The 57,671-nt window shown below is 48.2% G+C and carries 51 protein-coding genes, 2 tRNA genes and 1 riboswitch (2 of these 54 cut by a window edge); of the genes, 21 read left to right on the top strand and 32 right to left on the bottom strand.

Annotated features, from left to right (window positions below; genetic code table 11):
* The 4 genes from ugpE to AYK67_RS09010 form a co-directional block, all read right to left on the bottom strand.
* Nucleotides 1-628: the 5' portion of a sn-glycerol-3-phosphate ABC transporter permease UgpE gene (gene ugpE / locus AYK67_RS09025; RefSeq protein ID WP_068085166.1), read on the bottom strand. 215 nt of this gene lie to the left of the window's left edge; the window shows 628 of its 843 coding nt (coding positions 1-628); the start codon lies at nt 626-628; the stop codon falls past the left edge of the window.
* A 10-nt stretch (nt 629-638) separates the two neighbouring features.
* On the bottom strand, nt 639-1,520 hold the full coding sequence (locus AYK67_RS09020; protein WP_068085163.1) for an ABC transporter permease subunit: 882 nt from the start codon (nt 1,518-1,520) through the stop codon (nt 639-641).
* 144 nt (nt 1,521-1,664) lie between these two features.
* On the bottom strand, nt 1,665-2,975 hold the full coding sequence (locus AYK67_RS09015) for an extracellular solute-binding protein (RefSeq protein ID WP_068085160.1): 1,311 nt from the start codon (nt 2,973-2,975) through the stop codon (nt 1,665-1,667).
* A 429-nt stretch (nt 2,976-3,404) separates the two neighbouring features.
* Nucleotides 3,405-4,823, bottom strand: coding sequence for a cryptochrome/photolyase family protein (locus tag AYK67_RS09010; protein WP_068085157.1), 1,419 nt, complete (start codon nt 4,821-4,823; stop codon nt 3,405-3,407).
* A gap of 147 nt (nt 4,824-4,970) precedes the next feature.
* Between AYK67_RS09010 and AYK67_RS09005 the strand changes: the two genes are divergently transcribed.
* Nucleotides 4,971-5,834, top strand: a complete 864-nt coding sequence (locus AYK67_RS09005) for a hypothetical protein (protein WP_068085153.1) — start codon at nt 4,971-4,973, stop codon at nt 5,832-5,834.
* A 6-nt stretch (nt 5,835-5,840) separates the two neighbouring features.
* Here the strand turns inward: AYK67_RS09005 and AYK67_RS09000 are convergent.
* From AYK67_RS09000 to AYK67_RS08990, 3 genes are all read right to left on the bottom strand, one after another.
* Nucleotides 5,841-5,916: transfer RNA gene (locus AYK67_RS09000), tRNA-Ala, on the bottom strand.
* Nucleotides 5,917-5,957: 41 nt separating this feature from the next.
* Nucleotides 5,958-6,033, bottom strand: a tRNA-Ala gene (locus tag AYK67_RS08995).
* 130 nt (nt 6,034-6,163) lie between these two features.
* The gene (locus AYK67_RS08990; protein WP_068085151.1) at nt 6,164-6,550 is read right to left on the bottom strand and encodes a TIGR02300 family protein; all 387 of its coding nucleotides are present in this window, start codon (nt 6,548-6,550) and stop codon (nt 6,164-6,166) included.
* Between the two features lie 204 nt (nt 6,551-6,754).
* On the opposite strand from AYK67_RS08990, the gene aroA reads away from it, so the two are divergent.
* The 7 genes from aroA to AYK67_RS08955 all read left to right on the top strand — a co-directional run bounded on the left by aroA (nt 6,755) and on the right by AYK67_RS08955 (nt 13,422).
* The gene (gene aroA / locus AYK67_RS08985) at nt 6,755-8,089 is read left to right on the top strand and encodes a 3-phosphoshikimate 1-carboxyvinyltransferase (RefSeq protein ID WP_068085148.1); all 1,335 of its coding nucleotides are present in this window, start codon (nt 6,755-6,757) and stop codon (nt 8,087-8,089) included.
* A gap of 17 nt (nt 8,090-8,106) precedes the next feature.
* Nucleotides 8,107-8,730 carry a (d)CMP kinase gene (gene cmk, locus AYK67_RS08980; RefSeq protein ID WP_068085145.1) on the top strand — a complete coding sequence of 208 codons (624 nt, stop codon included), beginning with the start codon at nt 8,107-8,109 and terminating at the stop codon, nt 8,728-8,730.
* Nucleotides 8,731-8,950: 220 nt separating this feature from the next.
* On the top strand, nt 8,951-10,645 hold the full coding sequence (rpsA, locus tag AYK67_RS08975; protein WP_068085142.1) for a 30S ribosomal protein S1: 1,695 nt from the start codon (nt 8,951-8,953) through the stop codon (nt 10,643-10,645).
* A 569-nt stretch (nt 10,646-11,214) separates the two neighbouring features.
* On the top strand, nt 11,215-11,538 hold the full coding sequence (locus AYK67_RS08970) for a chorismate mutase (RefSeq protein ID WP_068085139.1): 324 nt from the start codon (nt 11,215-11,217) through the stop codon (nt 11,536-11,538).
* A gap of 238 nt (nt 11,539-11,776) precedes the next feature.
* Nucleotides 11,777-12,781, top strand: a complete 1,005-nt coding sequence (sppA, locus tag AYK67_RS08965; RefSeq protein ID WP_068085137.1) for a signal peptide peptidase SppA — start codon at nt 11,777-11,779, stop codon at nt 12,779-12,781.
* Complete coding sequence (locus AYK67_RS08960; protein ID WP_068085134.1) at nt 12,774-13,073, top strand: integration host factor subunit beta; 300 nt, start codon at nt 12,774-12,776, stop codon at nt 13,071-13,073. The genes sppA and AYK67_RS08960 overlap by 8 nt, the downstream gene beginning before the upstream one ends.
* Nucleotides 13,074-13,086: 13 nt before the next feature.
* Nucleotides 13,087-13,422 (top strand): lipopolysaccharide assembly protein LapA domain-containing protein, encoded by a 336-nt coding sequence (locus AYK67_RS08955; protein WP_068085131.1) that lies wholly within the window; start codon nt 13,087-13,089, stop codon nt 13,420-13,422.
* A gap of 84 nt (nt 13,423-13,506) precedes the next feature.
* Here the strand turns inward: AYK67_RS08955 and AYK67_RS08950 are convergent, their stop codons facing one another.
* From AYK67_RS08950 to AYK67_RS08885, 14 genes are all read right to left on the bottom strand, one after another.
* Nucleotides 13,507-14,121 carry a trimeric intracellular cation channel family protein gene (locus tag AYK67_RS08950; protein ID WP_068085127.1) on the bottom strand — a complete coding sequence of 205 codons (615 nt, stop codon included), beginning with the start codon at nt 14,119-14,121 and terminating at the stop codon, nt 13,507-13,509.
* A 223-nt stretch (nt 14,122-14,344) separates the two neighbouring features.
* Nucleotides 14,345-15,001, bottom strand: coding sequence for a nucleotide exchange factor GrpE (grpE, locus tag AYK67_RS08945; RefSeq protein ID WP_173645106.1), 657 nt, complete (start codon nt 14,999-15,001; stop codon nt 14,345-14,347).
* A gap of 174 nt (nt 15,002-15,175) precedes the next feature.
* On the bottom strand, nt 15,176-15,544 hold the full coding sequence (trxA, locus tag AYK67_RS08940; RefSeq protein ID WP_274533523.1) for a thioredoxin: 369 nt from the start codon (nt 15,542-15,544) through the stop codon (nt 15,176-15,178).
* Between the two features lie 50 nt (nt 15,545-15,594).
* Nucleotides 15,595-19,080: a double-strand break repair helicase AddA gene (gene addA, locus AYK67_RS08935; RefSeq protein ID WP_068085121.1), complete on the bottom strand. Its 3,486-nt coding sequence runs from the start codon at nt 19,078-19,080 to the stop codon at nt 15,595-15,597.
* Nucleotides 19,080-22,199 carry a double-strand break repair protein AddB gene (addB, locus tag AYK67_RS08930; protein WP_208976243.1) on the bottom strand — a complete coding sequence of 1,040 codons (3,120 nt, stop codon included), beginning with the start codon at nt 22,197-22,199 and terminating at the stop codon, nt 19,080-19,082. The genes addA and addB overlap by 1 nt, the downstream gene beginning before the upstream one ends.
* Before the next feature lie 103 nt (nt 22,200-22,302).
* A complete protein-coding gene (locus tag AYK67_RS08925; RefSeq protein WP_068085118.1) occupies nt 22,303-23,037 on the bottom strand; it encodes a nucleotidyltransferase family protein in 735 nt (244 codons plus the stop codon).
* A 65-nt stretch (nt 23,038-23,102) separates the two neighbouring features.
* The gene (gene tsaE / locus AYK67_RS08920) at nt 23,103-24,596 is read right to left on the bottom strand and encodes a tRNA (adenosine(37)-N6)-threonylcarbamoyltransferase complex ATPase subunit type 1 TsaE (RefSeq protein WP_068085115.1); all 1,494 of its coding nucleotides are present in this window, start codon (nt 24,594-24,596) and stop codon (nt 23,103-23,105) included.
* 31 nt (nt 24,597-24,627) lie between these two features.
* On the bottom strand, nt 24,628-27,144 hold the full coding sequence (locus AYK67_RS08915) for a sensor histidine kinase (protein ID WP_082735720.1): 2,517 nt from the start codon (nt 27,142-27,144) through the stop codon (nt 24,628-24,630).
* A 236-nt stretch (nt 27,145-27,380) separates the two neighbouring features.
* A complete protein-coding gene (gene ahcY / locus AYK67_RS08910; RefSeq protein ID WP_068085113.1) occupies nt 27,381-28,781 on the bottom strand; it encodes an adenosylhomocysteinase in 1,401 nt (466 codons plus the stop codon).
* Between the two features lie 178 nt (nt 28,782-28,959).
* Nucleotides 28,960-29,229 (bottom strand): HPr family phosphocarrier protein, encoded by a 270-nt coding sequence (locus AYK67_RS08905; protein WP_068085111.1) that lies wholly within the window; start codon nt 29,227-29,229, stop codon nt 28,960-28,962.
* A 24-nt stretch (nt 29,230-29,253) separates the two neighbouring features.
* Nucleotides 29,254-29,658: a PTS sugar transporter subunit IIA gene (locus tag AYK67_RS08900; RefSeq protein WP_068085108.1), complete on the bottom strand. Its 405-nt coding sequence runs from the start codon at nt 29,656-29,658 to the stop codon at nt 29,254-29,256.
* Nucleotides 29,659-29,761: 103 nt separating this feature from the next.
* Nucleotides 29,762-30,256: an HPr kinase/phosphorylase gene (locus tag AYK67_RS08895; RefSeq protein ID WP_068085105.1), complete on the bottom strand. Its 495-nt coding sequence runs from the start codon at nt 30,254-30,256 to the stop codon at nt 29,762-29,764.
* Nucleotides 30,253-32,085: a sensor histidine kinase gene (locus tag AYK67_RS08890; RefSeq protein WP_068085102.1), complete on the bottom strand. Its 1,833-nt coding sequence runs from the start codon at nt 32,083-32,085 to the stop codon at nt 30,253-30,255. Before AYK67_RS08890 ends, AYK67_RS08895 begins: the two co-directional genes overlap by 4 nt.
* An 11-nt stretch (nt 32,086-32,096) precedes the next feature.
* Nucleotides 32,097-32,795: a response regulator transcription factor gene (locus tag AYK67_RS08885; RefSeq protein WP_068085099.1), complete on the bottom strand. Its 699-nt coding sequence runs from the start codon at nt 32,793-32,795 to the stop codon at nt 32,097-32,099.
* Between the two features lie 508 nt (nt 32,796-33,303).
* Between AYK67_RS08885 and AYK67_RS08880 the strand changes: the two genes are divergently transcribed.
* Both AYK67_RS08880 and AYK67_RS08875 read left to right on the top strand, forming a co-directional pair.
* Entirely contained in the window at nt 33,304-34,914 is a 1,611-nt protein-coding gene (locus AYK67_RS08880) for a phosphoenolpyruvate carboxykinase (RefSeq protein WP_068085095.1), read from the top strand.
* Between the two features lie 487 nt (nt 34,915-35,401).
* Nucleotides 35,402-35,611, top strand: coding sequence for a hypothetical protein (locus AYK67_RS08875; RefSeq protein ID WP_068085091.1), 210 nt, complete (start codon nt 35,402-35,404; stop codon nt 35,609-35,611).
* A gap of 255 nt (nt 35,612-35,866) precedes the next feature.
* Here AYK67_RS08875 and AYK67_RS08870 read toward each other — a convergent pair whose 3' ends face one another.
* From AYK67_RS08870 to AYK67_RS08845, 6 genes are all read right to left on the bottom strand, one after another.
* Complete coding sequence (locus AYK67_RS08870; RefSeq protein WP_068085089.1) at nt 35,867-36,274, bottom strand: F0F1 ATP synthase subunit epsilon; 408 nt, start codon at nt 36,272-36,274, stop codon at nt 35,867-35,869.
* 69 nt (nt 36,275-36,343) lie between these two features.
* On the bottom strand, nt 36,344-37,768 hold the full coding sequence (gene atpD / locus AYK67_RS08865; RefSeq protein WP_068085086.1) for a F0F1 ATP synthase subunit beta: 1,425 nt from the start codon (nt 37,766-37,768) through the stop codon (nt 36,344-36,346).
* A gap of 26 nt (nt 37,769-37,794) precedes the next feature.
* Nucleotides 37,795-38,682, bottom strand: coding sequence for a F0F1 ATP synthase subunit gamma (locus AYK67_RS08860; RefSeq protein ID WP_068085082.1), 888 nt, complete (start codon nt 38,680-38,682; stop codon nt 37,795-37,797).
* 32 nt (nt 38,683-38,714) lie between these two features.
* Nucleotides 38,715-40,244, bottom strand: a complete 1,530-nt coding sequence (gene atpA, locus AYK67_RS08855) for a F0F1 ATP synthase subunit alpha (protein WP_068085079.1) — start codon at nt 40,242-40,244, stop codon at nt 38,715-38,717.
* The gene (locus AYK67_RS08850; RefSeq protein WP_068085378.1) at nt 40,244-40,804 is read right to left on the bottom strand and encodes a F0F1 ATP synthase subunit delta; all 561 of its coding nucleotides are present in this window, start codon (nt 40,802-40,804) and stop codon (nt 40,244-40,246) included. Before AYK67_RS08850 ends, atpA begins: the two co-directional genes overlap by 1 nt.
* 216 nt (nt 40,805-41,020) lie before the next feature.
* Nucleotides 41,021-43,258: a primosomal protein N' gene (locus AYK67_RS08845; RefSeq protein WP_082735718.1), complete on the bottom strand. Its 2,238-nt coding sequence runs from the start codon at nt 43,256-43,258 to the stop codon at nt 41,021-41,023.
* Between the two features lie 119 nt (nt 43,259-43,377).
* Between AYK67_RS08845 and fsa the strand changes: the two genes are divergently transcribed.
* The 8 genes from fsa (at nt 43,378) to AYK67_RS08805 (ending at nt 50,658) form a co-directional block, all read left to right on the top strand.
* Entirely contained in the window at nt 43,378-44,031 is a 654-nt protein-coding gene (fsa, locus tag AYK67_RS08840) for a fructose-6-phosphate aldolase (protein ID WP_068085077.1), read from the top strand.
* A gap of 148 nt (nt 44,032-44,179) precedes the next feature.
* Entirely contained in the window at nt 44,180-44,908 is a 729-nt protein-coding gene (locus AYK67_RS08835) for an endonuclease (protein ID WP_082735717.1), read from the top strand.
* Nucleotides 44,909-45,035: 127 nt separating this feature from the next.
* Nucleotides 45,036-46,172 carry a phospholipase D-like domain-containing protein gene (locus AYK67_RS08830; protein ID WP_068085071.1) on the top strand — a complete coding sequence of 379 codons (1,137 nt, stop codon included), beginning with the start codon at nt 45,036-45,038 and terminating at the stop codon, nt 46,170-46,172.
* 118 nt (nt 46,173-46,290) lie between these two features.
* A complete protein-coding gene (gene bla / locus AYK67_RS08825) occupies nt 46,291-47,211 on the top strand; it encodes a class A beta-lactamase (protein WP_068085068.1) in 921 nt (306 codons plus the stop codon).
* Nucleotides 47,212-47,329: 118 nt separating this feature from the next.
* A complete protein-coding gene (locus AYK67_RS08820) occupies nt 47,330-48,289 on the top strand; it encodes a tyrosine recombinase XerC (protein WP_068085065.1) in 960 nt (319 codons plus the stop codon).
* 77 nt (nt 48,290-48,366) lie between these two features.
* Nucleotides 48,367-48,459, top strand: a riboswitch (TPP riboswitch).
* A 78-nt stretch (nt 48,460-48,537) separates the two neighbouring features.
* Complete coding sequence (thiM, locus tag AYK67_RS08815) at nt 48,538-49,353, top strand: hydroxyethylthiazole kinase (RefSeq protein WP_068085062.1); 816 nt, start codon at nt 48,538-48,540, stop codon at nt 49,351-49,353.
* Nucleotides 49,334-49,987, top strand: a complete 654-nt coding sequence (gene thiE, locus AYK67_RS08810) for a thiamine phosphate synthase (protein ID WP_068085059.1) — start codon at nt 49,334-49,336, stop codon at nt 49,985-49,987. The genes thiM and thiE overlap by 20 nt, the downstream gene beginning before the upstream one ends.
* A gap of 239 nt (nt 49,988-50,226) precedes the next feature.
* On the top strand, nt 50,227-50,658 hold the full coding sequence (locus AYK67_RS08805) for a hypothetical protein (protein ID WP_068085057.1): 432 nt from the start codon (nt 50,227-50,229) through the stop codon (nt 50,656-50,658).
* A gap of 98 nt (nt 50,659-50,756) precedes the next feature.
* On the opposite strand, the gene AYK67_RS08800 is transcribed toward AYK67_RS08805, so the two are convergent.
* The gene (locus AYK67_RS08800; protein WP_068085054.1) at nt 50,757-51,236 is read right to left on the bottom strand and encodes an arsenate-mycothiol transferase ArsC; all 480 of its coding nucleotides are present in this window, start codon (nt 51,234-51,236) and stop codon (nt 50,757-50,759) included.
* Between the two features lie 321 nt (nt 51,237-51,557).
* Here AYK67_RS08800 and AYK67_RS08795 point away from each other — a divergent pair, with 321 nt between their 5' ends.
* Nucleotides 51,558-51,938: an MAPEG family protein gene (locus tag AYK67_RS08795; RefSeq protein ID WP_068085051.1), complete on the top strand. Its 381-nt coding sequence runs from the start codon at nt 51,558-51,560 to the stop codon at nt 51,936-51,938.
* A 3-nt stretch (nt 51,939-51,941) separates the two neighbouring features.
* On the opposite strand, the gene AYK67_RS08790 is transcribed toward AYK67_RS08795, so the two are convergent.
* The gene (locus tag AYK67_RS08790) at nt 51,942-52,790 is read right to left on the bottom strand and encodes a DNA polymerase beta superfamily protein (RefSeq protein ID WP_068085048.1); all 849 of its coding nucleotides are present in this window, start codon (nt 52,788-52,790) and stop codon (nt 51,942-51,944) included.
* Nucleotides 52,791-52,942: 152 nt separating this feature from the next.
* On the bottom strand, nt 52,943-53,287 hold the full coding sequence (locus tag AYK67_RS08785; RefSeq protein ID WP_068085045.1) for a carboxymuconolactone decarboxylase family protein: 345 nt from the start codon (nt 53,285-53,287) through the stop codon (nt 52,943-52,945).
* Nucleotides 53,288-53,544: 257 nt separating this feature from the next.
* Here AYK67_RS08785 and AYK67_RS08780 point away from each other — a divergent pair, with 257 nt between their 5' ends.
* Together AYK67_RS08780 and AYK67_RS08775 are read left to right on the top strand one after the other, a co-directional pair.
* Nucleotides 53,545-54,141, top strand: coding sequence for a TetR/AcrR family transcriptional regulator (locus AYK67_RS08780; RefSeq protein WP_068085042.1), 597 nt, complete (start codon nt 53,545-53,547; stop codon nt 54,139-54,141).
* A gap of 180 nt (nt 54,142-54,321) precedes the next feature.
* Nucleotides 54,322-55,038, top strand: coding sequence for an outer membrane protein (locus AYK67_RS08775; RefSeq protein ID WP_068085040.1), 717 nt, complete (start codon nt 54,322-54,324; stop codon nt 55,036-55,038).
* Between the two features lie 92 nt (nt 55,039-55,130).
* Here AYK67_RS08775 and AYK67_RS08770 read toward each other — a convergent pair whose 3' ends face one another.
* Together AYK67_RS08770 and sdhA are read right to left on the bottom strand one after the other, a co-directional pair.
* Nucleotides 55,131-55,913: a succinate dehydrogenase iron-sulfur subunit gene (locus AYK67_RS08770; protein WP_068085036.1), complete on the bottom strand. Its 783-nt coding sequence runs from the start codon at nt 55,911-55,913 to the stop codon at nt 55,131-55,133.
* Between the two features lie 189 nt (nt 55,914-56,102).
* Nucleotides 56,103-57,671: the 3' portion of a succinate dehydrogenase flavoprotein subunit gene (gene sdhA / locus AYK67_RS08765; RefSeq protein WP_068085034.1), read on the bottom strand. The gene runs 294 nt beyond the window's last position; the window shows 1,569 of its 1,863 coding nt (coding positions 295-1,863); the start codon falls outside the window, past its right edge — the gene reads right to left on this strand; the stop codon is at nt 56,103-56,105.

Here is a 57,671-nt window from a genome sequence, read left to right as displayed (position 1 = left end):
TCCAGCCATAAACAAACATGATGATAAAAATTGCGGCAATCATTGTGCGTGACAGCGGGACCAATATATCCAAGAAGAACTTTACAGGACCGGCACCGTCTATTCTGGCAGCTTCCACCAATTCATCAGGCACTGACTTAAAAAACTGACGGAAATAGAAAGTACCTGTCGCCGATGCAATCAACGGAATGATAAGGCCAGCATAGGAGTTCATCATCCCCATTGACTGCACAATCTCATAGGAAGGCAGGATACGCACCTCTAACGGCAGCAGTAGGGACGAGAAAATAATCCAGAAGAAGAAGCTGGCAAATGGTAAGCGAAAATACACAATGGCGTAGGCAGCCATCATGGAAATGACGATTTTACCAACCGCAAAGCCAATACCTAGAATCATCGAGTTCCAGAACATTGTCACACCGGTTACTTCTTTAGTAAAACCGCCTGCCTTTGTTAAAATCGTATGGTAGGTCTCGAAAAAGTGACCACCAGGCGATAGCTGCATGCCATTGCGGAAAATTGATACCGGATCATGTGTCGATGTCATAAAGGCATAAAGAATGGGCATCAGCATTAATAGAGAACCCAAGATGAGGATCAAGTGATCCCAAAAGTGAACACGTCTCATTTTCAGCTCCCTAGTTGTAGTGCACTTTGCGCTCAATCATTCGGAACTGAATGATTGTCAGAATAAAGACCAGGATCATCAACACAACGGATTGAGCCGAAGAGCCCCCCAAATCGTTCCCGCGGAACGCATCGTTGTAAACTTTGTAAACCAGAGTGATCGGGTTGTTACCAGGCTCACTTTTAATCAGCACATCAATAATGCCGAAGGTATCGAACAAAGCGTAAGTGATGTTGATGATAAGAAGAAAGAAGCCTGTTGGTGCCAACAGCGGAAATGTGACAGACCAAAAACGCCTTGTGCCTGATTTGCAATCTATTGCTGCCGCTTCCTGTATAGATTTCGGTACACTTTGCAGGCCGGACAGGAAGAAAATGAAGTTCACCGGGATTTGCTTCCATATTGCCGTGGTGCTCATCACAAAAGCTGTATCGAACCCGTTGACCCCCAAGCGCAGCTCCCAACCAAAGAGCGCAGCTAAATCCGTAATCGGTCCCAAATGTTGGTCGAACAGCATCAAACTCACCAAGCCAGCAACCGGCGGCGCAATCGCATAGACCCACATGAGTAGTGTGCGGTAGCTGGAGCGAGCGTGCAGTACTGCATCCGCTTTAACAGCAAGCAACAACGATATAGAAAGGGAGAAAAAGGCAACAACCACCGTGAAGATTAGCGTGAACCATGCAGTATTCAAATACTCAGCATTTGACATGGTATCGATGTAATTATCCATGCCCACAAAGGTTGAGCCAAACCCGAAGGGATCTTCTAAGTAAAAGGAGGCACGAATTGCCTCACCTGCCGGCCACAGAAAAAACAGGCCGATAATGGAAAGCTGCGGAATTAACAGAAAATAAGGCAGCAAAGAGTGTCTAAATTGAACGCGTTTCATAGAGTGCCTAGCTGATTGCGCACTTCATCTGGCAATATCATCACCCCTAATTACTAGCGGTCGTATTATTGAGTTGTGCCAGCAAGAAGCATGAAGCCGAAGGCGCACACTGCGCCTCCGACCTTTTTGAGTAGATTGAAATAATTAACCGGAGGTCTTTTCGAAACGTGCCAATAACTTGTTGGCATCTTCTTCAATTGTCTTAAAGGCCTCATCTGCAGTCTTATCACCAGCAAAGATTTTACCAAATTCACGACGCATTACGTCGCGGATTTGAACGTAAAAGCCCATGCGATATCCCTTTGTGTTGTCTTGGGAAGGCAAGGACAACTGCTGTACACCAACTTCAGCCGCTGGGAAGCGATCGTAATGACCATCTTTTTTCGCAAGCTCATAGGCAGCATTGGTCACTGGCACGTAACCGGTTTCTTTATGCCACATGTACTGTACTTCAGGAGAAGTCAGGTAGCTGTAGAAGTTTGCAGTACAATCGTTCTCAGCCTTTGGCTGACCAGACATGGCAAACAGTGCCGCACCACCAATGAAGGTTTGTGCACCTTCATCAATAACAGATTTCCAGTAGGGCAAGTTTGTTGCGGAGAATTTAAAATCTGTGGTTTTCAATAGGCCACCAAAGGAACCGGAAGAACCCAGCCAGAAAGCAGACTTGCTTTCTTGGAATGGCTTTTGGTTGTCGCTCCAGCCAGCACCATAAAAGCCGTAGTAACCTTCATCAAGCCACTCTTTTACCTTAGTAAAGTGCATCTTGATGGCTTCGTTGTTGACAAGGATTTTTGTACCTTTTGCACCATCATAACCGTTGGAGTTGGTTGCAAAAGGAAGGTTGTGACGCGACATGAAGTTTTCGGTAAAAATCCATGGGGTATGAGACTGGGTCAGTGGCAAATAACCCGCCGCTTTCAGCTTTGGTGCAATAGCTTCAAACTCTTCCCATGTTTTTGGTGCTTCAACACCGGCTTTCGCCAAAGCTTCAGTGTTGTAGTACATGATCGGAGTTGAAGAGTTGAATGGCATACCAATCATCTTGCCGGATTTATCGGCATAGAAATACCGTACACCAGGAATATAATCGTTAATGTCAAACTTGGTCCCAGCAGCTTCAATCAGGTCTTGAGCTGGAACTACCGCGCCTTTTGCACCTATGATGGTTGCAGCGCCCGCATCAAACACCTGTATGATGTTTGGTTGTTCGCCCGCACGAAATGCTGCAATACCTGCAGTTAAGGTTTCTTCGTAGCCACCTTTAAAGACAGGCTTCAATTGGCAAACATCTTGTGATGCATTGTAATCAGTCGAAATTTTATTAACAACTTCACCCAGATGACCGCCCATTGCGTGCCACCAAGTAATTTCAGTTGCAGCAAAAGATGAGGTAGCTGCTGTTGCCAGTGCTGTGAAAGCTGCAAGGCGCAAAGCCGCAGAACGATAAGACATATTTCTTCTCCCAAAAGAGATTTAATAAGTATACTTACGAATAAGGGGACGTAATGCGGGCTTTTCACATTGAAAGCTTGAAGCAACCACGCCATAGGCATGGTGTATCCTTCATGAAAGAAACATAGTGGTGACAGTTATTTGAACTTTATGTGAAACTAAATTATTTCAAATATCTCAATTTATTCAATAGATTAAAAGACAAAAAGGTCTGGAATACAACTGAGTTGAACAAAATATGACAATCAACTGACTATATAAGGTGCACTTAGTGCATTTTATGAACTTATATATACGGTTAATTATCTACTACTGCCCAGAAAAGCCGCAGTATTACCAAGAATAGGGACTCACTTGGAAATGAATGCTTTTAATCCTGCTTACATTGCTTAGGGTTCAAATGAGCATTTTCTTTTTCATCTGAATTGTTCACTTGCCTTTCATAGCCTCATATGCAGCTAGTGCAGCCTTTCGTGACGCCGCTAAATCTATCATAGGTTTAGGATAGTTCTCCCCGAGCAGAACCCCTGCGTTCAATAGTGATTGCTGAGGTGCCTGCCATGGTGCAAATAAGTCATTGCCTGATAACCTTTTCAACTCCGGCAAATATGTCTTTATGTACACACCTTCAGGATCAAATTTTTGCGCTTGCGTTACTGGATTGAATATCCGGAAATAAGGCGCTGCATCCGCCCCGCAACCTGCAACCCATTGCCAACTGGCACTGTTATTTGCCAAATCGGCATCAACAAGTGTTTTCCAAAACCAATTCGCGCCCGCGCGCCAATGCTGCCGCAAGTTTTTTGTTAAATACGACGCCACAATCATACGTACACGATTATGCATAAATCCGGTTTGCCATAGCTCGCGCATACCCGCGTCCACAATAGGAACACCTGTTTCACCGCGTTGCCAACGCTTTATGACCTGTGGATCTTCTTCCCACTCAAACTGGGAGAAATCAGCACGAAAATTCTCTTCTGGCAGCTTATTGTTATGAAACAGAAGGTTATTGGAAAATTCCCGCCAACCGATCTCACTTAAAAAATGGTCGTTATCAGGAGTTGGTTCCTGATTAGCAACTGCCCACCATACTGTGTTCGGCGAGATTTGCCCATGTCTTAAAAAGGGAGAGAGTTTGGATATATGGGGAAGTGAAGGATAGTTGCGCCCATTTTTATAACCGGTAAGACCCTCTTTCAAAAAGGTAAGTAACTGCTTCTCTGCACCTTCTTCACTTACCTGCCAACTTTTAAGCACCCTTTCCTCCCAGCTTTTTCCACTGAGCAACCGGAGTTTGGCAATGCCCGCTTCAGGCATGTTAATCTGAACCAGTTTGCCGGTATCTGCGGTAAGTAAAGGTTTTCTTGGCTGTTTGGCGGTAAGGCAGCCACGGCGATAAAAAGGTGTAAACACCTTATAGGGGCTACCATCGGGCTTGTTGATCTCTTGGGGCCACCATAAAAATGAACTGTTGAGTTGATGGAATTGCACGTTTTGCTCGGCAAGAGCTTCCCGCACCTCCTCATCCTGGCGAATTCGCCATGGCTCACAGCAAAAGCTTGAATAAACCGACGCAACATTATGCTGTGCGCACAGGCTCTGCAGTATCAGCGTGCTATTACCTTTTAAACATAACAATTTACCGTTAAGTGAACTTTCAAGAGCCGTAAGTGCATGATGAAGCCAAAGCCGAGAGGCACCGATATGTTGATGGTCACCGGCGCTCTCATCATCCAAAATATAAACGGCAATGGTTGGTCCGGATGCCAAGGCTTCTCGCAGGGCAGGATTGTCTTTTAAGCGTAGGTCCTGACGAAACCACATAATAGACTTTTCGCTCGCCATTTGCCCTCATTAACATTTGAAGTCTGCATGAAATATATACAAAAGCCTGCAACAACTCCTTAACCAGAGTAATAAAGCGCTTTCACACTCGTGTGCACTTATCCGTCTTCATAAGCGTTCAAACTTATCCACAGACGGAGAGTTCCTATGAAACTCTATAAAAAAACTCAAAATCACTTGAAGATGTATCTTGGTATATGTGTCGGCTTGCTTATATCCGTAGCAATGGCACACGCCAAGGATGCCACTTTACTAACCCCAACAGTATGTCAAAACGTCAACAATCTAACCACAGCAAAATGGCTGCAAGTGACCGCAGATAGCCCTGATATTTTCTATATGGATGAAGGCGGCACCGTGACCAACATTGACAAAAAATCGACTGCAAACTTCGATGAAGCCACGTTCGTTTATGTTATTGGCCATGGCAGCGTCGATAAGCTGGGTGACTGGCCGGGTGCGGTGTTCGGCTCGTACTTGAAAGCTGCCCACCCTAGTAAAATGGACTTTTTATACATTACCTCATGCGAGGCTGCGAACAATGAAGAAGGAACGAAATCCAGTCTGCTGCGCAGCGTCGAAAAGACAATGGCTGATCCAGGCATGTTGCTGATGGGTTTTAAAGGCTGCTCGTTTATGACCACAGACGGCAACCTCGACTTCAATAAAGGAGAGTTGACAGATAACGGCCAGTTTTTACCTGACCAACAGGGAATTCCGAATGAAAACGCAATTATTTCAGCAAATACAGGAGCTTACTGGGATCAAATAAAAGGTACAACCGATAAAGTTGGCAATAGTACCTTGAAGGATTATTGCGAAACCGCCCTTAATAAAGCCGATATGGATGCACTTGTGGAACTTATGACTGCATTTGATAGTGTATACGTTAATGGCGCTGATAGCGTCACTTATCCGCCCCACAATATCTTGCGGCACGCAAGCTTCTGGAAGGCTGTTGGAAAACCCGTAACATGTGGGGGGACAACGCCATGTCCCGATAAAAACTAGGAAAAATGGTGGAGCCTAGCGGGATCGAACCGCTGACCTCTTCGCTGCCAGCGAAGCGCTCTCCCAGCTGAGCTAAGGCCCCTGAAGAAGTACCTACAAATCGCAGGTAGTTCGGGAGTAAAATGGTGGAGCCTAGCGGGATCGAACCGCTGACCTCTTCGCTGCCAGCGAAGCGCTCTCCCAGCTGAGCTAAGGCCCCATTTTTACTTTAGAAGCACAATTCGTCTGAGTTGAACTGTGCTGCTGGAGGCGGAACATAATCGGACCGCCTCCAATGATCAAGTACCTAAAAGCACAAAACTTTCATAGGGCATGAGCCTGTGGAAATTTTAGCTTTCGTCATCCTCACGATGAACAACGATACCCGGGACTGCAGCATCTTCTTCGTCATCTTCTTCCAAGAATACGTCGCTGTCATCGTCACCCAAATCGGTTTCGATGTCATCATCTCCCAGATCAGGAATGTCCTCTGCAGAATCATCATCATCTTCGGCATCTTCCAAAGACACGAGTTCTACATTCGCTGGTGTTGTTGTTTCCAACTCTTCTTCCAGCTCTTCTTTCACAGACTTCGCTGCTTTCGCAGTCTTCACTGTAATTCCAAGGTCATACATTTCGCCGCATTTTGGGCAAATGATTGGATCGCGATCCAAATCGTAATATTTTGCACCGCATCCTGCACAGGTACGCTTGGTGCCCAGTTCCGGTCTTGCCACGGTTCACACCTTCAGTTGCTTCGTTTAACCGCCCCCTTAGCCATAAGTTTGCGGTTCTGTCAAAGTCTAATCAGTAAAAAACTAACGGTAGAGGTACATTCCCCAACTGTTATTAGCAACAGGCTAACAGGGTAAGGGTGACTGTTAGTTTCTATCGTGCTAGGAGGGACTACTTTTTTTCATGCTGCAACCCCGGAATTGACAATGTCCCATAGTTCCTTGCAACAACCGTTAACTTCCCACAAAGGGAAACCTCTTTCAGGAACCATTCGTGTTCCTGGAGATAAATCTATTTCACATCGTTCTTTAATGTTCGGTGCCCTGGCTCTTGGGACAACACGCATCAGCGGGTTGCTCGAATCAGAAGATGTTATTGGTACTGCCAATGCCATGAACGCAGTTGGCGCCAACTGCCAACGCCTTGATGATGGTAGTTGGCGCGTTGACGGTGTGGGCCTCGGTTCACTGCTAGAACCGCAAGCACCAATCGACTTTGGCAATGCCGGCACTGGCGTTCGTTTGTGTATGGGAATATTTGCCTCACACCCGATTTCGGTAATGATGACAGGAGATTCCTCTCTTTCCGGCCGTCCAATGGGACGAGTGCTGAACCCTCTAAGACAAATGGGGACAGCAGTAATTGCCCGCGAGGGAGACCGGCTTCCCGCTGCAATTCGCGGTAACAATGCACCGGCTGCGATAACCTACCGTGTGCCGATGCCATCAGCACAGGTGAAGTCGGCTGTTCTACTTGCCGGACTTAACACACCAGGTACAACAACTGTTATTGAGCCTGTCGCCACTCGCGATCACACAGAAAAAATGCTGCAGGGCTTTGGTGCCGAGCTCAGCGTTGAAATTAACGAAGCTGGCGAACGGGTAATCTCCCTTCAAGGGCAACCAAAGCTTAAAGCCCAAGACGTCATTGTTCCAGGAGACCCGTCTTCGGCCGCGTTCCCTATTGTCGCCGCATTGATTACTCCAGGCTCTGACGTAACTGTGGAAAATGTTTTATTAAATGAACATCGCACAGGATTGTTAACCACGCTCATAGAAATGGGCGGCGATATCACAATCACCAATCGACGTGAAAGTGGTGGTGAAGAAATCGGCGATATTCGTGTACGTACCTCCAATCTAAAGGGGATTATCGTACCTGCCGAGCGCGCACCTTCCATGATTGATGAATACCCAATTCTTGCGGTTGCCGCTGCCTTTGCTGAAGGCGAAACCAAAATGTTGGGCCTTGAGGAATTGCGTGTAAAAGAGTCAGACCGACTGGCCGCTGTGGCACGTGGTCTTGAAGCTAACAACGTACCTTGTGTTGAAGGCGAGGATACTTTGAGTGTGACCGGCCAAGCTCCGCAACTAGGCGGCGGGCGCGTTGTCACCCACCTTGACCATCGTATAGCAATGAGCTTTTTGGTACTTGGGCTTGCCGCGGAAAAACCTGTGGAAATTGATGATGGCGCTCCTATTGCCACCAGCTTTCCAAGCTTTACCAAACTCATGGAACAATTAGGTGGCAAAATAAACTGAAAGGTAGGCAAAGCTAAATGATTATTGCACTTGATGGCCCTGCAGCCTCCGGCAAAGGAACTCTTGCCCGCCAATTGGCTGCACATTTCGGTTTGCGCCATCTGGATACAGGTTTAACTTACCGTGCTGTTGCTGCTGCATTGCTAGCGCGTGGTTTGCCTTTAGGTGACGAAGAAGTTGCTATTGGTGTGGCTAGAAACCTAGATCTTGGCGCCTTGGATAGAAATCAGCTTTCTACTCACGAAATCGGCGAGGCAGCATCGCGAATCGCTGTTTTGTCTGGCTTGCGCCGTGAACTGGTCGAGCTGCAACGGCATTTTGCGCAAAGTGGTAAAGGCGCTGTATTGGATGGCCGCGATATTGGAACCGTGGTGTGCCCGGATGCAACAGCAAAACTTTACATAACAGCGAAACCGGAAGCCCGGGCAAAGCGACGCACAGACGAGCTGAACGGTAAAGGAATTCCTGCAGATTTCGATGAAATTCTCGTTGATTTGAAACGAAGAGATCACCGTGACAGCAACCGCGAAGACTCGCCATTACGTCCTGCCAAAGATGCCCACTTGCTAGATACGACAGAAATGGATATAGAGACGGCGTTCCGTTCGGCTGTGGATATTGTGGAACAAGCGATAAAATAGCATCATTACCTAGCGGAATATGCTGTTAGCTCTTGATCTTCTTAAATGCACAGCCCACATACGAGCCAGCATTTTTAAGTGCACCGCTTCGTCGGCCTGATTTGCATTGCAAAACAGAATAGCAGTATGCAGCTATGCATACTGTCGGGGCGCTTGGAAGAGCTGATTATCAACACTAACCTGTCGACGATGGCCATAAACTTATGGCTCAGGAGATTCTATGGAAAATATGAATACCGCTGCTGAGGATTTTGCATCTCTGTTGGAAGAATCCTTTGCGACTTCCGACGTATACGAAGGTACCGTTGTAAAAGGCACCATCGTTGCCATTGAAAAAGACCTCGCAGTCATCGACGTAGGCCTTAAAGTAGAAGGCCGTGTTCCTATGAAGGAATTCGGTGCAAAAGGTCGCGCTGGTGAATTGGCGGTTGGCGATGAAGTGGAAGTTTACCTTGAGCGCGTTGAAAACGCACTCGGTGAAGCTGTCCTGTCTCGCGATAAAGCACGCCGTGAAGAAAGCTGGGTTCGCCTTGAAGTTGCTTTCGAAGCTGGCGAAAAAGTTACCGGTCAGATCTTCAACCAGGTTAAAGGTGGCTTCACCGTTGATCTGGATGGTGCCGTTGCCTTCTTGCCACGTTCGCAAGTTGACATCCGTCCAGTACGTGACGTGACACCTTTGATGCACAACCCGCAGCCGTTCCAGATTCTGAAAATGGACAAGCGTCGTGGCAACATCGTTGTTTCCCGCCGTACTGTTCTTGAAGAAACACGCGCAGAACAGCGTTCTGAACTGGTTCAAAGCCTTGAAGAAGGTCAAACAGTTGAGGGTGTTGTTAAAAACATCACTGACTATGGTGCGTTCGTTGACCTTGGCGGCATTGACGGTTTGCTTCACGTAACCGACATTGCATGGCGTCGTATCAACCACCCAAGCGAAGTTTTGACAATCGGTCAAAGCGTGAAGGTACAGATTGTTCGCGTCAACCAGGAAACACATCGTATTTCCTTGGGCATGAAGCAACTCGAAACAGATCCATGGTCCGCAATCGAAGCCAAGTACCCATTGGACTCCAAGTTCTCTGGTCGCGTCACCAACATCACCGACTACGGTGCATTTGTTGAGCTGGAGCCAGGCATCGAAGGTTTGATCCACGTTTCTGAAATGTCTTGGACCAAGAAAAACGTTCATCCAGGTAAAATCGTTTCGACTTCTCAAGAAGTTGAAGTGGTTGTTCTGGAAGTTGACGCTTCTAAGCGCCGTATTTCTCTTGGCCTCAAGCAGACCCTTCAGAACCCATGGGAAGCATTCGCTGATAAATACCCAGTGGAAGCTATCGTTGAGGGTGAAGTCAAGAACAAGACTGAATTTGGTCTGTTCATTGGTCTTGAAGGCGATGTTGACGGTATGGTTCACCTGTCCGATCTGGACTGGAACCGTCCTGGCGAACAAGTCATCGAAGAATACAAAAAAGGTGACGTTGTTAAAGCTGTTGTTCTTGACGTTGACGTTGAAAAAGAACGTATCAGCCTTGGCATCAAGCAACTTGCTTCCGATCCATTCGAAGCTGCAGCTGGAGAAGTCCGTAAAGGTGCTATCGTTAACTGTGAAGTTGCTGAAATCAAAGAAAACGGTTTGGAAGTCAAACTGGCTGACAGCGATCTTACTGCATTCATCCGTCGCGCCGACCTTGGTCGTGAGCGTGGTGACCAAGATCCTGCACGCTTCAACGTTGGTGACAAGTTCGAAGCACGCATCACCCAGTTCGACAAGAAAACCCGTCGTGTTGGTGTTTCCATCAAAGCGTTGGAAATTGCCGAAGAAAAAGAAGCAGTGGCACAGTACGGTTCTTCCGAAGCTGGCTCTTCTTTGGGCGACATTCTTGGTGCAGCCCTCAAGGCACGCGACACCGACTAAGATCTTCCTCGCTTACGAGAAAGACAGAAAACCCGGCCACTGGCCGGGTTTTTTATTGACTATTTAAACTATTCGTCAATGAATACTAAATAATAAATTTACTATATCAAACTTCTTCTACTCATCATTTCCAGACATATCCTTTTTTTACTATTTTTAAATCTAGAAAATATACATCTAAACAAGACAGCAATAAGTAAACAAAATATTTTTACTTATTTTGAGCTTTCACCTTCTGCGACCTGCCCGAAGTCGCAGAAAACGGGGTCATATCAGCCGTCCTTGCAGCAATCGGCATTGACCCCTTCGTGCATCAACTATGCCCCTAGTTTGGTGCACCAAGTAAGTAAGATCGCAATCTGCCTTCGTGCTTGATATGCGACGTAACAATAAAAAGTAACTTGGTCCCATCAGACCCCGTCTCGTTCACAGCTCCCCCCACCTCCTGTTGAACGAGACGGTTTTTTTATTGGTCCTGCCGCTTTGACGTTGTGGGCAATATTCTTCACACCATTGAAGTTTATTATTAGCTGTCCTAAGCCTTCAAGAGATACAGTTGAAGGTGTCCTATGAGAAAACCTGCCCTTAAATGCCAAGATATGTCTGAATTACGTCTTCAAATCGATCAGATTGACCGCGAGATAATCGAGACTTTTGCTGAGCGTTTAACATACATTACACGTGCTGCTGAATTAAAACAGGACAATGGGTTGCCCGCGCGTATAGAAGAGCGTGTAGAGGAAGTGGTAGGTAATGTGAAGACACATGCAGGAGAGCTTGGCTTAAACGCGGATTTATTCGAGGCATTTTGGCGACAGCTCGTCGATCAGGCAATTGAACACGAAGAAAGCTTTCTTGGAAAAGACAGCCTAAGAAAGCCGTCAAGCTCATAGCTAACAAACTAATGAGTGCATAGCATAGACCTCTCATTGGGAAAGCTTCTGCGCTTTATAACCTTTACGAAACATACTCTATATAGTTATTTTTTTGAGCTATGAGTTCACCCCCAAGGCACCAAATAATAAATTTATTGCCGTGATTTGCTTCCTAGGCATGGTTTTTAATGGGTTTAGTGTTTATTGTAGGTAGCAATTATTGGTTTTAAAAGGCTTTTCAGGAGTTTACCTACGCATGAGCCTCGATAGTGATGTTATCATTGACCGGCGCCGATTACGGAAGAAGGTTTCTTTCTGGCGCATTTTGTTTTTTATTGTAGCGATTATTGCCCTTGCAAGCCTCGCTTTGGATAAAGCAGGCATTGAGAACTCCCGCCGCGGAGCACACATTGCCCGTATCGAAGTCTTCGGAGTTATATCGCAAGATAAGTACAAACTACGATTACTTAAAAAGCTCGCTACAGATAATAACGTGAAAGCTGTTATTGTGGCTATTAACTCTCCTGGTGGCACCACAACCGGCGGAGAGCGCCTCTACTATGCCCTAAGAGACATTGCCAAGAGAAAACCAGTTGTTGCCTCTATCGGAACTGTTGGGGCTTCTGCAGGCTATATGACTGCTTTGGGTGCAGATCACATTGTTGCCAACTACAACTCTATTACCGGCTCAATTGGTGTGCTGTTCCAATATAGTAACTTTGAGGGCCTCTTAGATAAAGTCGGCGTAAAATTTGATGCAGTCAAAAGCGCCCCTTTAAAGGCTGAGCCAAATTTTTATAGTGAGCCAACACAAGAAGTAAAAGATGTAATCCATAGCCTCATAAACGATTCGTATCAGTGGTTCGTAGGTCTTGTCGCTGAGCGGCGAGCAATGGATAAGAGTCAGGCGCTCTCAGTTGCCAATGGTCAAGTCTACAGTGGTCACCAAGCTTTAGAGCTCGGCCTCGTCGACGAAATTGGCGGTGAAGAAGCTGCAAGGGCTTGGGTTATCGCTAAGTTGAAGCTTGATGATTCAATAAAGGTTATTGATTGGTATCCAGAATCACCTGAAAAAGATTTTCCGTTTTATGCAAAAATAGCGTCACATTTTGGTTTTACCTCTGATTTTCTATTAGGTGATCTGTTACAAACACTAAAAAACTATGCGGAAAGTAGTCTTCCGCTTGACGGTCTTGTTTCAGTTTGGCAGGCTCCGCAAGTAGCCGACCATAGTGTGGACAAGGGGGGAACAAATGATTAAATCTGAGCTGGTTCAAACGATTGCAGATCGAAACCCGCATTTGTATCAAAGAGACGTTGAAAATATCGTCAACGCAATTCTTGATGAAATTACTGAAGCCCTAATGAAAGGCGACCGTGTAGAGCTACGTGGTTTTGGCGCTTTTTCTGTCAAAAATCGCCCAGCACGTATTGGACGTAACCCTCGCACCGGCCAAAAAGTCGATGTCAGCGAGAAGTATGTTCCTTTCTTTAAAACAGGTAAGGAAATGCGTGAGCGGCTCAATGATGGTGTAGATCACGGCGAAGAATAAACTGGAGCATCGCGTGAAAAGGTTTTTAAGGAAATTGCTGCTATTACCTGTAGCAGTACTACTAATTATATTGGCAGTCGCAAATAGACATTCGGTCGATGTGTCCTTGAACCCTTTTCAAAGCGGTGACCAGGCTCTGACTTTTCAAGTACCCATGTTCTGGCTCATCTTCGCAGCTGCCAGTATTGGTATTATTATCGGTGGTCTCGCTTCTTGGAGCAATCAAGGGCGATACCGGCGAGAAGCTAGGGTTCAGCGCAAACAGGCTCAGAAGCTACAACAGGAAAGCGACGAACTACGTACTGTGGTTGTTGCCCAAAATAAGAGCCCTTCCCTACCACAGGCTTAGTTTTCAACCTTAGACGTTAATTATAATTCGCATCACAGTCTATTTATAACTACTGTGATGCGTGAATGCTGACTGTGAAATTATCTAATTCTTTGATTTATAGCTTGGCAAAGTCCAGCCGTAGGCAATAGCGCCAGCCCGTAATATAAACGCGCCCAGGCTGCCGCAGATCGCTGCAACTAACGTTTGCGATGTATAAATTTCCAACACGACGTAAATAAGAGCTCCGGTAAAAGCAGCAGCAAGATAAATTTCTCGCTGCAACAATGCAGATGGCTCGCCGGCGATAACATCCCTTGTAATTCCGCCAAATGTCGCTGAAGAAAGTCCCATCAATACGGCAACAGTACTCGGGTGGCCCAAATCCAAGGCTTTTGCGGCTCCCATGACTGTGTAGGCCGAAATGCCCAATGCATCCAGCCAGCGCAGGGGTTGACCCCACTGCTCAACCCACTCGGCACAAAACCACATAAAAACGGCTGCAGCGGCGCAAACAAGCAAATAATCACCATTAACAACCCAAAAAACTGGGGCATCCAAGATTAAATCCCTAAGGGTTCCTCCACCCATACCAGTTACAACACTAAAAAAAAGAAATGCTATAAAATCCTGTCGTAAACGGGCAGCGACCAAACCGCCAGTAATTGCAAAAATGGCGACGCCAAGAAAATCGAGATATTGCCAAATCTGTGTTGTCATCAGCTTACTCTATAGCTTTCCAAAAACTTCCGCGAGCCCGCGCTTTATCACGAAGCTGCGCCTTACCCAACTGTATTTTCCAATAATTTATGATCTCCATCAGTGCTAGAGATGCCATTTCCAATAAAAAAGCAGAAACACTCTTAAAAGTGTTCCTGCCCTGTAGCATTAGGAGCCGTGAAACAGCACCTACTAAATAATTTTGCGTTCTAAGCGATAGAGCTTAAGCTTGCTTATCCAAGTTATCACCAGGTGCGCCTTTAGCATCTGTTGCCATAACTTTAGGGCCACCTTTGGATACGCCAACCATTGCAGGGCGCAAAACACGGTCTGCAATAACATATCCTGCCTGCACCACTTGCACGACAGTGTTATTTGGAACTTCAGTATTCGGCACTTCGAACATTGCCTGATGGAAATGGGGATCAAACTTCTCACCCTCAGGGCTCAGCCTTTTCACCCCATGCTTCTCAAGCTGGTTGTGCATCTCGCGCTCAACCATTTCAACGCCTTCAACAAGAGACTTCATGCCGGTGAGTTCATCAGCACGTTGATCTTCCGGAACAGCTTCAATAGCGCGCTCCAGGTTATCGTTAATCACCAGCATGTCACGTGCAAAACTGGCTACCGAATAGCTTTTGGCGTCGCGAACCTCTTTTTCGGTGCGGCGGCGTAGATTTTCCATCTCGGCCATAGTACGCAACAGGCGATCTTTTAGTTCAGCGTTTTCTGCCTGAAGCGTCTCGACAGTCGGGCCTTTTGCATCATCTTCTTGCGTTTGCTCGTCAGCGCTTACTTCCGGCGCTTCATTTGCAACATCCTGATATGCTTTAGCTGCTGGAGTTTCTTCAGTTTCAGTGCTGTTGTTTTCCTCTTGCATGGTCATCCTATCAATTCAGTGTCGTAGCTGGCCAGTTCATTAAAGCAGATAGACCGTACCAACTTTTTTCTCCGCTTCTATTTAGGATGTTCGGAGCAAAAACAAAAGACCTCCGACAACATTGCTGCCGGAGTTCTTGCTTTTTCCATTCCCAAATCGTCTTAGGGGAATGTTTTAGGCGTTTTGCTTAATCCATTCCGCAATTTTGCCCTTTGGCTGTGCGCCAACCATAGTGGCTGCAGCTTCACCATTTTTGAACAAAATCATTGTTGGAATTGAACGCACACCGTAATTCATTGCACTTTGCTGGTTGGAATCAATATCAACCTTTGCAATTTTTACAGCACCTGACATTTCTTCGGAGATTTCTTCCAGTGCTGGTGCAATCATTTTACAAGGACCACACCATTCAGCCCAAAAATCCACTAGTACAGGTGTAGAGCTGCCCAGAACCTCACTTTGGAAGTTCTCATCGCTTACTTTAACTGTGGCCATTGTTTTGCCTCGCATATTCTTTTGTGTCTGCTTCCTAGCTGAGCTCAGTGTTAAAAACCAACGCTCCGTTCGTCAAGCAAACCATTTCCAATAATTGCCTAGAAGCTAAAACGATCCAGACGTTCATTTGGAATCTCAAAAAGACTCGGTCCGGCTGTGTACAACAAGAGTGCCCTTATGGTCCAGCCCGGATATATTTGTTTTAGCAGTTCCTTATATATAGCAAGCTGGGCTACATAGTCATCACTTATTTCGTCTAGAGTGGATGGCACATAAAAATTGGTTTTGTAATCAAGGATAAATAGCTCATTTTCGAGTACAAGTAGCCTATCTACAACACCAAATACCTCCAGCGGCTTGCCATCTTGCCCTGTTAATATTCCTTGTATCGCCACCTCCGCCCTGGCTTTTTGCGAAAATAAATTATGCGCTATGGGAGTTTCCAAGGTATTCAGAACTGCTCTCTTAATATCGAGCTTGTACTTTATAAATTCTTGCGGAAGCTCGCTCGCCAAATAACGCTCAATAGCCTCCTCCCATTCCTCACTTGGCATGTCCGGTAGTATTTCTAGAAGACGGTGCGTAAGTTGACCGCGAACAAGCGGCCAGTTTTCTGGCTTTCTTGCAATTGCGAGGGCATCAATGGCTTGTGGAGACGTTTTTTCCGTTTTGATATCCACCTCTTCGATAGCCCCGGAAGGGCGCAGGCGACGTGGTTTGACAGGTGCTTTTAACGGCTCCATACACCACTTTGGCAAGATCATAGGCGTCTCTACTTTTTTATTCTCTTGAACACCTAAAGATGGCTCTGGCTTTTCTGAACCACCCACAGTCCAGTGCCATGCCACAATATCACCACGCGCATTTTTCTGCTCTCTTAACTCTGCCAAGAGACCATTGTAAACCAGTTGATACCAGCAATCTGCTGCAGCCCCACTTTTGGGTTGCCAACCACACACAACAAGCCGGTCTTTCGCCCGCGTCAATGCCACATATAACAAGCGGCGATACTCTTCACGCTCTGCATCATGGAGTTTTTCAAGTGCGTCTTTATGCCAGCCAGTCTGGTTCTCCTTTGCTGGCAACCAAACAAGCGAAGGAGCGGCAACAGACTTTTGGGCACGTTCTTTCTCCAGCACAACCGGGTTATGTTGGCTGGAAACGGGTTTGGCACAACTATCAACCAAAATTACGAAGGGGGCTTCCAAGCCCTTTGAACCATGAACAGTCATGATCCGCACTTGCCCCGTAACTGCATTTAGCTCGCGCTTAATTTGTGTTGGTGCTTGTTCAAGCCAGTTTATGAAACCTTCAAGACCTTGTATGCCGTTTTGTTCGCAGCTGATGGTGAGCGATAAAAATTCATCCAACACATCATCGACTTCGGTCCCCATCCTTTCACGAAATTTCAACCGGAATCCATCAGCACCCAATATTCTGGCATAAAACTCAAAGGGTGGCACAAAGTCCGCACGGTCACGCCATTGCTCGAGCCGTGCCCGGACTTGTTGCCACTTGCTCATGGCTGGCAGCTCACCTGTCTCTGACTTCTTCAAAAGCATATGCCATAGAGTCCCCGGTCTTGGACGCCCCGGCTCTTCATGCGCGATTTCAAACAGATCGTTGTCGTCCAACCCGAACAATGGGCTTTTGAGCACACATGCCAACGACAAATCATCCTCTGGCAACAGTATGAAGCGCGCTAAGGCTGTTAGATCTTTCACCGCTATATGGTCAGATAAAACCAACCTGTCAGCCCCGGCTACAGGAATTGATTGACGTTTCAATTCGCGGTTTAACGCTTCAACAAATGGGCCGCGTTTGCGAGTCAAAACCAACACATCTCCAGGCGAAGCTACGCCGCGCTTTGACCAGTCCTTTATTTGCTCTGCAATGCGCATTGCAACTTTAATCATAGGGTTGGATGTGCCAATCCGGTCGATAGGCTGGGTCCAATCTTCAGGCTCTTCAATTTGCGGCGCTTCCACCAATGGCCATATTTCAACAAGGCCCGCATCATGACGACGAATTGCCTCGTGGACCGGAGCAATATTATCCTGTGACAACCCCTTGTAAGTGTCGGGACTGGCAAAAACCTTATCCACGGCCCCAAGTACTTCAGGAGTGGAGCGAAATGACAGATTTAATTCAAGCCCCTCAAATGCATTTCCTGAGTTTTGCGCTTTTTGAGCAAAGTATTGACGCATATAAGCGAAATAAGCCGGAACAGCCCCTTGAAAGGAGTAGATAGACTGCTTTTCATCACCAACAGCAAAGATAGTACGCACTGTTTCGCTTGCGCCTGAGCCGACAAAGAACTCTTCTGCGAGCACACCAATAACCTGCCACTGGCGCGGACTCGTGTCTTGTGCTTCATCCACCAGAATATGATCAAGACCACGATCCAGCTTGTACTGAACCCATTGCGCAGCCTCACTGCGTGCAAGAAGGCTTGCACAGCGTACAACCAAATCTTCAAAATCCAAAAAACCACGGCGTGATTTTTCATTTTCGTAAAAGTCCAGTACAGCCTCTGAAAGGCGGAGTATGGCCTCGGTCCCTTGTAATGTTATCAAGGCACGTTGGCGCTCTAGAAGAGACAAAAGCCTTTGCTGCTCGTTTTCAAGCGCTTCAACAACATCCGGGTACGAGGTCTTTACTTTTTTTGTCGCCAGCGACTTACGGGCTTCAAGCTTACCTGTCAAAAAAATTGGTAACCAAACCGCCCGCCATCCTTGGTTATCTGTCGCTTGAAACGCCCTTGCAATTTTATCGGCACGTTCACAATCGGTTTTCGTGCCGCAACGCAGTGCTTCCGCATACGAAAGAGCTGTATTGGCATCAAAAAGACAATTTGAACGTAGCTCGTCTTCAAGGGAAGATAGGCTTTCTTGTTTCGCAATTCCAAAATCGCGTTGTAATGCATCTAAGGCTGCATCAAGTGAGCCTTCATCACCAACCCATTGTCGGATTTTATCACGTTTGCCGATAAGTTCGCCCAGCGCTTTATCAACACCACTATCAGGTAGCAGTGAGATTAAACGCGCCAACGCTTGTCCCAGTTGTGTCTCTGGTTCACTTTCTGCTTTACGTAAAACAAAATCGCGTGCTTGCTGTAAGAGTTCAGCTGTCGTTCTGTCATCAAGAACAGAGAAGTGGCCAGCCACATTTGCCTCGAGTGGAAACTGGTGCAGGATTGATTCACAAAAAGCATGAATTGTTTGGATTTTTAATCCACCTGGTGTCTCCAGTGCTTTTGCAAATAATCGCCTTGCTCTTTTTATCTGCTTTTCGCTCGGCGATTGACCTTCAATTTGCTCTAACTCCTTAGCGAGCGCTGCATCATCCATGCTGGTCCAGCTTGAGAGCACATCAAATACGCGCGTAGCCATTTCTGACGCTGCCGCCTTGGTAAATGTAAGGCATAAAATTTTGGCGGGGTTCGTACCAGCCAAGAGCAACCGAACAACACGACGTGAAAGCACAAATGTTTTGCCGGAACCTGCATTTGCACTTACCCAAGCCGAATTTTCAGGGTGTGCAGCCTTTTGTTGGCTATCTAGTGTTTTGCTTGGTATTTCCATTAGTTTTCGTCCCCTGCAACACCAAGTGACCACTCGTCCACACGTGCCAAATGATCATAGCCGCCTGCCCATTGGCGTTCTTGCAAGACCCTTGCTCGCGACAAATAGCCTTTATTGGGGTTTTCATAGGCAGCAACCAGTTTTTCCAAACGCTGCCAAGCTTCTTCTGCCAACTCATCAATGCTGGTATCTTTGGGTGTTCGCCGCTCAAGCTTAACCGGCTCTTTGCTCCCGTTGAGATGAATATAAATGAGGTCCTTCATTGGCAAGCTGGCAGGTAGATCGGCAAATGCTCCTCGCCTTATCATTGCCACTTCCAAAGGCAATTGCGGAGCAAATAATGTTTGCACCTGCTTTAGGGTTGGTGGCTGACCCGTTTTATAATCAATCACTGTCAACATTTGATCTTTTAGCAAATCAATGCGATCAGCTCTTCCTGTCAACAAAAACTCGTAGCCCGGCCTTTGCATTGCAGCAGTGCCGTATGTTTCTAAAAAGCGATCATAAATCTGCGGTGACCAATCGGCCTCTTTGGTAACGAACGCCGCAGCAATACGCTCAAAACGCGGCCACCAGAGCGCACGAATTGCCGGGAAAGCATCTAACGGGGCAAACAAACGACGCCCATGATCCAACAAACCGGCGACGGCTTTTTTATCAAAAGGGCCTTCAAACCATTCATCAAGAAAACGGGCCAAGGCTTCGTGTATTATTGTCCCTTTATCAGCTGCGTTGGGTTCACCGCCTATCGGGTCAACCTCGTCTAGGCGCAGCACTTTCTTTGCATATATTTCGTAGGGATCGCGTATCAGCGTCTCAACCTGCGTGACCGAGAGCTGGCGCGGCCTTGCGATAACCGCAGGTTTGGGCTCTGGCCGTCCAGCCGGTTTGGTTTGGGTCGGGGCGCGGTCGATTACATCACTGAGCTGCACATAGTTCATTCCACGCGCCAGCATATCATTAACACACGCCTGACCTGCGAGCGTGTTGATACGATTTAACCAGCGCGAAGCAACAGTTGGCGCACCATCCACACGTTGGGAGCGGGAAAGGACCACTTCTTTTGCCCCGATATTCCAAAGGAAATCATGGGCAGCAGTCCCAATTTTCCGCTCTGGCGGATCAAGGCCAATTTGCCCTTTCATGGGCCGGTTGAGCCAGGGGTCATTTCTTGTCTTTTGTGGCCAAGTACCTTCATTCAGCCCCCCCAGAACCACAAAATCATAATGTTGTAAGCGCGCTTCCATCGGTCCTAAAAGGTGTATGCGCGGGTCTGCCGGCAAGCGTGAGCGTACAGCTTGACCAGCAATTAACGCTTGAAAGACACCTGGCCAGTCTTCTGCAGGAATTTGTAGGCCAACGTCGTCAGCCTCTAGCAAACTCGCCAGTGTGGTGGCCAACGCCTCGCCATTTTCTCCTTTAAACAGTTCCGACTGGCTTCCATCAGGTTCTTGCGCAACTGCAAGTGTTGCCTCTACGTGGGCCCGAATTAGCTTTTCTACCGGTATATCGCCGCTTTCCATGAGCAACTGTTCCAGCGGTGCTAAAGCGGCCTCTAACCTATCTACCAGTTGGTCGATAGCCTGCCAGTCTTCATCAACCACTTTCTTCCACCTAGGCACCCTAGCATCTTGCTGAAGCAAACGCGCCGAGCGCACCGCTTCTTTCAAGCCAGAGATCCCCTGTCGCGGCTGCGGACCACGCAATACGCCACGCTCCAGTGCTCTTGCACTTGCCCGTATCTCTTTAAGTTCAAAGCCAAGCCGCGTAAGTGGGTGTTTTAATAGAGATAGAAGACTTACAGGCTCCAAACCATGTAACGCCAGCCGGGCTGTCAGCTCACAAAGCACCATTGGGGGCGTTCGCTCCAAAGGACGGCCTGCGGTATCATCTACGCTGATTTGCCACCGCGTCAAATCGGCAGCCACACGGCGGGCCAATGTTCTGTCCGGTGATACAAGGGCGCATGATTTTCCCTCTTCGACAGCTTCCCTCAAGCAAAGAGCGATAGCAAGTGCTTCTTGCGATTGCGTTTTGGCAACAATCTGCTTCACATTTTTAAAAGCAAATGCACGCTCTTGTGCAAGTTGTGAGGTAAAAAATTCTTGCCACTGCTCTGTTGTGTCAGCAGGCCTTAGAGCTTCATTCACAATTGCAAGACGGGTGACTTGCTCTTTTGTCGTTTGCCCCTGCCCCAACGGGGGTATTTGCTCACGTTTAACACCAAGAGACGCTAATAGGGCACTCAGGCTATATTGCGGATGGCCTGATATCTTCCTGCTGTTTTGCTGGCTAGCTAACAGTTGCCAACTCAGCTCATCCATATCATGATCCAGCCCAGGCAATATCAACGCGCCTTGCTCAAGGGTGAGTACGGTCTTTATAAGTTCTGCAGTGGCAGGAAACGACCCTGTAGCACCTGCGATGATTACCGGCCCTTCAGGTGGGTCCATAACGAGCTGTTTGGCTTCACGGCGAATAAGTTGCGAGCGCCGCTCTTTGGGGTCCATTTGCCCCATAGCTTTCAAAAACTCCGGCCATTTCTTGGTAACGATTTGCAGAAATTCCAATGTCATTTGCCAATAGGCTGCATGATCTTCAGGCACCAACCCTGTTAGCTTCTCCCAGTCGGCCTCTTCAGTCTGCACTTCATCCATAAGGTTTAACAGGTCCGCAGCCAACCATGCAGCATCTGCAGCCGATGCGGGAATAGCAGAGGTAAACTCTTCTTTATCGCCTTTTAACAGCTGTGCTCTGATATTGCCCTTAAAAGCCCATACAAGGCGCGTCATAGCCATTTTCCGGTCCATTGCAGCCATAGCAGGCGGCAATTTAAGGCCATCAGGCTTGCCTCTTATGAGTTGGATATCTTCTTCCACATCACCAAGCGGCCGAATAGAGGGCAACAAAACCGCCTGCCCCCCCAAGAGCTGGCGCAAGACATCAGGCAGAACACGCGCAGCACGCCTTGTGGGTACATATATTGTTACATTTGCAAGCGATAGCGGGTCATTATCCCACTTAAAGTTAGGTACCAGTTCGCCATCAAGCAAAGCCTTGAGCACACTCGGTAGAAACGGAACATCCGGAGAAACAGAAAAAATATTTGCAACTGACACCAAAACCTCCACCCCTGCAAACTGGTGGTTCTGTTATGCCTAGAGGCCCTGTGGGAATGCAAGTTATAATAGGCCTGTTTATCGCTAGCAGGCCTATTTAATATCAAGCCGCGCTTAAGGTAATCGCACGCTCTGCTTCTTCAAGGCCCTCTGGGGTCCCCACATGAAGCCAGGTTCCATCACCTTCCACCCCATAAAGGCGTTTTTTGGCTTCAGCCTGATCGAATACCTGCTTCAAGGAAAAGCCACCATCAGGCGTGTTTGCAAACAATTCGGGCTTCATTATTGCAATCCCGGAGTATATGTAGGGCGCAACTGCCCGTTCATCACGACTGGTGAGCCCCCCTTGCTTATCAAGCTCATAATCACCGCGGCCTTCATAACCAACAGCATCAACCGCCGCTGCCATAAGCAAAAGCACATCCATATATTCGGGCTTCCATGCTTCAAACAGCGCTGTCAGATTTGGCTTCACCCCTTCCAACCAGAAACTGTCTGAATTCATAACCACAAAGGGCTCCTGCCCAAGTTGCGGGAGCGCTTTTTTTATACCACCGCCCGTTTCCAACAGCTCGTCGCGCTCATCGGATATTTCAATTTTTATGCCAGTGGCCTTGCTTGCGTGAATCTCAACTAAATCTGCTAGATAATGCACGTTTACAACACACTTTTTTATCTGCGCTTCTTTCAGGGTATCAATAGCTCTTTGTAGCATTGATTTTCCAGCAACATTAATAAGCGGCTTTGGCGTTGTGGCCGTCAACGGGCGCATTCGCTTTCCATAGCCTGCAGAAAGGACAATTGCAGCCTGAGGGTGTTGAGAGCCTTTAGATTTCATCAATCGTTTTCCATTCCTAATAAACTTTAGCGGGCACAGCTTTTGCTATTATGCAACAAAAAGAGTCACTTAATTATGACATTGAGAAGCTGTTTTAAGCCAGACAAGTCCGGATGGTTCACAGATCGTTGCAAATAGCGCTCAACCCGCGGCACCAAATTCAAATATTGGGCTTTTCCATAGGCGCGGTCAAGACGAACAAAGCCCCCTAAAATTTTAGTATTACGTTGTGCCGCCAGCAGAGCAACTTGTGCATGGCATGCTTTTACATCAAAGTCTGGCTTCGCCATTTTTCGCAATTCGATGTAGTAACTGGTGAGTTCTTCTTGCAGCTCTACCGGCATTTCGACCCGTACATCATAAATCAAAGATGCAACATCATAGGCTTGAGGGCCAATAAGTGCATCTTGAAAGTCAATCAAGCCAAGGCGGCGTATCCCCTCCTCATCAGGTTGCCACAATATGTTTGGAGAATGAAAATCGCGTAAAACAAGCGATGTTGGAGCCCCTTTGAGCCCAGCGAGCAATCGTTGCCACTCATCTTTGAAATTTTGTTCAAGTTCAGGAGGAAGCTTATCACCCTTTTTGTAGGGAAGGTACCAGCGCAAAAAGAGCGCGGCTTCATGGTAGAAAGCTTCGCAGTCATACTGCTGGACTGTATAGTCACTGTGCGCTGTAATCGCTACCTTTTGCGGCCAATCAATTTCATGCATATGGGCTAGTAGCTCAATAGCCGCACGGTACCTGCTGGTAATTATTTCACCACTTGGGCTGACTAAACCCTGCGCACCTAAATCCTGCAGTAGAGCTATACCTTTTTCTGTATTCACGCCGAACAGATCAGGCGTTTTAAAACCATGTGCCTTTAATAGTTTCCCGATAGCCAAAAAAGCTTCGTTACTTTGTGCCAAATGAACCTGCTGGCTATAAGCTTTTCCCGCCGTATCCGCGGGCTCATTGTTACGCGCCGGATTGTCCATTAGCAGTGCCGTTGAGCCATCTTGCTTGACAAGCTTGATATAGCTGCGTGCTGAAGCATCGCCTTTCAGCGGCAAACGCTCAGCACTTTGCCAATGGGCATCTTGTAGGCATTGGCGGCGGGCTGCCAGTCTCTCAAGGCGTTCGATCCATTTCGGCTCGCTTGAACTTACATTTATTATCCGCTCAACAGGGCTCGCTGTTTCTTTTATTGAAAGATGTAGAGCATGCGGCCAATAGCTTTCGTCTCCCATCTGCGGCCATTCGATTAAAGCAGCACCAACTTCCAGATAATCCTCAAGCCCGAGTTCCTCTAGCTCTTCAGGTTCTTCCAAGCGATAAAGGTCGTAATGGGCAATTGTTAGCCGCTGCAATTCGTAGGCTTGCACAAGTGTGAAGGTCGGGCTTGGCACCTCAAGCATTTTATCATTTGCCAAGTAGCGCAACATAGCACGAGAAATCGTTGACTTGCCCGTTCCTAGATCACCCTGCAATGTGACGACATCACCTTGTTGTAAAAATTCAGCTAAATCCTGTGCAAACAGCTCGGTTTCATGCTGGGAGGCAAAAAAGAATTGCATGGGGTATCCAGTGGGTTATGTCGGGTTTGTTTTACTCGGCTGCTTCCAACTGTCCAGTCGTTGGCGTGAGCGGAAAAATGCAGGTCACAGTTGTGCCTACACCTTCTTGCGACGTAATTTCAACCTTGCCACCATGCAATTCGACAAAACTTTTCACAATTGCCAGCCCTAAACCTGCGCCTTGCTTACCGCCACCGTTTTCTTGCGTCACAAACCTGGAAAATACGCTGTCCAGCATCTCTTTTGGAATGCCAACACCGTAGTCGGTAACCGTAAATGTAACGCTTGATGCATCGCGCTGACAGGCAACCAGAACCTCGCCGCCCGTTTGCGAAAATCTAATGGCGTTCGAAATAAGGTTAAACAATATTTGGCGTAACCGGCGGGCATCGGCTTTAAACACACCCAACCCCTCAGGAAGCTTTGTTTGTAGTCCTACACCACTTTCTTGCAAGCGGTCACGTAAACCCTCGGTGGCTTCTTGCACAGTATTTGCAATATCAACCTTCGTGATATCCAGCTCCATAATACCGGCATCAACAGTCGCCAGATCAAGAATATCGTTGATTATCGTAAGCAATGTTTCCGAAGAGCTTTCAATATACTGCAAATACTCTCTCTGCCGCTCCGAAAGCGGCCCAAAGGTCGGATCGGCCAGCAACTGGGTAAAGCCAATAATATTGGTGAGCGGCGAGCGCAGCTCATAGTTCACATGCTCAATAAAGGCATTTTTCAGTTGGTCAGCTTTTTGAAGTGCTGCGTTTTTATCTGTTAAAGCACGCTCTACATTAACACTATCAGTCACATCAACGAATGTTAATAGCGAGCTACCATCCGGCAAAGGCACGGCAGCATAATCAACAATGACACCATCAACGCGCTCCATACGGCCTGTAAGATTGGTGCGTGCTTCAACAAGGCCAGTTATTCCCCCAGCCATGCCCTGCCATGCTTCGTTTTCGGCAAAAAAAGCACTACTCTTGGCGATTAACTGGGAAATATGTGGCTCATCTTGCAGGTGCTCTGCCGGTAACCGCCAAATACTTGAAAATGTAGGGTTCCAAAGACGCAAACGCCCGTCAGACCCGAATACAGCAACGGCCTCACTTAAATTATCAAGGGTTTCGCCTTGCACTCTGATCAATGCGTTATAACGGCTTTCAAGGTTTAACTGCTCGGTAACATTTTCAAATACGTACGTTACCCCACCCTGAGGATGTGGACTGGTAATTATTCGGAGAGTTTGGCCATCGGGCAAATGCCACCAGTCATCTTGCGGATCCGGGGCCTGATAGGCTTGCAAATGCTTGTCACGCCAAGAGCGGTAGTCCGCCTGTTCAGGCAACTTGCGATTAGCTCGAATTGTATCAAGAATTATCTCTTCTGTTGGGCAGGTTTCCAGTAGCGCAACATCCAAATCAAACAAGTCTGCATAAGCTGCATTATAAAATTGCAGTCGTCGATCTGCTGTAAAGATAGCAACGGCTGTACGTAATTGATCCAAAGTCCGTGAATGATAATCCAGTGTACGGCGTAATTCTTTTTGGGCCTGCTCTAACTCGCTTATATCAAGTGCAAGACCAGCAGAACCGTTAGTGCGCTTTACGTCAGTAACATCAAAGATACGGCGCTCACCACCGGTTACAACTGGCATCGGCGCATTGAAAAGGCCATTACCTGATCGTAAACCCGATAGCCTCTGGCGGCCTTTTCCATCAAGCAGCTCAATTTGTTTTTCAATAACCTCAGATAAGCCTGTGGCCTCTACAGCCTCAACATAAGCTTCATTAATCCAAATCAGTTTATTTTCATCGTCTCGCTGCCAAGCCGGACCTTTAAAGCAATCCAGCAGAGAACGCAGCGATTCTTGTTGCTGCTGAAGTAAGCTATTGCGGTCATTGAGCTTGGCACTTAGCTCTCGATCATCACTTAAATCTCTGAGGCGGACCACCACACAGGCTCCAGCTGGACACCCTGTCACTTCCAGATAGGTTCCATCTAATGTGGTCAATATTACTCTGAAAAACTCTCCGTGTGCCCTTAAATGCTCTAGGCGTGCTCTTAGCGCTTCAGCAGATACCGGCTCCAGCCACTCTTCAAATTCCAGAATTTGCTCAAGTCCAATAGGTATTTCCGCTGTTTTAATCGCCTGCCCAAGCAGCCTAGGTCTTACATTCCCTTGATCCCATACCAGCGTTAAGCTTTCTTCTGTTTCCAGCAAGGCCTCCAGGTTGTCGATTTTGACTTTTGCTTGAGCGTATTTATTCTCCAAATTAGAGAGCTGTAAGTTTACCCGTCGGCTGTACGTCAACCATAGATATCCGCAGATAACGGCAAACAAAAGTGCGCCGGCTAATGAAGCCAACCATAAAATCTGAATTGGATTTGTTGATGTTGACTCGGGAGACGGCAGGGCAGCCACTGTTGATGAAAAGCTGATGGCAAGTAAAAGAGCAACGGAAAAAATTCCTAACGCATAGACAAGTTGATATTGCTTCACCCGCCACAACGCATAACCGCGTGTGCCCGTGTGCTTTAGTCTTGGCATTCATGCCCCCAAATTTTGCCGCCGCTTCACTCTATTCAGAGCATTGAACCGGTTACTCATGACCCCTGAACCGATTCGAATTAACCATAACCCGATTAGTGTGTGTGTATAAGGCCCTGTATGTTTTCGACAGGGTTTTCCCCGTAGCTCTGTGACTAATCCGCATTAGCTAAAAAAGAAGACGGCCCCGCATAAGGCCGCCTCTGCTATTCCTGTCAGTATCTGAAGTTTTTATTCTAGTACTTGTAGTGCTCAGATTTGAACGGTCCGCTTTTTTCAATACCCAAGTAAGAGGCCTGCTCATCGCTAAGTTCTGTTAGTGTTACACCTAGCTTTTTCAAATGCAGGCGAGCCACTTTTTCGTCTAGCTGCTTTGGCAGTACGTAAACTTCATTCTTGTAGTTATCGCCATTTTTATACAACTCGATCTGTGCCAAAACCTGGTTCGTGAAGCTGGCAGACATAACGAAAGACGGATGACCTGTTGCATTACCAAGGTTAACGAGGCGGCCTTCTGACAATAGAATCAATCTCTTACCATCTGGATACTCGATCATATCCACTTGTGGCTTCACATTACGCCATTTGTAGTTTTTCAGTGCGGCAACCTGAATTTCATTGTCGAAGTGGCCAATGTTACACACAATTGCCATGTCTTTCATTTCGCGCATATGATCGGCACGAATAACGTCTTTGTTACCGGTACAAGTAACAAAGATATCGCCTTCTTTAACAGCCTCTTCCATGGTTTTTACTTCATAACCATCCATAGAAGCTTGTAGAGCACAGATCGGGTCGATTTCGGTCACAATCACCCGGGCACCGGCACCCACTAAGGATTGAGCAGAGCCTTTACCCACATCGCCGTATCCTGCAACAACAGCCACTTTACCAGCCATCATAACATCAGTGCCGCGGCGAATACCGTCAACAAGCGATTCGCGACAGCCATAACGGTTATCGAATTTAGACTTGGTTACACTGTCATTGACGTTGATTGCAGGGAAAGGTAATTCGCCGTTCCGCTGCATTTCATAGAGACGTAAAACACCCGTAGTCGTTTCTTCTGAAACGCCCTGAATATTCGCTTTAACCTTAGAATAGTAACCTGGATTACGCTCAAGACGTTGTTTTATAGTGTTAAACAGCGCAACTTCTTCTTCGTTGGAAGGGTTGTCCAACACCGATGGGTCTTTCTCTGCTTTTGCACCCAGCAAGATCATCAGCGTGGCATCGCCGCCATCGTCCAAAATCATATTGGCCGTTTCGCCATTTCCCCAATCAAAAATCTTATCAGCATAAGACCAGTATTCTTCCAGTGTTTCACCCTTTTCGGCAAAAACAGGAATGCCCTTGGCAGCTATCGCAGCTGCAGCTTGATCTTGAGTAGAGAAAATATTGCAAGAAGCCCAGCGAACTTCGGCACCCAAGGCAACCAGTGTCTCAATTAACACGGCTGTTTGAATAGTCATGTGCAACGAACCGGCGATGCGTGCACCTTTCAATGGCTGCGAAGAACCAAATTCTTCACGGCAAGCCATAAGGCCTGGCATTTCGGTTTCAGCAATTTCAATTTCAGTACGGCCCCATTCGGCCAAGGAAAGGTCTTTGACTTTAAAGTCAGCAGTGATTGTCATGATAATTAGGTCCTTATAACAGCATCTCGACGATCACGAACTCTGCCGAGCCGAATAGTCCAGAGTAGCAACTCAGAATCAAAATGCTTATAGACCAACTTTCATATCGATGGCAATAACGATATAAAGGTATCTTTATATGGTATTATGAGATTACAAATCTACAATCTGCTAATTCTCAATCCCTCTCACCAAAACCATCTTCAACCAACGCTGAAATCGCATCCAAGGCTTGTTGGCTTTGCGCCCCGCTAACGCATACTTTAATAGAGCAGCCAGGAGAAGCAGCGAGCATCATCAACCCCATTATGGAAGTCCCACCCACTGTTTGACCGTCTTTTGAAACATTCACCTCGGCGTCAAATGTTTCTACCAGTTTCACAAGTTTTGCTGAAGCGCGCGCATGCAGCCCGCGCTGATTGACAATTGTCAGATTGCGTTCAAGCAAGTTTTTTTATTCCTTTTCAATGCCCTACGATTGTCCGGATAGTACCTGGCTAGCGACTGATATGTACTTTTGTCCCGCATTGCGTGCTTCTTCAACGGCATCTGCAAGCGATAGATCACTACGAACACTGGCTAGTTTGATGAGCATAGGCAAATTAACGCCCGCCACAACTTCAATAGAGCCACCTTCCATAACGGAAATGGCTAAGTTAGACGGGGTGCCGCCAAACATATCGGTGAGCAAAACAACGCCTTGCCCCTGATTAACCGACTGTACCGAATTGAGGATGTCCTGGCGCCTTTGCTCCATGTCATCATCAGGCCCAATACAAATTGTAGCTATTTGCTCTTGTGGCCCGACGACATGCTCAAGCGCCGATTTAAACTCTTCGGCCAAGCGACCGTGGGTAACAAGGACCAGACCTATCATATGTACCGCAAACCCTTTATCTTTGAAGATAATGCCAATTACTATCAAATCAAGCCACGATTGGTCCGATAAGAAAGTTGACAGCTAACAAGGATAGCGCATTTTAGTCTTCGTGTGAAACGGCTTCTAGTGCCTGTAACAGTAATCTTGCCGCAAACTCACTGTTGTTTGCTTCTAGCTGTTGATAAGGCAGAGTAATACCCAAAACGCTTTTATGCTTATTATCTTGCTCTGGAAAACGTTCTATATCGTTTTTATGGGTCAAATCGACAAGGAAGTGTATGGGAGCTTGCCGTAAAAAGGGCATTTTTATTAGCCCGAGCCCACGCAGCTCTAATAGGCCAAGCAAGGGCTTCGGGCATTGAGCCAATAGATGGTTATTGATCGCTGTTAAATAGCACCTATCATCCGCAATTAACGCTGCATATCGCCCATTTAACTGAGCCATCTTAATTAGTGAGAGTGCTAGAGAGCTTTTTCCAGAGCCAGAATTGCCACGAATCAAGATGCCTTGGCAACCAATAGCGAGAGCCGTAGCATGCACTGCTTGTGTTTCCGGATCCTGCTGAAAGGTCAAGACATTACCGGGTTGCATCATGACTTAGCTATATACTTTGGAAACGAGACGTGAAAGCGTGCACCTTCAATTGTATCTGAAGTCGCGCTAACTCTGTTTTTTGAGGTAATCTGCCCACTATGGGCTTCAACAATTTGCCGACATATCGACAATCCCAAACCCGAGTTATTGCCAAACCCTTCATTCTCTGGCCGATCCGTGTAGAAGCGCTCGAAAATCCTCTCCTGAACTTCCGGGTTGATGCCAGGCCCAAAATCATCCACATCAACTTCCAAGGTTTCTGCTGTTGCCCTTAGAGAAACAACAACCTCGGCATTTTCGGGCGAAAAGGAGCGGGCATTATCGAGCAGATTGTTGAATACCTGACCTAAGCGCTGGTCTGCCCCCAACATCAAGTAGTCCTGAGATTCTTCCAGGTTTTCCGGCCCTTTACCATCAACGAGAAGCTTGATTTTAACTTCCCCGCCGCGACTTCTTTCATTTGCGATATCGATTAGTGTTTCTAATAGGGTCGCAAGATTAACTTGTTGGACATCAGACCGCGCCATCTCCGCATCAATACGCGATGCTTCAGAAATATCTGTTATCAGGCGATCAAGGCGGCGAACATCATGACCAATGACTTCCAAAAGGCGATCACGCGATTGTTCAGTCTTTGCAAGCGGAAGTGTCTCAACTGCACTGCGTAAAGATGTCAAGGGGTTTTTCAACTCGTGAGCAACATCTGCTGCAAAACTCTCAATGGCATCCATACGTGTATAGAGTGAGGAGGTCATATTTCGCAGTGCATGCGCCAAGTCGCCAATTTCATCGCGTCGATCAGGAAATGATGGAATTTGCTCTCGGCTATTAATGCTGTTTTGCACGCGCTTTGCCGCCTCCGACAAACGGCGCATGGGCCCAGCAATTGTACCGGCCAGTAATACCGACATAACCATAACGACAACAGAAACCACACTGAATATCTTGATAATTCCATTGCGTTCTGCAGTTACGATATCATCAATGTCCCCACCTTGGGTGGATAGCAATAAAGCACCCAGAACACCGCGAAACCGCTGGACGGGCACAGCAACAGAAACGATCATCTCCCCGCGCTTTGAAAGGCGAACTACCGAAGCGGGCGAACCGGAAAGTGCTTTTTCTACCTCCGGATAGCCTTTTCCTTCCAGGCGGCCAAGCTCTTGATAAACGGGTAACTCGCCACGGCGCATCCAAAACTTCATTTCCTCCCACATTTTTAGTAGGAACGAAGGTTCTTCTGAATTAGGCGGTGGAAGATCAAAGCGGAAGATTTGCCGACGGCCATAAAGCTGCCTTGAATCCAGCAGTAAGACGCCATCGGGATCATAAATTCTTGCTCGTGTTTTGGTGGGCGAAATAAGGCGACGTAAAATTGGCCCAACCATCTCCGGATTAATCGGAAAATCCAAACTACCGATACTATTGCGAGGGCTGGCACTTTCGCCTGCTTCCAGTCTCAGCAATTGCTCTGGGTCCACCATAAGCGAACTGTGTTCGGTTGCTGCACTGGCGGCTATGGCTCCGGCAATTATTTCACCTTGTGTTAATAGCGATTGGACACGGGCGTCAATAAGACCGGCGCGAAATTGATTGAGATACAAGATGCCGGAAACCATGGCAGCAAGACCAACCATGTTCAAGATGAGAATTCGGCGTGTTAAACTTGAAAAAACGTAGGTCCCAACAAGCCGTCCCCAACGCGACAAAACTTTTTGGCGAACACGCCTTCGTGCCAACCACGAAAATGCCCCACCACTTTTTCCATGTGGTGGTGCACTGTTATCATCCTGCTCCCTGGCGGAACTGTGCTTTTCTTCCTCAAGCATGCCGAACTGGTTTAGTTTTCACGAAAACGGTAGCCCACACCGTACAGTGTTTCAATCATATCAAAATCATCATCTGCCGATTTGAATTTCTTACGTAGTCGTTTGATATGGCTATCGATGGTGCGGTCATCCACATAGACTTGATCATCATAGGCAGCATCCATCAATGCATTGCGGCTTTTCACAACCCCTGGCCGTTGCGCCAGAGCATAAAGGATAAGAAATTCAGTAACAGTCAGAGTGACCGGCTTATTCATCCAGGTACATGTGTGACGTTCACGATCCATTGCCAAATTGCCACGCTCTAATATCTTGCTGGCATCAGTTGGGGCTGCTGTACCGTCTTTTGCCTGAGAGCGGCGCAAAACTGCTTTTGTTCGTTCAACTAGCAAACGCTGAGAAAAGGGTTTTCGTATAAAGTCATCTGCTCCCATTTTTAAACCAAACAGCTCGTCGATTTCATCATCTTTCGAGGTAAGGAAAATAACAGGCAAGTCAGAGGTCTGACGTAAACGGCGTAATAGCTCCATCCCATCCATACGCGGCATTTTTATATCAAAAATTGCAAGGTCAGGCGGGTCATTTTGCAAACCTTCCAATGCAGACACGCCATCATTATATGTCAGGACCCGATAGCCTTCCGCTTCCAGCGCTATAGAAACTGAAGTGAGAATGTTGCGATCATCATCCACAAGGGCAATTGTCGGCATTGTTTACAGGGCCTTTTCAGGTTCGAACGTCAAATCAATTCGGCTTTATATTCTGCATATCCGATTGTGCATATAAGAGCAATTAAAAGCCAATTGAGGCAAAAGACTGATGCAACCGCGACAGATTAAAGGCGTCAACAAGTTGAGCCTATAAAAATGCTCCTGCGGGTGCATTACGATGATTATCCACCAGTCAGGAATTCTTTAAAATTCTTATAAGTGATTCTCTAATATGCACTCTATGCGCTTTTCCAAGCGCCCTTTCCATGAGTTTTGACCTAACTTGTTTAAGCAAGTGCAAGCAGAAAATATAATTTTGGCCACAAAAATAAAACAAAGCTCTGAATAGTTTTTATTTCAATCGTTTTAAAGAACAAAAGTCGACTTGCTTGGCGCTGCAAACTCATTTTAGGGTTCAAACCAAGTTGAACGAAGCGAAATATTTAAGAGTTTTGCTTCTAAACTTACTACTGAAGTATAATGTGCGATCAGCTTAAGGATTACGGCGATGAGAGAGTTCGGATTTAGAAATTCCGAATTAGGGAGAGAAACTCTCACACTAAAAGATGCTCAATCTGTGTATTGGAATCTCACAGAGGCAGAATTGTATGAGCAGTCCATTGCCCGGAATGAAGCCAAAATGGCAGCTGGTGGTGCTTTAGTCGCGCTAACGGGCGAGCATACCGGCCGGTCACCAAAGGACAAGTTTGTTGTTAAGGACGCAACAACAAAAGACAGTGTTTGGTGGGATAACTGTGGGGCAATCACTCCCGAGCAATTCGATTGCTTGTTGGCAGATGTGCAACAGCATGTGGATGGCAAAGAACTATTTGCGCAAGACTTGTATGGCGGTGCAGATAGCCAAAACAGGCTTGCTGTTCGGGTTATAAACGAGTTTGCTTGGCATTCTCTTTTTATCCGCAATATGTTGCTTCGACCCACACGCGACGAATTAAGCAGTTTTAGTGAAGAGATGACCGTCATTGATCTGCCAAGCTTCAAGGCCGATCCTGCACGTCACGGCTGCCGCAGTGAAACGCTCATCGCATGTGATTTTACGCGCAAGATTGTTATCATTGTCGGGACTTCTTATGCGGGAGAGATGAAGAAGTCCGTGTTCACTATGTTGAACTTCTTGCTTCCTGAATCGCGCGTTATGCCTATGCACTGCTCTGCAAATGTGGGCGATAAGGGTGATACTGCTGTTTTCTTTGGTCTTTCAGGGACTGGTAAAACAACTTTATCCGCTGATCCTTCACGCACACTCGTGGGTGACGACGAACATGGTTGGAGTGAGGACGGCGTTTTCAACTTTGAAGGCGGCTGTTATGCAAAGACCATTCGTCTTTCCCAAGAAGCAGAACCGGAAATCTACGCCACGACGCAGCGTTTTGGTACTGTTTTGGAAAACGTTGTTCTGGACGAACAACGCCGCCCCGATTTTGACGATGGCTCGCTAACAGAAAACACCCGCTGCGCCTACCCTATTCACTTTATTCCCAATGCTAGTGAAACCGGTAAAGCACCGCATCCAAAGAATATTATCATGCTCACCGCAGATGCCTTTGGAGTGTTACCCCCTATTGCCAAACTGACCGGTGCACAGGCAATGTACCACTTCCTATCCGGTTATACCGCAAAGGTCGCAGGCACTGAAAAGGGTGTGGTGGAACCACAGGCAACTTTCTCCACCTGCTTTGGTGCACCTTTCATGCCGCGTCATCCATCCGTTTATGGTGCGCTGCTTAAAGAGCTGATCGAAAAGCACAATGTAGATTGCTGGCTGGTAAACACCGGCTGGACCGGCGGTGCTTATGGTACTGGGCATCGAATGCCGATTAAAGAAACCAGAGCTTTGCTTGCTGCTGCGCTTGATGGTTCTTTGAAAGGTGCCCAATTCCGTCTAGATGAAAACTTTGGCTTTGAGGTGCCAACATCTGTTCACGACGTGGACACACGCATTCTTGATCCGAAGACGACTTGGGATGACAGTGCTGCATATGATGCTCAAGCGCAAAAACTTGTTTCTATGTTTGCAGATAACTTCCAAAGCTTTGAAGCATATGTTGACGGTGAAACGTTGGAAGCAGGCCCAGCCCTGCGCGATGCAGCGGAGTAATCCCCCCTTCCTGGCGGACCTTTGACAGGCTCCGCACCTTGCAACTTGGCGCCGGGCTCATCCCCCGGCGCTCTTTTTTTAATCACTTAAAGCAGTTTTCATTAGTATCTGAAAAGATTGGAAATCGAGAATCAGTTACACATAATTAAGATTCATATTAATTCTAAGGTTATTTTATTACCTGGCACATGCTAAATATTTGAGTATATTACACGACCTTGCCAACAGATTATCGATAGAATAAAAAAACCTTAATTCCCCTAGTTTTTATTAAGCATAAACCTTGTTCTTTTAATTTTTCCTAGCATTTTCCCAATTTAGCTACTATATTTTTACGGATGCTCCTGTGGTTGCTGCAGTAATAAGCGCACCATACGTATGATGAGCGAACACTTTTTCTCAGTTTGTAGCCCATAAGTGTTTCCTGATCGAAGCTGAAAAGCTCTCAGGTTAAGCATTATTGGGTTTTGAAGTAAGGAACAAAAAAATGATCGGTCAAATAATGCCCAAGCCCGGACAATGTAAATGGACTGAAGGGGATAGCGGTAGCTACCATTTCCCATGTCAAAATAAAGCGTCCGAAGGTGGCTCCTATTGCGATTACCACCGCTCAATCGTTTACGAAACACCAGAACAGCGTAAGAAACGTGCAGAACAAAATAAGTTCGTACCGAACCGCAAGCAAATTGCTGCTTAATCACCTGTATTCAAAAGCTATCAAAATCATATCAAAAATGGTTCAAAGGCTACGAATACCGGTTCAAATTTACATGTTCTGATCTACTAAGCCAGATCGGCCATGAAGCATTGCTGTTATTCAGCGTCGACAACCATGATGCTTCACCAGACCGCTCCACAAGCCTTTGTTTGATATGACTGCATTTTGATGAATTCAACTCATAAAAAAGCCCCGCCGAAGCGGGGCTTTTTCTTTTTCAAATTTCATCTCAATTTAGGCTGAGGCAATTGCTTGCTTCATCTCTTCCAACTGAGACAGAATCAATGACGCTTTCTGTCGAGTTTCATCGTCCTTGGCGTCGGCAACATCTTCCTCAGCATCTTTAATCTGCTGATCGATGAAGTCCGCATTCAGGTCACCCATAGGAATGGCCTGCTCGGCAAGAACGGTGACGCCGGTAGCTGAGACATCGGCGAACCCACCACGCACGAAGTACTCATGTACTTCGCCATTGTCGCTAGTAGCTTTTACAACACCAGGACGCATGGTTGACAGAAACGGCGAGTGACCGGCACCAACACCAAATTCACCTTCTGCACCCGGTAATACAGCTGATACTACCTGAGCCTCTAGCAAAAGGCGCTCTGGAGAGACCAGTTCAAACTGAAATGATTCAGCCATTTAACTCATCCTCTGTCTTATCCCGTGAACCGGTGACAAGTCACCAGTTCAACTAGGAAACGTGGGTTATTAAGCAGCGTCTGCAGCCAGCTTAGCGGCTTTTTCGACAGCTTCTTCAATGGTACCAACCATGTAGAAAGCTGCTTCTGGCAGGTGATCGTATTCACCTTCAACCAGACCTTTAAAGCCTTTAATGGTGTCTTCCAGCGCAACCAGCTTACCGGATGTACCGGTAAACACCTCAGCCACGAAGAATGGCTGGGACATGAAGCGCTCGATCTTACGGGCACGAGCCACTGTAAGCTTATCTTCTTCAGACAATTCGTCCATACCAAGGATGGCGATGATGTCCTGCAAAGACTTGTAGCGCTGCAAGGTTTCCTGAACCGCTGTTGCAACATTGTAGTGCTCTTCACCAACGATAAGCGGGTCGAGCATACGGGAGTTGGAATCAAGCGGGTCAACTGCTGGATAAATACCTTTTTCCGAGATGGCACGGTTAAGAACCGTAGTCGCATCCAAGTGGGCAAAGGTGGAAGCAGGTGCCGGGTCAGTCAAGTCATCCGCTGGTACGTACACAGCCTGAACCGAGGTAATAGAACCTTTGGTTGTGGTTGTAATACGTTCCTGCATGGCACCCATGTCGGTTGCCAGAGTTGGCTGGTAACCCACAGCTGAAGGAATACGACCCAACAGCGCAGACACCTCGGAACCGGCCTGTGTAAAGCGGAAGATGTTATCCACGAAGAAGAGAACATCTTGTCCCTGGTCACGGAAGTGTTCCGCAACAGTCAGACCAGTCAAAGCGATACGTGCACGCGCCCCTGGGGGCTCGTTCATCTGACCGTAAACAAGCGCAGCTTTAGAACCTTCGCCGCCCTTTTCTTTGTTCACGCCAGATTCAATCATTTCCCAGTAAAGGTCGTTACCCTCACGAGTACGCTCACCCACACCGGCGAATACGGAGTAACCACCGTGGGCTTTCGCCACGTTGTTGATCAGCTCCTGAATCAGAACGGTTTTACCAACACCAGCACCACCGAAGAGGCCGATCTTACCACCACGTGCGTATGGCGCGATCAAGTCAACCACTTTAATACCAGTCATCAGAATTTCAGCTTCTGTAGACTGTTCGGTAAATGCAGGGGCATCCTGGTGAATACCGCGCTTGGTGTCGTGGTTGATTGGACCAGCTTCATCAACCGGCTCACCAACCACATTCATGATGCGGCCCAAAGTGCCGTCACCAACCGGCACTGCAATCGCATCACCAGTGTCGTGTACCTTTTGACCACGAACAAGACCTTCGGTCGCGTCCATAGCGATGGTACGTACGGTGTTTTCACCCAGGTGCTGGGCAACTTCCAGAACCAGACGGTTACCGTTGTTGTCTGTTTCCAGCGCGTTCAGAATAGCAGGCAAGTGCTCGTCGAATTCCACGTCGACAACAGCACCGATGACCTGCTTGATCTTTCCGACTTTCATGTCAGCCATTGCTTAACATCCTTGTCTCAAATCGGTCAGAGCGCTTCAGCGCCCGAGATAATTTCGATCAGTTCCTTGGTGATCTGTGCCTGACGCTGGCGGTTATAGCTCAAGGTCAGTTTGTCGATCATTTCACCTGCGTTGCGGGTAGCGCTGTCCATAGCAGACATACGCGCGCCCTGCTCGGAGGCGGCATTTTCAAGGATTGCACTGTAGATTTGAACCCTGATATTGCGTGGCAGCAGAGTCTCGAGGATCTCCTGTTCGCCAGGTTCATATTCGTAAAGTGCGTTGTCAGCCTCGCCAGCGGCCTGCTCGCTCACGGTTTCCAAAGAAGCCGGAATGAGCTGTTTCGCTGTTGGGACCTGACTGATCACCGACTGAAACTGCGCGTAAAACAATGTGCAGACGTCAAACTTTTCGTCCTCAAACATTTTGAGAACCAAATCGCCGACCGCCTTGGTGTCGTTGAACTCGATGTTCTTCAGACCGCGCAGCTCGATTTTCTCAATAATATGCTGGCCAAAATCGCTTTTGAGTGCATCAAAGCCCTTTTTACCAACGGTAATGATTTTGACATCTTTACCTTCGGCAAGAAGTTTATTGGCGTGTGCACGCGCCAGTTTGGCAATTGACGAGTTGAAGCCACCGCAGAGACCACGCTCTGCTGTGCAGACGAGGAGCAGATGAGACTGATCCTGTCCTGTGCCCGTCATCAGCTTCGGCGCATCGTCCTGTCCTTCGAACCCAGCGGCCAGATTGCTCAGCACTGCCCCCATGCGCTTGGCATAGGGACGAGATGCTTCTGCGGCCTCCTGAGCACGACGCAGCTTCGCCGCGGCCACCATTTGCATGGCCTTGGTGATTTTCTGCGTCGCCTTGACCGAAGCGATGCGGTTTTTTAGGTCCTTAAGGCTCGCCATGGGCGCTCCCGTTCCTTATCCCGTTGCTTCGATTAACCGAGGGTCTTGACGTATGCGTCCAGAGCAGCTTTCAGCTTTTCTGTCAGCTCTGCGTCGAGAGCTTTCTTCTCCCAGATAGCGGAGAGAAGGTCGGCATGCTCTGCGCGGATGAAACGCAGAAGGCCTTCCTCGAACTCACGAACAGCATCAACCGGACGGTCGTCCAGATAGCCGTTCACACCTGCATAGATCACAACAACCTGCTCTTCCGTTTTCAACGGAGAGAACTGAGGCTGCTTGAGCAGTTCTGTCAGGCGGGCACCACGGTTCAGCAGCTTTTGCGTTGCAGCGTCCAAATCGGAGCCGAACTGCGCAAATGCAGCCATTTCGCGGTACTGTGCAAGTTCACCTTTAATCGGGCCAGCAACCTGTTTCATTGCCTTAACCTGAGCAGAAGAACCCACGCGGGAAACGGAGAGACCCACGTTCACAGCAGGGCGAATACCCTGGAAGAACAGATCTGTTTCCAAGAAGATCTGACCGTCGGTGATCGAAATCACGTTGGTCGGAATGTATGCAGACACGTCGTTCGCTTGCGTTTCGATCACAGGCAGCGCGGTCAAGGAACCGAGGCCATGATCTTCGTTCAACTTAGCTGAACGCTCCAACAGACGGGAGTGCAAGTAGAACACGTCACCTGGGTACGCTTCACGTCCTGGTGGACGACGGAGCAGCAAGGACATCTGGCGGTAAGCCACAGCCTGCTTGGAGAGATCATCGTAACCGATCACGGCATGCATGCCGTTGTCACGGAAGAACTCACCCATGGTGGTGCCCACGAACGGAGCCAGGTACTGCAGTGGTGCTGCGTCGGAAGCGGTTGCAGAAACAACAATGGAGTATTCCATTGCGCCAGCATCTTCCAGCTTCTTCACAAACTGTGCAACGGTGGAGCGCTTTTGGCCCACAGCTACATAGATGCAGTAGAGCTTGTCGTGTTCGTTATCAGAAGTGTGCAGCGGCTTCTGGTTCAAGAATGTATCCAGAATGATCGCTGTCTTACCTGTCTGACGGTCACCAATCACCAGCTCACGCTGACCACGCCCGATCGGAATCATGGCGTCGATTGATTTAAGACCGGTAGACATTGGCTCGTGAACAGACTTACGAGGCAGAATGCCTGGCGCCTTTACGTCCACGCGACGCTTTTCGGTTGACTCGATCGGGCCTTTGCCATCGATCGGGTTACCAAGTGCGTCAACCACGCGGCCCAGCAAGCCTTTGCCTACTGGTACTTCCACGATGGCGCCGGTACGTTTTACCGTATCACCTTCTTCAATGCCCTTATCGCTACCAAAGATAACGACACCAACATTGTCACTTTCAAGGTTGAGTGCCATCCCCTGGATGCCACCAGGGAACTCAACCATTTCACCCGCCTGGACGTTGTCCAGACCGTAAACGCGGGCAATGCCGTCGCCTACAGAAAGAACCTGACCTACTTCTGATACTTCGGCTTCTTGACCGAAGTTCTTGATCTGGTCCTTGAGGATGGCGGAAATTTCCGCGGCCCGAATATCCATCAGCCGACCTCTTTCATCGCGAACTTAAGAGAGTTAAGCTTCGTGCGCAGTGAAGCATCGACCATCCGGCTGCCGATCTTAACGATCAAACCACCTATAATGGATGGGTCTACTTTCGCTGCGATATTCACGTTTTTGCCCTCAGAAGCGTTAATCGCTTCACGGAGCGTTGCAATATGCTCGTCAGACAATTCCTGTGCTGTGGTTACATGTGCTGTAACTTCACCACGACGTTCAGCAAGCTGAACACGGAAGCCGTTAATCATACTACGTAGAGCGAAGAGTCGCTGGTTCTCAGCAACAAGCTTCACAAAATTTGCGGTCAGGCCAGTTATACCGGCCTTTTCCAAAACTGCTGTCAGTGCTTTAAGCTGCACTTCGGCGGTAAAAGCGGGGCTCTTGATCAACCGGTCCAAATCTTCACACTCGTTCATGAGTGCTTCAAACTTGTAAAGACCAGCTTCCACTTCTGCGATGACACCCTGTTCCTCTGCCAGGTCTATCAATGCGGAAGCGTAACGCAAGGCCACGCCTGAAATGAGAGATACGTTGTCAGTCACTGGATCCGTGCTCTCCGGCGCGCTCAGAGTTGAAAACAAGACTTGAGGTCCCACCTCCAACAACCTGAAAAGTCGCGTCTTATTGTATGTGGGAGGCACAATCAAACCAACTGTGCCCTTAAAGCCGCAGTCCGCATAGCACAGCGCTAGAGCGCTTGCAATACAGACTAAGTATTCCACCCAATTCATATAACTATGAGGATAACGCGCCAATACCTATAAGAAGCTTTGCGGATCGACATCGATTTGCACCCGAACGCCCCCCCTTGGTTGTGGTGCATTTGCCAGCCACTGTCGTAAAAAGCCTTGTAAATTAAAAGACCTACGCGTGATTACCAATAAACGGAACCGATATTTGCCACGCACCAGTGCCAGTGCAGCTTCGGCTGGCCCCAAGATGCTCACTTGATCGTTGGGGGGAGAATGGCTGACTAATACTCTAGAATAAGCTTCCGCTTCTGCACGATTAGCTGCGGATATCACAAGCGCAGCCATTCGACCAAAGGGGGGGAGGCCTGCATTTTTTCTTGCCTGTGATTCCGTTTCGTAAAAGCCTTCCGCGTCCCCTTTCAACAGCGCGTTCATGATAGGTTGTTCGGGATTATAGGTTTGCAAAATACCTTTGCCTTGCCCGCAAATACGGCCCGCACGCCCTGTTACCTGCGCCATTAGCTGATATGTTTTCTCCGCGGCGCGTGGGTCACCATTGGCCAGTCCCAGGTCGGCATCCACCACCCCAACAAGGGTGAGATTTGGAAAGTTATGCCCCTTGGCGACCAGTTGGGTTCCGATGATAATATCTACCCGCCCCTCCTCAACCAGCTTCATTTCTTCCTTGAAGCGCTCAGCTCCGCCTGGCATGTCTGACGAGAGCACCAACACCCTTGCATCGGGAAACAAATCACTGATATCTTCGGCAATACGCTCAACTCCCGGACCGCAGGCAACTAAGGTATCGGGCTTACTACATTCAGGGCATTTTTCAGGAATCGGCTGTGAATATCCGCAGTGATGACAGACCAGTTTCCCCTTGAAACGATGCTCGACAAGCCATGCAGAACAGTTGTCGCAGTGGAAGCGATGACCACAAGTTCTGCACAGGGTGAGCGGTGCATAACCTCGCCGGTTTAAAAACAACAGCGCTTGTTTGCCCTGCGAAATTGTGGCGTGAATGTCTTTCACCAGCTTGGGAGCAAGCCATTTTCCCCGCTCCGGGCCGTCTTGGCGCATATCTATGCACTCAATACGCGGCATGGCCGCTCCGGTGGCACGTTCTGGCAGGGAAAGCAGTTGATAGCGGCCCTCCTGAGCATTGATGCGACTCTCGACCGACGGCGTTGCACTGGCAAGTACCACCGGAAACTTTGAGAGATGACCACGCAGCACTGCCATATCGCGCGCATTATAAACCACACGGTCGCCTTGCTTGTACGCACCGTCGTGCTCTTCATCCACCACGATAAGGCCCAGTTTTTTAAAGGGCAAAAACAGTGCGGAACGCGCACCAATCACCACTTTGGCCTCACCGCTTGCCACAGCACGCCAGGTACGCTCGCGGGTTTTAGGGGTTATCTTTGAGTGCCATTCGGCCGGCCGTGCAGCAAAGCGTTTTTCAAATCGCTCTAAAAACTGGTTGGTGAGCGCAATTTCCGGTAGTAGAATCAGTGCCTGTTTTTGCTGTTTCAGCACGGCTGCAATTGCTTCAAAATAGACTTCTGTCTTGCCGGAACCGGTCACACCGTCCAATAAAAAAGTCTGTGGATTACTTCCGACAGCCTCGATAAGTTGATTCGCAGCCGCTTGCTGCAAAGAGGTAAGCGGGTGCCCTTGCAGGCTCGGATCGGGCGGTTTGCAAACCGGAGGAGGAGGGAGTAACAGCTCTTGCAAGACCTGTGCTTGCTTCAAGCCCTCAACAACCGAGGTGCTCACCCCCGCCGCACTGGCCAGATCAGCCTTGCCGAGCAACGCGCCCTCGCCAACCACATCCAGAACCCGTTGACGTGCTTGTGTCAGCCTTGGAAGAGGCGCTGCGGCATTGAACTGCAAACAAACTTGCGGCGGCTCTGGCTGTAAGGCTTCTTCCGAGCGCAGCACCATGCGCAGCACCATGCCGGGGGCGCTCAAGGTCCAGTTGGCGACCCAATCGACAAATTTGCGCAGATCATCGCCCAGCGGCGCACAATCATACACATGGACGATACCCCTGATCTTCTTGGGGTCCAGTTTGGTATCCGCCACACCATCCCAGACCGCGCCAATCACCAGCTGCGGGCCCAGCGGGACTTTGACTATGGAGCCGGGACGTACAGCCATACCCGCAGGCACTTTATAGGTATAGGGGCGCTCAACAGCCACAGGAACGAGAACCTGTACAAGGGTTGGCGCTTCGTTCTCCTGCTCATGTGCTGTGAAAATGTCGGTTTGCACTGCCTCTTGCTCTCCTTTTTCCCGCATTGCACTTTTTGGGCTGTTGTTTGGGCAAAACCTCGTTTAAACAACTGATATACAGCTGATATTCGCCTGCATTTCGATATTCCATTGCTTCGCAGGCAGCATAAGGGAGCCGACAAGACATGAAGTTCTTCGTTGATACCGCTGATACCAATGAAATTAAAGAGCTGGCAGCAACCGGATTGCTGGACGGGGTAACCACCAACCCCTCTCTTATTATGAAGTCTGGCCGCAGCATGAAAGAAGTTGTTGCGGAAATATGCAAGCTTGTGGACGGTCCTGTTTCTGCCGAAGTGGTGGCAATGGATTTTGACGGCATGATGAAAGAAGCCGACGAGCTGGTTAAGATTGCCGATAATATCTGCATCAAGCTACCCCTGACACTTGAAGGGCTAAAGGCCTGCCGTGCCCTGAGTGACAAAGGCGTGCAAACCAATGTCACCTTGTGCTTCTCGGCCAATCAGGCGCTTTTGGCAGCCAAAGCAGGCGCAACATTCATTTCGCCGTTTATTGGCCGTCTTGATGACATGAACATTGAAGGCCTCGATTTGATCGCCGAAATTCGCCAGATCTATGACAATTACGGTTTCGAGACAGAAATTCTTGCCGCGTCCATTCGCAATGCCAACCATGTGAAGGATTGCGCTTTGATCGGCGCTGATGTGGCCACAATTCCACCTGCAACGCTCAAAGCTCTGGTGAAGCACCCACTCACAGACAAAGGTTTGGAAGCCTTTATGAAGGACTGGGAAAAAACCGGGCAAAGCATCGTTTAGCCTCTAAGTACCATAGGCTATGTTTTTAAAGGCGCGGCACATGCTGCGCCTTTTTACTAAATATTTTGCAATTGCGTTAACACAAACACAAGCTTCGTGCGTCATAGGTACAAAACAAGAACTTATTATCCTTGGTTTTAGGTGACCTATGAAATTTCGAATTATGTTTGCGCTATGTTTCTTACTCGTGCCTTTTGGCGCAAGAGCGGAGGTTACCTTCAACTTTGCCAAGGCAAAAGAGTACCTTGAAGAAATAGTTTACGCCAATGCCCCCCAGCGGGTGACCTTTTATTGTGGCTGCCAATATGAAGCAGACAAGGACGTGAATGCCGCAAGCTGCGGATACGAGCCACGCAAAAACGCCAAGCGCGGCAAACGCATTGAATGGGAACATATCGTACCAGCATCACGTTTTGGTAGTTGGCGCAACTGCTGGCAGCAAGGTGATAGCACTTGTGTAACCCGCAAGGGCAAACACTATAAGGGCCGTCGCTGTTGCCAAAAAGCAGACCCGCAATTTGCCCATATGGAAGCCGATTTGCATAATCTGGTACCTGCTGTGGGTGAGTTGAACGGCGACCGTTCCAACCTGCGCATGGGCAAAGTGGCCGGAGAACAGCGGCAATACGGTGCCTGCGACTTTGAAATTAACCGCAAGGCGCACATTACCGAGCCGGGCGACAAGATTCGCGGTGACGTGGCGCGTGCCTACCTTTATATGCACCAGACTTACAACATGCCCTTAAGTCCACAAGAACTAGAAATGTTTGAGTTATGGTCCATGCTGGACCCCATTTCGCAAGAGGAATTGCGGCGAAACCGGCTGATTACCGAGATTCAAGGGAACTCCAACCCCTTTATATCACAGGGTTTTTAATACCACACTATGCCATTTAATTATTAAAACCACCCGTTTTTTACCGGCCCGAACAAAATGCGGGTGGTTTGCCCTAGGACACTCTGATATCGTTTCCGCTGCGTTATTATGAGTTGGGGTTATTGTCATGGCAGTCATGAGCGAGCACATAAAGTTTTTTGTCGGTCCACGGGATGTACTGGCACAAGAGCTTTATAATCCACTTGATGATCTGGAAGCAGCCATTGTGGATTTTATTGACGGGGCCGAGCGCTCGCTCGATATCGCCATTCAAGAAATTGATAGCATTGCCATAGCCGATGCCATTATACGCGCCGCAAAACGCACATATGTAAATGACAGCGGCAAAACCCGCCGGTTACGTGTACGGGTTGTTGGTGAGGCAGACTACTTAAGCGTTGATGAGCCTGCCGAAGATCCGCACATTTCCGAGATGGACGAAAAGCACGAAATAAACCGCCTGCTTCACGCCGCACTACTTCGTGCCAAGGTTTGGGTGCGGACCGATTTTAACCCGCGCATCTTCCACCAAAAGTTCATTGTGCGCGATAACGACAGTGTCTTAACCGGCTCTACCAACTTTACCCATACGGGAACCCATAGAAACCTCAACCACATTCTTATTGTTGAAAATGAAGAGTTTGCCAAGATATTTGCCGTGGAGTTTGACGAAATCAGCAAAGGGCATTTTGGCAAGTACAACGTAAACACAAGTGATGTACCGCGCGAAGTGGTGGTGGATGATATACGCCTGAAAGTCTGCTTTGCTCCGGACCATGCCCCGGAAATGGAAGTGGTGAAGCAAATGACCAAAGCCAAAGAGCGCATCGATTTTGCAATTTTCACTTTTTCCAAATCATCTGGTATTGATGACGCCATGTTGCTATGCATGGATGCCGGTCGGCGCGTGCGTGGGGCACTCGAGCGCAAACAGGGCGGACAGGACTGGGCGGCAACAGTGCCGCTAAAACAGGCCGGAGCCGAACTTTACTTTGTGCACCCGACCGAGAGTATTGGCAAACTCCACCACAAACTAATGGTCATTGATGACAGTGTGATTGTATTGGGTAGCTTTAATTACACAGGATCGGCCAATAAGTTTAACGATGAAAACATTGTGGTTTTGGGCGATCATACCAACCCGAGTGATAACCAGTTACAATTTGCCAAAGCGGCTCGTGCAGAGATAGACCGCATTATTGTTGACCATGGGCGCGTTGTAGAAGTGTATGAGCGCGACGATGGCAGCCTGCGGGCGCGTTAGCTGACACCCAGTACGCATTGATTGCTTTAGATGGTGCGTTCAATATGGTTGCTTTCAGCTGGTCTATCCAGGCATAGTGCCATTATTAGATATTTCAGCTGAATCGAAACGTGTAACTATGTTTAGTGAGAACTTTCGCCTACCGAATGTACCAGGACGTATCGTATCTGCCATCATACTTGTTGGCTGCCTATCAAATACTTCCCATGCCAATGAGCTTCTGGATACAGTTAGGAAACTGGAAAATGAAATAGGGGGGCGGATAGGTGTTACTTTACAACACCCTAAGTCAGCTTGGTCTATAGATTACCGCTCTAATGAGCGATTTCCGCTATCCAGCACATTCAAGCCACTTGTTTGCGGCGCTATTCTAGCCCGAGTAGACAGGCATGAGGACAGCCTAGAAAAGATAATAACTTACAAAAAAGAGCAACTTGTTGCTTACTCACCAGTTACTAAAGAGAATGTTTCATCGGGAATGAGTATCGGCCAACTCTGTGAAGCAACAATAACTCTAAGCGATAACAGCGCCGGAAATTTCCTTTTAAAGCATATTGGCGGGCCTGAAAAACTAACAGCATTTTTGCGCGGCATCGGAGACGCCCGAACCCGTCTTGATCGCTGGGAAACCAAATTGAACGAAGGAAAACCCAAAGATCCGCGCGACACAACCACACCCAATTCAATTGCGCGAACTCTTAACAAGCTTCTCCTTACTGATGTTTTAAAACCAAAATCAAGGCAACAATTAAAACAGTGGATGCTAGATGATAAAGTAGCTGATGCATTAATCCGTAAGCATTTGCCAACAGGGTGGCGAATTGCAGATAAGACAGGAGCCGGAGGTTATGGATCACGCGGGATCATTGCAGCCATTTGGCCTAAAGCCGCTGAACCGTATTTTACCGCAATTTACATGACAGGTAGCAATGCCGACATTAAGCAGCGTAATGCTGTAATCGCCGAAATTGGAAGGTCGATAATCTTAGAAATTGAAAATCATGAAAAGGCAAAAAAAACAAATAATGCATTGCGATAACACTTATTAGCAAACAATGTGCTATTGTTTCGCCTAGACCAAACGGATACATTCACTTTAATTGTGCTTTGCTAAAGCACTGAAATAGCATAGCAAAATGTGGAACAGTTTTGGACGCATGGCTACACAATACGACAATACCGACGACTTTTTAATTATTTGCAAGCCAGATGTGAATGCAGCTATTGGCGATTGGCTCGACCATTTAGGCAGCGAGCGACGCCTTTCCGAGCGCACTTTAATTGCTTACGAGCGAGATGCCCGGCAGTTCCTTCGGTTCATGACCGACCACTTGGGAGGGGCCCCTGCCCTGAATGATTTGCGCGAACTTCGCCCCGCTGATTTTCGTGGCTTTTTAGCAAAGCGCAGGCGTGGCGGCGCACAAACACGGACACTGGCACGTGGACTTGCCGGCGTGCGCTCGTTTTTAAGCTTTTTAGAACAACGTGGTGAAGTGAATGCAGCAGGTGCCGGCGCTGTGCGCACCCCCCGCTTACCGCGCAGCCTGCCTAAACCGATTGATATTGATGATGCCAAAGCCATTATCAATAAGGACTTATCGTTTGAGGTAACCCCTTGGGTGGAGGCACGAAATGCTGCCGTTTTTACCATGCTCTATGGTTGCGGTCTGCGTATTTCCGAAGCTCTCAATTTAACGGCCGCGCAAGCACCCGTTAAAGGCACTAAGACCATGCGCATTATTGGTAAGGGCCAAAAAGAAAGAATTGTACCCATTTTGCCTGTGGTAAGTGAGGCGGTTGAAGACTACATTGCACAATGCCCGTTTGACCTTGAACCAAGCAAAGCACTGTTTCGCGGGGTGCGCGGCGGCAAGCTCAACCCGCGCCTTATTCAATTGGCCATGCAAAAATTACGTGGCGCACTTGGTTTGCCGGATACGGCAACGCCACATGCATTGCGACACTCTTTTGCTACCCACCTGCTTAGTGAAGGCGCTGATTTGCGCAGTATTCAAGAACTCATGGGCCATGCCAGCCTTTCCAGCACGCAGATATATACAGATGTGAGCAACTCTCACCTGCTTGCAGCCTACGATAAGGCCCAGCGTCGTAAATAATTCAGCCGGTACAAAATAGTTTTGGTGCAAAAATCATTTGAAAACTTGCAGAGAAATTTCAGGCTGCGTAAGCTTGAATTTGTGACACGGGGTGCCCACAAGGGCTGAGATTATACCCGCATAACCTGATCTGGATAATGCCAGCGAAGGGAGCGTTCACTTGATTTGCGTTAGCCAACTGCCCACTGCAAATATTCTAGCATTGCCCCAAACAGTGCGCTTGCGCTCCCGCTTTTACGGAAGACACCATGTATCTCATCGATAATTCTTCGCAGGTTTTGGCAAAACTACGCCAAACTGCCCCCCTAGTGCATAATATGACCAATATTGTTGTGGCCAATACTACAGCAAATGCCCTGCTGGCGCTTGGCGCTTCGCCTGCCATGGTTGATGGCCCGATAGAAGCGCCAGAGCTGGCAGCTGTTGCTGCAGCTTTGGTTGTGAATGTGGGTACCGTTACACCAGCGCAAGGGGATGCCATGCTGGCGGCAACTAAAGCCGCCCACGACGCTGGCCGCCCGTGGGTGCTTGACCCGGTAGCTGTGGGCGCTTTGAGCTATCGCACCGAGTTATGCAAGCAATTACTGGCCAACAAACCCGCTGTTATTCGCGGTAATGCCTCGGAGATTATGGCACTGGCTGGTGCAAGCAGCGGCGGTAAAGGTGTGGATTCAACGGACCGCGCCGAAGCCGCACTGGCAAGCGCACAAAAACTGGCCCTTGCCAGCAACGCAGTTGTGGCGGTTTCGGGGGCTTGTGATTATATTACCGATGGTGAACGGGTGATAACCGTTGCCAATGGCGATGCTATGATGCCTTATGTAACCGGACTAGGCTGCACCGCAACAGCTCTTACCGGTGCGACTTTGGCGGTATGTGATGATGCCTTACTGGCAGCCGCCTATGCGCTGTTATACCTCGGCCTTGCTGGAGAGCTCGCCGCCCAAAACACCGCAGGCCCTGCGAGTTTGCAAACCGATATTATTAATGGTTTGTATCATCTGAATGAAAACCAGATTACCCAGCATGGACGGATACGCTTTTATGAAACTCAAACAGCTTGACCTTTCTGTTTATCTGGTTATCGGGCCGCAAGATTGTGGCCCTCGTAACATTTGTGAAATTGTACGTCATGCGGTAGTTGGCGGGGTTAGCGTGGTGCAGCTACGCGATAAAACCGGCAACTCCCTCGCACAGGTAGAGCTCGCGCGGGCATTAAAAGAAATTACAGCCCCTGCTGGCGTACCGCTCATTATCAATGACCGTGTGGATGTGGCGTTGGCAGTCGATGCCGATGGTGTGCATGTGGGACAAAGCGATATGCTTGCTGCCGATGCCCGGCGGTTAATTGGCCCTGACAAACTGCTGGGGCTTTCAGTTTCTAGTGAAGAGCATCTTGTAACCGACGCAATAGCCCAAGTTGACTATTTGGGTATTGGCGCTTGTTATCCTACCATGAGTAAAGGTGATGCCGATGCTCTTGGTATGAATGGCTTTACCTTGCTAAGAGCTAAGGTTGGCCAAGACTGGCCACACCTGCCTGTTGTAGGTATTGGCGGGATTAACCTGATGCGTACTCCTGAGGTGATAAAGGCGGGTGCTGACGGGGTGGCAGTGATTTCACAAATTTGCCAAGCTGAAGACCCAAGAGCGGCCAGTGCGCAATTGTTACAAGCAGTGCAAAAAGCGACACCCTGAGCCGCTGGTTTCCTCTTAATGCCATAAAGTGCAGCCTGCCCTAAGGTTAAATGTATAAACCATAGGGCAGGCTTTTCTTTTGCTGTTTTATCTTTAAACTACGCTTAAGCAGTTTGTTTGCGTGCTGGTGTGACAAATCTGCCCTCATCTGTGCCATGGCGTATCTTTAACCAACACCGTTTTTGAGTTTACAAAGAACCGTAACATGCACCGGAACTGTTTTTTATGAGGCCAAGCTCATGATAACAACCCAAATGACACTTCGATATATCATCGTGTTTTGTGTTTGGATGACCGGGTTTTCTATCGGCTCCGTTGCACAGGCGGCAAGTAGCTCGTGCCGACCAAGCGAGGCCGGAACATGGGTGAATGAACAAGCCCGACCCAAGCAACTTTCTGGTTTGCAGATTGAAGCGCAATGCAGTGGTATTGATTTAAGCTTTCGGGCAAGAGCCTTTACCCGCTGTGCCCCGCGCGATTGCAAATGGGGCTTTACTAAAGGAAAACGCCGCCAGGACGGGGTTTTGCAGTTTCTTTTTACCGGTTTCTTTTCGAGCAAAACCATCGTGGTTCGGCCCATGGGGCAGCGGCTGGAGGTTAGTGTCACCACACATTTTGACGACCCGAGCAAACCCCAAATACTAGAAAACTATATCCTAGAAAAAGACTAGATAATTGTGCAGAGAACAGCAACCGCGGCTCTCCCGCCCTAACACAAACGCTGCAATTACACATAATAGATGCGGGTTTTAGGGACGCAGCCGCTAAACTAAGCAATATTTTTTAAATCAAACGGTGGCCGAGCCATATAATTACTAAAAAAACCCGCGGCTAATGAGCGGTCAATTGTTGCAGAAATATAATTAAACAGCTTCGTTGCATTGGCTTTGGTCATTTTGGACCCACCATCAAACTGGTTCAGGTTCAATTGCCAATGAACCACTTTAGGTGCAACCTGCCAGTTTGGTTGCAGCAAAATCTCATTGGTTATTTGTAGTGTGACGAGGAAGTCCGGTTGTGGCGCATGGGGGAGTGCAAAGATATCCCATGATTTCGGCTCCAGGCCTGCCTCTGACAGGCCCTGTTCGAACAAAATTTTCTTGGCAGACTTACTGATGGCAGAGGCAGGTGCAGGACCTGCAGAAAAAGCACGAATTTCGGGGCCAGCTATACTATTGCAATAGGCCTCGGCTAGTAAGCTCAAAAAAGCATTCGTTTGGCATACAAAGAGCAAATTTGTGGCCTGCATTTTCCATACTCCAGTCAGAACAAAGCAGCGCAATAGAATTATTTCTAGCGCTTTTTACTGATCGGCTTTCACGTGGGGTTAATAACCAAATGTTGTTATCGCTTTCGTGACAAAAGCAAGGAATGATTGCGGCAAACCCAGCTTTGTTTAGCTGGTGCCTTAGTTAGCGAAGAAACACACGGCTTGCATCTAGTAAATATAGGGTAGTCCAACTGCTAGAGACTATGCGATTCCCTATAGCACAATTTATAAATATACTATGAGATAACGTAGATAAAACTATACAATTTAACAGTTCAATATAAAACTATAGAGGTAATGATGACATTTTCCATTTATTCAATTCTTATATTTGCATTAATTGCAATGTTTGCTATGGGGAATGCAAAATTTACAAGGAAATTCGACAACTCGAACCCCAGAGATCCTGAATTCTGGCGCGCAGGATTTGCAGCAAGGGCCAAGGGGGCACACCAAAACAGCCTGGAGATTTTCCCGTTTTACGCCGTCTCCGTCATTATTGCCAATTGGCAGGGTGCCGCTGTTGATTTGGTTAACATTCTTGCTGGCGTGTTTTTAGCGTTACGGCTCGCTTTCATTTATTGTTACTGGACTGACAAAGCCAGCTTGCGCTCAGCTATTTGGGGACTTTCCTATATTTGTGTGATTGCCATTTTCACAAGTCCCAGCTGGTCTTCCTAGCTTTTAAGCGTTGGCAGGAACTGCCCACTTGAGGAAAAAGCGATCTGCTTGAGAAAGCACGTCTCGCTCATAAGGGCTTAGTCGCCTTGTTTGTAACGACGGCCCCGCCTCCAACTCCGCCAGAATCAAATCGGCAATGGCGGCGGGCAGCTTTTCCAGTTCAAACAGCTCGTTGTTTGACTGACGCTCTAATAACTCTTGCATCTCACCGACCAAAACAGGCCGCAAGAAGGTTTCTTCAATTAATTCCGGCAGGCTTGCCGGTGGGATGCCTTGTAGTTTGTTCTGTGAATACCACCTCAGTGATAGGGCTGGCTTTAGCATGGAGATAATGCGCTCGGGCAACATTTCACTACCCACACCGCCTTCAAAACGGCGGCGATTCTTTTGCAGGACTTCCAAATGATGGCGAGCAAAGCGTAGCGAGGAAGCATTTTCCTGAGCAAAGTTCACCAATGCTGCTGCAAAGCTGTGCTGGCAATACTGGTTTTGAGCTTGCCTGACCCAGTCGAGTGCAGTTGGGTTGCCCCGCAAAATCGAGATCAACACCTTTTTCAAATCCCACCCATTGAAAACGATAGGATCAAGATCGATAATTTCCAAGAGCTCTTCTTTTGGGAAAAGCGATAGGTATTGCTCAATAGAACGTGTAAAAATAAAACAGGATTGAGTGTTGGCCAGCTCCTGCGAGCGGCGCAAAAGCAGGGCCTGCGGATCGCAAGCATAGAGAACTTGTAGGCTGTTCTCTTTTTCCAAACGCTGTAGCCTTTGAGAGATCATGCGCCGATTGACGTTTGATCTCTCAGAAATTGGGGGGCTTTGCTGCTCAGATATGGCAGGTTCTTCCGGCACCGGCACTCTTCCTTTATTCATTAGTAAAACGAATAGCCGTGAGTGAAGGCACGGGCAAGAGAAGCCATGAAGAAACCCGCATTAATATGCAGCATTCATCGTAAACCGTGTCGATTGTAGCGCACACGCCCTATTGATGCATCAAGAGCAGTTTATTTTGAAAACTCGTCAAAGGCCGAAAGTGCTTCGGCGCCGTACATGAGTGAAGGGCCGCCACCCATATAAACAGCAACACTTATTGTTTCCATAATCTCTTCACGAGTAGCACCATATTTAACCGCAGCTTTAGTGTGGTAACCAAGGCAAGCATCGCAACGTGCAGCAATACCAACCGCAAGTGCCATAAGTTCTTTGGTTTTGGAATCCAACGCACCGGGTGCTATGGCAGATTTTGCCATTTCTCCAAAGCCCTTCATGGTACCAGAAATACCTGGGCGAAGCTCTGCCAAGCGGCCATCTGTTTGCTTAATAAATTCCTGCCAGTTTTCTACGGCCATGGGACTACTCCTTTTGTATTAGGTAAATCTAATATTTATTAAATTAGCAATCGCTACATTGATATAAATCAATAATTTGACTGTATAAAAAGCAAAAATGTAAAGACGGCAGATATATATGCGCCTTACCTTATGGTAAGATAAATTCTCGGGGAAGTTGTAGAAACACTTGAAGTAAATTGTGTCAGGCGATGACTTGAGGTGTATCAACACCATAAATGCTGTGCGCATAAATGAAATGACACGAACGAGGCAATATGTCGACTGCAGAGGTACTCACCGCACAAGGACGAGCGAAAGACGTTTTACGTGCAGCCAAGGCAATTTTTTTGCATAAGGGCTATAAGGCGAGCTCTATTGCAGAAATTGCCGAAACCTCTGGCATATCTATGGCTCATATCTATAATTTTTACAAAAATAAAATGGAATTGGCCTGTGCGGTGGTTTCGGCCGAATACGCTATGTTGGTGGCGCGGCTGGAAGCTTCTGCTGACCCGAATGCCAGCGCCAGCATTCGCCTAACCAATTACTTACTTATGATTTTTGATGAGACAGCCCGCTTGCAACGGGAATATAGCGGCCTCATGAGCTGCCTTGAATTGGTGAAAAACAAACGGCCTCACTTACACGTGGCACACGAGGTTATGCTGCGCCAACCACTCATTGTACTAATTGATTCAGGGAAGCTTTCTGACGAGTTCAAATTACAAGCGAGTGAGCTTTGGGCGCAAGCATTGCTGGATGCCACCGAACAGTTTCGCTTTACCCCTATTCAAACACATGAAGAAATGGTTGCCTATCGCGCCCGTTTGAAAACAGTGATCCAACTTTGCCTTAAAGGGCTGGAGCGCTGAATAGCTATTGTTGTGTTTCAATTGACTTCTGCGATATCTCGCACCCCTCAAAACGCTCATCACAATGTTGATTGAGGTATTTACTCAGTATTTATTCACTGAACGGCTGTATATAAAAAATAAATCAAATTGTTTAATTCTGCCCTAGAGTAAAGCTTAGGTCCTTGAGGGAGGCAGAATATGCCCCAGACAATAAAAATAGTTTTGTTTATTCTTTTCCTATCCTTCTCCGCTAAAGGGTTTGCACAGGAACAGATAGAAGGGGATGATACTTTTATCGACCTTTCCTCCATCGATTTATCATCGAAGCAATGGGAAGGCTGGTATATGGGTTTACAAGCCGGCTATGCACACATTGATAGTGAGGACCGGTTTAACGAATTCGACGGTTTCGATGGCATTATTGGCGGCATATTTGCCGGGTATAACTATGTCTACAAGAATGTTTTCTTTGGTCCAGAGTTGGAAGCCAACTATTGGAATTTTGACCAATCCTCCGGCACTTTTGTAAAAGTAGATAGTGATTACATGCTCGCAGCTAAGCTGCGTGGTGGTATTGTTTACGGTCGCATGCTTGCATATATTTCGGCAGGCGTGGCGCTGTCGCAGTTTACAATCGAAAATGAAAGCCTGGGTCCTGGCAGTGATTCGCAAACCGTTGCCGGCCTGTTACTGGGCGGTGGGGCTGAAGTCATGATCGCCAAGAATTTGGCAGTTCGACTGGATTATTCGCATATTGACTACAATGACCAGTCATACACCATCGGAGGCACACGCTTCCAAGAAGAAACTTCCGCCGATATTGTGCGGGTTGGCCTTAGCTACCGTTTCCACAGTGCAGAGTATTTAGATGGCGGCGGAGCTATGAAACCAATAGAAATTGATGCACCCGATTGACATAAACCGACATCGCCAACCGCCAATACTTAAAAGCAAAAGCCCGTCGCAAATGCCACGGGCTTTCTTTCATTTGATTGAGTAGCGCTAGATTAGACCCGGCGCTCAACCATCATTTTCTTGATTTCCGCAATTGCCTTAGCTGGGTTCAAGCCCTTAGGACAGGTTTGCGTACAGTTCATGATGGTGTGACAACGGTAGAGGCGGAATGGATCCTCAAGATTGTCAAGGCGTTCGCCCGTTGCCTCATCGCGGCTGTCGATAAGCCAGCGGTAGGCTTGCAACAACACAGCAGGGCCGAGGTAACGATCGCCATTCCACCAGTAGCTTGGGCAAGAAGTGGAGCAGCTGGCGCACAAGATACACTCGTACAAACCGTCAAGCTTGGCCCGGTCCTCTTTCGATTGCAGCCATTCTTTTTCCGGTGCCGGTGTTGTGGTTTTCAACCATGGCTCAATTGAGCGATGCTGGGTGTAGAACTGTGTCAGATCCGGCACCAAATCCTTAACCACCGGCATATGCGGTAGTGGATAGATTTTAATCACTTCGCCCGAGCAATCGTCACTGCCCTTGGTACAAGCCAGTGTATTGCCGCCATCAATGTTCATGGCACACGAGCCACAAATACCTTCACGGCAAGAGCGGCGGAATGTGAGTGTTGGGTCCACATGGTTCTTGATATAGATAAGGGCATCAAGAACCATCGGGCCGCATTCATCCTGATCGACATAGTAGGTGTCGACCCGTGGATTGCGCCCGTCTTCGGGTGTCCAGCGGTAAATACGGTACTCGCGAATGTTGGTCGCGCCTTCCGGTTTGGGCCAGACTTTTCCCTCTCCCATACGGGAATTTTTAGGTAGCGTCAGCTGAACCATTTTGCATGCTCCGCGTCTAATACAACAGATGGAACGGGAGTTTCGTTCAACATCTGTAAGGTGCCAGCTTTTGGCAGGGCACCTATACGGTTAGGAATACAGCTACTGTTTCTCTCCCGGCGGCTTATTGCCAGACAATAACTGCTGCAAAAACGGGCTCCGGCAAGTGCACCGGAGCCTGCGCATTTTTTAGTAGACACGCGCTTTAGGCGCGATCTTCTTCATGTCAATGCCACCTTCTTCAAAGGTGGTGAGCGGGTCGAGCACAACCGGACGATAGCTCAAGGAAACCTTGCCCTCTTCATCCACGTGCGAAATGGTGTGCTTGCGCCACTCATCATCGTTACGACCGCCCAGCGGACCGTCCTTGTAATCTTCACGCGCATGGGCACCGCGGCTTTCCTTACGCGCTTCCGCACCCACAACAGTGGTGATCGCGTTGGCCATAAGGTTGCCAAGCTCCAGCGTTTCCACCAGATCGGAGTTCCAGATCATAGAGCGATCGCTGACCTTGATGTCTTTTTGCTCGCCCCAGATTTCTGCCATGCGCTCGCAGCCCTGCTCCAAGCTTTCCTGCGTACGGAACACCGCTGCATCTTCTTGCATGGTTTTCTGCATTTTCAAGCGCAGTTCTGCTGTCGGAGTGGCACCGTTTGCGTGACGCAAGTCATCGAAGCGGGCCATGATCTTGTCACAAGCAGCTTCGTTCGGGGTTGGGATCGGCGCTTCGCGGTCGATGACCTCACCAGCACGGATGGCAGATGCACGGCCAAACACCACAAGGTCGATCAAGGAGTTGGAACCAAGACGGTTGGCACCGTGTACGGAGGCACAGCCTGCTTCACCCACGGCCATCAAACCCGGCACAACTGCGTTCGGGTCATCTTTGGTCGGGTTCAGTGCTTCGCCCCAATAGTTGGTTGGAATACCGCCCATGTTGTAGTGCACGGTTGGCAATACCGGGATTGGCGCTTTGGTAACATCGACACCAGCGAAAATCTTCGCAGATTCGGAGATACCCGGCAAACGCTCGGCCAACAAATCAGGATCAAGGTGATCGAGATGCAGGAAGATGTGGTCTTTGTTTTTACCAACACCACGGCCTTCGCGAATTTCCATGGTCATACAACGGGAGACAACATCGCGCGATGCCAAGTCTTTTGCTGATGGGGCGTAACGCTCCATGAAGCGCTCACCCTCGGAGTTGACCAGATAGCCGCCCTCACCGCGTGCACCTTCGGTTATCAAACAGCCTGAGCCGTAGATGCCGGTTGGGTGGAACTGTACGAATTCCATATCTTGCAGGGCAAGGCCCGCACGGGCCACCATGCCGCCGCCATCACCGGTACAGGTATGGGCAGAGGTTGCCGAGAAGAAGGCACGGCCATAACCACCTGTTGCCAACACCACCATTTTGGCGTTGAAGCGGTGAATGGTGCCGTCGTCCAAATTCCATGCGATGATACCCTGACACTGGCCATCGTCGGACATGATCAGATCAAGCGCGAAGTATTCGATAAAGAATTCGGCATTATGGCGCAAAGACTGGCCGTATAGCGTGTGCAAGATAGCGTGACCGGTACGGTCAGCTGCTGCACATGTACGTTGTACGGGGGGGCCATCGCCGTAATTCTGCATATGACCACCGAACGGACGCTGATAGATCTTACCGTCTTCTGTGCGTGAGAACGGCACGCCGTAGTGCTCTAGCTCATAAACCGCTTTAGGAGCTTCTCGAGCGAGATATTCCATCGCGTC

Origin of the sequence: Polycladidibacter stylochi (assembly GCF_001562055.1) — a bacterium.
GTDB classification, from domain to species: domain Bacteria; phylum Pseudomonadota; class Alphaproteobacteria; order Rhizobiales; family Stappiaceae; genus Pseudovibrio; species Pseudovibrio stylochi.
This window is presented reverse-complemented; position numbering and strand designations above follow the sequence as displayed.

Coding starts and splice junctions, on each gene's coding strand:
- AYK67_RS09020 (WP_068085163.1), bottom strand. CDS start 1,520: ATGAAACGCGTTCAATTTAGACACTCTTTGCTGCCTTATTTTCTGTTA.
- AYK67_RS09015 (WP_068085160.1), bottom strand. CDS start 2,975: ATGTCTTATCGTTCTGCGGCTTTGCGCCTTGCAGCTTTCACAGCACTG.
- AYK67_RS09010 (WP_068085157.1), bottom strand. CDS start 4,823: ATGGCGAGCGAAAAGTCTATTATGTGGTTTCGTCAGGACCTACGCTTA.
- AYK67_RS09005 (WP_068085153.1), top strand. CDS start 4,971: ATGAAACTCTATAAAAAAACTCAAAATCACTTGAAGATGTATCTTGGT.
- aroA (WP_068085148.1), top strand. CDS start 6,755: ATGTCCCATAGTTCCTTGCAACAACCGTTAACTTCCCACAAAGGGAAA.
- cmk (WP_068085145.1), top strand. CDS start 8,107: ATGATTATTGCACTTGATGGCCCTGCAGCCTCCGGCAAAGGAACTCTT.
- rpsA (WP_068085142.1), top strand. CDS start 8,951: ATGGAAAATATGAATACCGCTGCTGAGGATTTTGCATCTCTGTTGGAA.
- AYK67_RS08970 (WP_068085139.1), top strand. CDS start 11,215: ATGAGAAAACCTGCCCTTAAATGCCAAGATATGTCTGAATTACGTCTT.
- sppA (WP_068085137.1), top strand. CDS start 11,777: ATGAGCCTCGATAGTGATGTTATCATTGACCGGCGCCGATTACGGAAG.
- AYK67_RS08960 (WP_068085134.1), top strand. CDS start 12,774: ATGATTAAATCTGAGCTGGTTCAAACGATTGCAGATCGAAACCCGCAT.
- AYK67_RS08950 (WP_068085127.1), bottom strand. CDS start 14,121: ATGACAACACAGATTTGGCAATATCTCGATTTTCTTGGCGTCGCCATT.
- grpE (WP_173645106.1), bottom strand. CDS start 15,001: ATGCAAGAGGAAAACAACAGCACTGAAACTGAAGAAACTCCAGCAGCT.
- addA (WP_068085121.1), bottom strand. CDS start 19,080: ATGGAAATACCAAGCAAAACACTAGATAGCCAACAAAAGGCTGCACAC.
- AYK67_RS08925 (WP_068085118.1), bottom strand. CDS start 23,037: ATGAAATCTAAAGGCTCTCAACACCCTCAGGCTGCAATTGTCCTTTCT.
- tsaE (WP_068085115.1), bottom strand. CDS start 24,596: ATGCAATTCTTTTTTGCCTCCCAGCATGAAACCGAGCTGTTTGCACAG.
- AYK67_RS08915 (WP_082735720.1), bottom strand. CDS start 27,144: ATGCCAAGACTAAAGCACACGGGCACACGCGGTTATGCGTTGTGGCGG.
- ahcY (WP_068085113.1), bottom strand. CDS start 28,781: ATGACAATCACTGCTGACTTTAAAGTCAAAGACCTTTCCTTGGCCGAA.
- AYK67_RS08900 (WP_068085108.1), bottom strand. CDS start 29,658: ATGATAGGTCTGGTCCTTGTTACCCACGGTCGCTTGGCCGAAGAGTTT.
- AYK67_RS08895 (WP_068085105.1), bottom strand. CDS start 30,256: ATGATGCAACCCGGTAATGTCTTGACCTTTCAGCAGGATCCGGAAACA.
- AYK67_RS08890 (WP_068085102.1), bottom strand. CDS start 32,085: ATGCTTGAGGAAGAAAAGCACAGTTCCGCCAGGGAGCAGGATGATAAC.
- AYK67_RS08885 (WP_068085099.1), bottom strand. CDS start 32,795: ATGCCGACAATTGCCCTTGTGGATGATGATCGCAACATTCTCACTTCA.
- AYK67_RS08880 (WP_068085095.1), top strand. CDS start 33,304: ATGAGAGAGTTCGGATTTAGAAATTCCGAATTAGGGAGAGAAACTCTC.
- AYK67_RS08875 (WP_068085091.1), top strand. CDS start 35,402: ATGATCGGTCAAATAATGCCCAAGCCCGGACAATGTAAATGGACTGAA.
- AYK67_RS08870 (WP_068085089.1), bottom strand. CDS start 36,274: ATGGCTGAATCATTTCAGTTTGAACTGGTCTCTCCAGAGCGCCTTTTG.
- atpD (WP_068085086.1), bottom strand. CDS start 37,768: ATGGCTGACATGAAAGTCGGAAAGATCAAGCAGGTCATCGGTGCTGTT.
- AYK67_RS08860 (WP_068085082.1), bottom strand. CDS start 38,682: ATGGCGAGCCTTAAGGACCTAAAAAACCGCATCGCTTCGGTCAAGGCG.
- atpA (WP_068085079.1), bottom strand. CDS start 40,244: ATGGATATTCGGGCCGCGGAAATTTCCGCCATCCTCAAGGACCAGATC.
- AYK67_RS08845 (WP_082735718.1), bottom strand. CDS start 43,258: ATGCGGGAAAAAGGAGAGCAAGAGGCAGTGCAAACCGACATTTTCACA.
- fsa (WP_068085077.1), top strand. CDS start 43,378: ATGAAGTTCTTCGTTGATACCGCTGATACCAATGAAATTAAAGAGCTG.
- AYK67_RS08835 (WP_082735717.1), top strand. CDS start 44,180: ATGAAATTTCGAATTATGTTTGCGCTATGTTTCTTACTCGTGCCTTTT.
- AYK67_RS08830 (WP_068085071.1), top strand. CDS start 45,036: ATGGCAGTCATGAGCGAGCACATAAAGTTTTTTGTCGGTCCACGGGAT.
- bla (WP_068085068.1), top strand. CDS start 46,291: ATGTTTAGTGAGAACTTTCGCCTACCGAATGTACCAGGACGTATCGTA.
- AYK67_RS08820 (WP_068085065.1), top strand. CDS start 47,330: ATGGCTACACAATACGACAATACCGACGACTTTTTAATTATTTGCAAG.
- thiM (WP_068085062.1), top strand. CDS start 48,538: ATGTATCTCATCGATAATTCTTCGCAGGTTTTGGCAAAACTACGCCAA.
- thiE (WP_068085059.1), top strand. CDS start 49,334: ATGAAACTCAAACAGCTTGACCTTTCTGTTTATCTGGTTATCGGGCCG.
- AYK67_RS08805 (WP_068085057.1), top strand. CDS start 50,227: ATGATAACAACCCAAATGACACTTCGATATATCATCGTGTTTTGTGTT.
- AYK67_RS08800 (WP_068085054.1), bottom strand. CDS start 51,236: ATGCAGGCCACAAATTTGCTCTTTGTATGCCAAACGAATGCTTTTTTG.
- AYK67_RS08795 (WP_068085051.1), top strand. CDS start 51,558: ATGACATTTTCCATTTATTCAATTCTTATATTTGCATTAATTGCAATG.
- AYK67_RS08785 (WP_068085045.1), bottom strand. CDS start 53,287: ATGGCCGTAGAAAACTGGCAGGAATTTATTAAGCAAACAGATGGCCGC.
- AYK67_RS08780 (WP_068085042.1), top strand. CDS start 53,545: ATGTCGACTGCAGAGGTACTCACCGCACAAGGACGAGCGAAAGACGTT.
- AYK67_RS08775 (WP_068085040.1), top strand. CDS start 54,322: ATGCCCCAGACAATAAAAATAGTTTTGTTTATTCTTTTCCTATCCTTC.
- AYK67_RS08770 (WP_068085036.1), bottom strand. CDS start 55,913: ATGGTTCAGCTGACGCTACCTAAAAATTCCCGTATGGGAGAGGGAAAA.